Annotated in this window: 53 protein-coding genes and 2 riboswitches (2 of these 55 running past the window's edge); of the genes, 18 read left to right on the top strand and 35 right to left on the bottom strand. The window is 64.2% G+C overall.

Annotation, left to right across the window (positions count from 1 at the left end):
- The 8 genes from AB5I84_RS05125 to AB5I84_RS05090 all read left to right on the top strand — a co-directional run.
- On the top strand, positions 1 to 455 hold the 3' end of the coding sequence (locus AB5I84_RS05125; protein WP_369454782.1) for a hybrid sensor histidine kinase/response regulator family protein. 2305 nt of this gene lie to the left of the window's left edge; 455 of the gene's 2760 nt are visible here — the last part of the coding sequence; its start codon lies beyond the left edge, outside the window; the stop codon is at positions 453 to 455.
- 76 nt (positions 456 to 531) lie between these two features.
- A complete protein-coding gene (gene metG, locus AB5I84_RS05120) occupies positions 532 to 2574 on the top strand; it encodes a methionine--tRNA ligase (protein ID WP_369454781.1) in 2043 nt (680 codons plus the stop codon).
- Positions 2574 to 3626, top strand: a complete 1053-nt coding sequence (locus AB5I84_RS05115) for a patatin-like phospholipase family protein (RefSeq protein WP_369454780.1) — start codon at positions 2574 to 2576, stop codon at positions 3624 to 3626. Before metG ends, AB5I84_RS05115 begins: the two co-directional genes overlap by 1 nt.
- Before the next feature lie 134 nt (positions 3627 to 3760).
- Positions 3761 to 4318, top strand: coding sequence for an alkyl hydroperoxide reductase subunit C (gene ahpC / locus AB5I84_RS05110; RefSeq protein ID WP_439650206.1), 558 nt, complete (start codon positions 3761 to 3763; stop codon positions 4316 to 4318).
- A 97-nt stretch (positions 4319 to 4415) separates the two neighbouring features.
- Complete coding sequence (gene ahpF / locus AB5I84_RS05105; RefSeq protein ID WP_369454778.1) at positions 4416 to 5978, top strand: alkyl hydroperoxide reductase subunit F; 1563 nt, start codon at positions 4416 to 4418, stop codon at positions 5976 to 5978.
- 121 nt (positions 5979 to 6099) lie between these two features.
- A riboswitch (glycine riboswitch) is annotated at positions 6100 to 6186 on the top strand.
- Position 6187: 1 nt separating this feature from the next.
- Positions 6188 to 6291, top strand: a riboswitch (glycine riboswitch).
- A gap of 24 nt (positions 6292 to 6315) precedes the next feature.
- Positions 6316 to 6936: a trimeric intracellular cation channel family protein gene (locus AB5I84_RS05100; protein WP_369454777.1), complete on the top strand. Its 621-nt coding sequence runs from the start codon at positions 6316 to 6318 to the stop codon at positions 6934 to 6936.
- 93 nt (positions 6937 to 7029) lie between these two features.
- Complete coding sequence (locus AB5I84_RS05095) at positions 7030 to 8607, top strand: ATP-binding cassette domain-containing protein (protein WP_369454776.1); 1578 nt, start codon at positions 7030 to 7032, stop codon at positions 8605 to 8607.
- The gene (locus AB5I84_RS05090; RefSeq protein WP_369454775.1) at positions 8600 to 10147 is read left to right on the top strand and encodes an ATP-binding cassette domain-containing protein; all 1548 of its coding nucleotides are present in this window, start codon (positions 8600 to 8602) and stop codon (positions 10145 to 10147) included. The genes AB5I84_RS05095 and AB5I84_RS05090 overlap by 8 nt, the downstream gene beginning before the upstream one ends.
- A gap of 75 nt (positions 10148 to 10222) precedes the next feature.
- Here AB5I84_RS05090 and AB5I84_RS05085 read toward each other — a convergent pair whose 3' ends face one another.
- The 3 genes from AB5I84_RS05085 to sbcB form a co-directional block, all read right to left on the bottom strand.
- On the bottom strand, positions 10223 to 11026 hold the full coding sequence (locus AB5I84_RS05085) for a DUF1266 domain-containing protein (protein ID WP_369454774.1): 804 nt from the start codon (positions 11024 to 11026) through the stop codon (positions 10223 to 10225).
- Between the two features lie 148 nt (positions 11027 to 11174).
- On the bottom strand, positions 11175 to 11474 hold the full coding sequence (locus tag AB5I84_RS05080) for a hypothetical protein (RefSeq protein WP_369454773.1): 300 nt from the start codon (positions 11472 to 11474) through the stop codon (positions 11175 to 11177).
- A gap of 74 nt (positions 11475 to 11548) precedes the next feature.
- Complete coding sequence (gene sbcB, locus AB5I84_RS05075) at positions 11549 to 13021, bottom strand: exodeoxyribonuclease I (RefSeq protein ID WP_369454772.1); 1473 nt, start codon at positions 13019 to 13021, stop codon at positions 11549 to 11551.
- A 92-nt stretch (positions 13022 to 13113) separates the two neighbouring features.
- Here sbcB and AB5I84_RS05070 point away from each other — a divergent pair, with 92 nt between their 5' ends.
- The 3 genes from AB5I84_RS05070 to AB5I84_RS05060 all read left to right on the top strand — a co-directional run bounded on the left by AB5I84_RS05070 (position 13114) and on the right by AB5I84_RS05060 (position 15536).
- A complete protein-coding gene (locus AB5I84_RS05070; protein ID WP_369454771.1) occupies positions 13114 to 13428 on the top strand; it encodes a thioredoxin family protein in 315 nt (104 codons plus the stop codon).
- Positions 13429 to 13498: 70 nt separating this feature from the next.
- The gene (gene pyrC / locus AB5I84_RS05065; protein ID WP_369454770.1) at positions 13499 to 14539 is read left to right on the top strand and encodes a dihydroorotase; all 1041 of its coding nucleotides are present in this window, start codon (positions 13499 to 13501) and stop codon (positions 14537 to 14539) included.
- Positions 14540 to 14549: 10 nt separating this feature from the next.
- Entirely contained in the window at positions 14550 to 15536 is a 987-nt protein-coding gene (locus AB5I84_RS05060; protein WP_369454769.1) for an LLM class flavin-dependent oxidoreductase, read from the top strand.
- Between the two features lie 66 nt (positions 15537 to 15602).
- Here the strand turns inward: AB5I84_RS05060 and nhaD are convergent, their stop codons facing one another.
- From nhaD to AB5I84_RS05045, 3 genes are all read right to left on the bottom strand, one after another.
- Complete coding sequence (nhaD, locus tag AB5I84_RS05055; RefSeq protein WP_439650188.1) at positions 15603 to 17051, bottom strand: sodium:proton antiporter NhaD; 1449 nt, start codon at positions 17049 to 17051, stop codon at positions 15603 to 15605.
- Positions 17052 to 17228: 177 nt separating this feature from the next.
- Positions 17229 to 18098 carry a DMT family transporter gene (locus AB5I84_RS05050; protein WP_369454768.1) on the bottom strand — a complete coding sequence of 290 codons (870 nt, stop codon included), beginning with the start codon at positions 18096 to 18098 and terminating at the stop codon, positions 17229 to 17231.
- 149 nt (positions 18099 to 18247) lie between these two features.
- A complete protein-coding gene (locus AB5I84_RS05045; RefSeq protein WP_369454767.1) occupies positions 18248 to 19735 on the bottom strand; it encodes an amidase in 1488 nt (495 codons plus the stop codon).
- 442 nt (positions 19736 to 20177) lie between these two features.
- Between AB5I84_RS05045 and AB5I84_RS05040 the strand changes: the two genes are divergently transcribed.
- Entirely contained in the window at positions 20178 to 20618 is a 441-nt protein-coding gene (locus AB5I84_RS05040) for a hypothetical protein (RefSeq protein WP_369454766.1), read from the top strand.
- A gap of 569 nt (positions 20619 to 21187) precedes the next feature.
- A complete protein-coding gene (locus AB5I84_RS05035) occupies positions 21188 to 21844 on the top strand; it encodes a glycine zipper 2TM domain-containing protein (RefSeq protein WP_369454765.1) in 657 nt (218 codons plus the stop codon).
- Positions 21845 to 21930: 86 nt separating this feature from the next.
- Here AB5I84_RS05035 and AB5I84_RS05030 read toward each other — a convergent pair whose 3' ends face one another.
- Positions 21931 to 22779 (bottom strand): HAD family hydrolase, encoded by an 849-nt coding sequence (locus tag AB5I84_RS05030; RefSeq protein ID WP_369454764.1) that lies wholly within the window; start codon positions 22777 to 22779, stop codon positions 21931 to 21933.
- 132 nt (positions 22780 to 22911) lie between these two features.
- Between AB5I84_RS05030 and nth the strand changes: the two genes are divergently transcribed.
- Positions 22912 to 23553: an endonuclease III gene (gene nth / locus AB5I84_RS05025; protein ID WP_369454763.1), complete on the top strand. Its 642-nt coding sequence runs from the start codon at positions 22912 to 22914 to the stop codon at positions 23551 to 23553.
- Between the two features lie 276 nt (positions 23554 to 23829).
- Positions 23830 to 24480: a BUD32 family EKC/KEOPS complex subunit gene (locus AB5I84_RS05020; protein WP_369454762.1), complete on the top strand. Its 651-nt coding sequence runs from the start codon at positions 23830 to 23832 to the stop codon at positions 24478 to 24480.
- 66 nt (positions 24481 to 24546) lie between these two features.
- Here the strand turns inward: AB5I84_RS05020 and AB5I84_RS05015 are convergent, their stop codons facing one another.
- The 5 genes from AB5I84_RS05015 to AB5I84_RS04995 all read right to left on the bottom strand — a co-directional run bounded on the left by AB5I84_RS05015 (position 24547) and on the right by AB5I84_RS04995 (position 28730).
- Complete coding sequence (locus tag AB5I84_RS05015; protein ID WP_369454761.1) at positions 24547 to 25596, bottom strand: succinylglutamate desuccinylase/aspartoacylase family protein; 1050 nt, start codon at positions 25594 to 25596, stop codon at positions 24547 to 24549.
- Positions 25593 to 26501, bottom strand: coding sequence for a 30S ribosomal protein S6--L-glutamate ligase (gene rimK / locus AB5I84_RS05010; protein ID WP_369454760.1), 909 nt, complete (start codon positions 26499 to 26501; stop codon positions 25593 to 25595). The genes AB5I84_RS05015 and rimK overlap by 4 nt, the downstream gene beginning before the upstream one ends.
- A 6-nt stretch (positions 26502 to 26507) precedes the next feature.
- A complete protein-coding gene (locus AB5I84_RS05005; RefSeq protein ID WP_369454759.1) occupies positions 26508 to 26948 on the bottom strand; it encodes an ATP-dependent zinc protease family protein in 441 nt (146 codons plus the stop codon).
- Positions 26945 to 27331 carry a lactoylglutathione lyase gene (gloA, locus tag AB5I84_RS05000; protein ID WP_369454758.1) on the bottom strand — a complete coding sequence of 129 codons (387 nt, stop codon included), beginning with the start codon at positions 27329 to 27331 and terminating at the stop codon, positions 26945 to 26947. Before gloA ends, AB5I84_RS05005 begins: the two co-directional genes overlap by 4 nt.
- A gap of 178 nt (positions 27332 to 27509) precedes the next feature.
- Entirely contained in the window at positions 27510 to 28730 is a 1221-nt protein-coding gene (locus AB5I84_RS04995; RefSeq protein WP_369454757.1) for an argininosuccinate synthase, read from the bottom strand.
- 142 nt (positions 28731 to 28872) lie between these two features.
- Here AB5I84_RS04995 and rnt point away from each other — a divergent pair, with 142 nt between their 5' ends.
- Positions 28873 to 29541: a ribonuclease T gene (gene rnt, locus AB5I84_RS04990; protein WP_369454756.1), complete on the top strand. Its 669-nt coding sequence runs from the start codon at positions 28873 to 28875 to the stop codon at positions 29539 to 29541.
- Between the two features lie 16 nt (positions 29542 to 29557).
- Here the strand turns inward: rnt and AB5I84_RS04985 are convergent, their stop codons facing one another.
- Positions 29558 to 30445 carry a cation diffusion facilitator family transporter gene (locus tag AB5I84_RS04985; RefSeq protein ID WP_369454755.1) on the bottom strand — a complete coding sequence of 296 codons (888 nt, stop codon included), beginning with the start codon at positions 30443 to 30445 and terminating at the stop codon, positions 29558 to 29560.
- A 201-nt stretch (positions 30446 to 30646) separates the two neighbouring features.
- Between AB5I84_RS04985 and AB5I84_RS04980 the strand changes: the two genes are divergently transcribed.
- Both AB5I84_RS04980 and AB5I84_RS04975 read left to right on the top strand, forming a co-directional pair.
- Complete coding sequence (locus tag AB5I84_RS04980; RefSeq protein ID WP_369454754.1) at positions 30647 to 31324, top strand: thioredoxin domain-containing protein; 678 nt, start codon at positions 30647 to 30649, stop codon at positions 31322 to 31324.
- Between the two features lie 19 nt (positions 31325 to 31343).
- Positions 31344 to 32195, top strand: a complete 852-nt coding sequence (locus AB5I84_RS04975) for an alpha/beta hydrolase family protein (RefSeq protein WP_369454753.1) — start codon at positions 31344 to 31346, stop codon at positions 32193 to 32195.
- On the opposite strand, the gene AB5I84_RS04970 is transcribed toward AB5I84_RS04975, so the two are convergent.
- The 22 genes from AB5I84_RS04970 to ispC form a co-directional block, all read right to left on the bottom strand.
- Positions 32192 to 32980 (bottom strand): peptidoglycan DD-metalloendopeptidase family protein, encoded by a 789-nt coding sequence (locus tag AB5I84_RS04970; protein ID WP_369454752.1) that lies wholly within the window; start codon positions 32978 to 32980, stop codon positions 32192 to 32194. The two genes, AB5I84_RS04975 and AB5I84_RS04970, sit on opposite strands and share 4 nt — an antisense overlap.
- A gap of 2 nt (positions 32981 to 32982) precedes the next feature.
- On the bottom strand, positions 32983 to 33891 hold the full coding sequence (locus tag AB5I84_RS04965; protein ID WP_369454751.1) for a DUF368 domain-containing protein: 909 nt from the start codon (positions 33889 to 33891) through the stop codon (positions 32983 to 32985).
- The gene (locus tag AB5I84_RS04960; protein WP_369454750.1) at positions 33888 to 34526 is read right to left on the bottom strand and encodes a protein-L-isoaspartate(D-aspartate) O-methyltransferase; all 639 of its coding nucleotides are present in this window, start codon (positions 34524 to 34526) and stop codon (positions 33888 to 33890) included. The genes AB5I84_RS04965 and AB5I84_RS04960 overlap by 4 nt, the downstream gene beginning before the upstream one ends.
- A 32-nt stretch (positions 34527 to 34558) precedes the next feature.
- Positions 34559 to 35593, bottom strand: coding sequence for a tRNA pseudouridine(13) synthase TruD (gene truD, locus AB5I84_RS04955; protein ID WP_369454749.1), 1035 nt, complete (start codon positions 35591 to 35593; stop codon positions 34559 to 34561).
- On the bottom strand, positions 35590 to 36072 hold the full coding sequence (gene ispF / locus AB5I84_RS04950; protein WP_369454748.1) for a 2-C-methyl-D-erythritol 2,4-cyclodiphosphate synthase: 483 nt from the start codon (positions 36070 to 36072) through the stop codon (positions 35590 to 35592). The genes truD and ispF overlap by 4 nt, the downstream gene beginning before the upstream one ends.
- Positions 36069 to 36740 (bottom strand): 2-C-methyl-D-erythritol 4-phosphate cytidylyltransferase, encoded by a 672-nt coding sequence (ispD, locus tag AB5I84_RS04945; RefSeq protein WP_369456064.1) that lies wholly within the window; start codon positions 36738 to 36740, stop codon positions 36069 to 36071. Before ispD ends, ispF begins: the two co-directional genes overlap by 4 nt.
- Positions 36741 to 36759: 19 nt before the next feature.
- Entirely contained in the window at positions 36760 to 37062 is a 303-nt protein-coding gene (locus AB5I84_RS04940) for an FtsB family cell division protein (RefSeq protein ID WP_369454747.1), read from the bottom strand.
- Positions 37063 to 37148: 86 nt separating this feature from the next.
- Complete coding sequence (gene eno / locus AB5I84_RS04935; RefSeq protein ID WP_369454746.1) at positions 37149 to 38441, bottom strand: phosphopyruvate hydratase; 1293 nt, start codon at positions 38439 to 38441, stop codon at positions 37149 to 37151.
- A 15-nt stretch (positions 38442 to 38456) separates the two neighbouring features.
- Positions 38457 to 39305, bottom strand: coding sequence for a 3-deoxy-8-phosphooctulonate synthase (kdsA, locus tag AB5I84_RS04930; RefSeq protein WP_369454745.1), 849 nt, complete (start codon positions 39303 to 39305; stop codon positions 38457 to 38459).
- Between the two features lie 3 nt (positions 39306 to 39308).
- Positions 39309 to 40949: a CTP synthase gene (gene pyrG, locus AB5I84_RS04925; protein WP_369454744.1), complete on the bottom strand. Its 1641-nt coding sequence runs from the start codon at positions 40947 to 40949 to the stop codon at positions 39309 to 39311.
- Between the two features lie 185 nt (positions 40950 to 41134).
- Positions 41135 to 42514 (bottom strand): tRNA lysidine(34) synthetase TilS, encoded by a 1380-nt coding sequence (gene tilS, locus AB5I84_RS04920; protein ID WP_369454743.1) that lies wholly within the window; start codon positions 42512 to 42514, stop codon positions 41135 to 41137.
- A gap of 94 nt (positions 42515 to 42608) precedes the next feature.
- Positions 42609 to 43571, bottom strand: a complete 963-nt coding sequence (locus AB5I84_RS04915; protein ID WP_369454742.1) for an acetyl-CoA carboxylase carboxyltransferase subunit alpha — start codon at positions 43569 to 43571, stop codon at positions 42609 to 42611.
- A 113-nt stretch (positions 43572 to 43684) separates the two neighbouring features.
- Positions 43685 to 47194, bottom strand: coding sequence for a DNA polymerase III subunit alpha (gene dnaE / locus AB5I84_RS04910; protein WP_369454741.1), 3510 nt, complete (start codon positions 47192 to 47194; stop codon positions 43685 to 43687).
- A 46-nt stretch (positions 47195 to 47240) separates the two neighbouring features.
- Positions 47241 to 47885 (bottom strand): ribonuclease HII, encoded by a 645-nt coding sequence (rnhB, locus tag AB5I84_RS04905; RefSeq protein ID WP_439650187.1) that lies wholly within the window; start codon positions 47883 to 47885, stop codon positions 47241 to 47243.
- On the bottom strand, positions 47882 to 49042 hold the full coding sequence (gene lpxB / locus AB5I84_RS04900) for a lipid-A-disaccharide synthase (protein ID WP_369454740.1): 1161 nt from the start codon (positions 49040 to 49042) through the stop codon (positions 47882 to 47884). The genes rnhB and lpxB overlap by 4 nt, the downstream gene beginning before the upstream one ends.
- Positions 49043 to 49072: 30 nt before the next feature.
- The gene (gene lpxA, locus AB5I84_RS04895; protein WP_369454739.1) at positions 49073 to 49840 is read right to left on the bottom strand and encodes an acyl-ACP--UDP-N-acetylglucosamine O-acyltransferase; all 768 of its coding nucleotides are present in this window, start codon (positions 49838 to 49840) and stop codon (positions 49073 to 49075) included.
- 182 nt (positions 49841 to 50022) lie between these two features.
- Positions 50023 to 50457 (bottom strand): 3-hydroxyacyl-ACP dehydratase FabZ, encoded by a 435-nt coding sequence (fabZ, locus tag AB5I84_RS04890; protein ID WP_369456062.1) that lies wholly within the window; start codon positions 50455 to 50457, stop codon positions 50023 to 50025.
- An 88-nt stretch (positions 50458 to 50545) separates the two neighbouring features.
- Positions 50546 to 51571, bottom strand: a complete 1026-nt coding sequence (gene lpxD, locus AB5I84_RS04885) for a UDP-3-O-(3-hydroxymyristoyl)glucosamine N-acyltransferase (RefSeq protein ID WP_369454738.1) — start codon at positions 51569 to 51571, stop codon at positions 50546 to 50548.
- Positions 51572 to 51734: 163 nt separating this feature from the next.
- On the bottom strand, positions 51735 to 52238 hold the full coding sequence (locus AB5I84_RS04880) for an OmpH/Skp family outer membrane protein (RefSeq protein ID WP_369454737.1): 504 nt from the start codon (positions 52236 to 52238) through the stop codon (positions 51735 to 51737).
- 11 nt (positions 52239 to 52249) lie between these two features.
- A complete protein-coding gene (bamA, locus tag AB5I84_RS04875) occupies positions 52250 to 54625 on the bottom strand; it encodes an outer membrane protein assembly factor BamA (protein ID WP_369454736.1) in 2376 nt (791 codons plus the stop codon).
- Complete coding sequence (rseP, locus tag AB5I84_RS04870; protein WP_369454735.1) at positions 54622 to 55941, bottom strand: RIP metalloprotease RseP; 1320 nt, start codon at positions 55939 to 55941, stop codon at positions 54622 to 54624. The genes bamA and rseP overlap by 4 nt, the downstream gene beginning before the upstream one ends.
- A gap of 65 nt (positions 55942 to 56006) precedes the next feature.
- On the bottom strand, positions 56007 to 56768 hold the 3' portion of the coding sequence (gene ispC, locus AB5I84_RS04865; protein ID WP_369454734.1) for a 1-deoxy-D-xylulose-5-phosphate reductoisomerase. The gene runs 429 nt beyond the window's last position; only the last 762 of its 1191 coding nucleotides appear in the window; its start codon lies beyond the right edge, outside the window; the stop codon is at positions 56007 to 56009.

Below are 56768 nucleotides of genomic sequence, written 5' to 3'. Positions count from 1 at the left end.
TGCAGCACTTGCTGCACCGCAGCACCACCGAGTCGCCGGCCAGCGATGCGCCGCAACGCCGTGACAGCACCCGCCGGGTATTGGTGGTGGAACCGAACCCGGTCAACCAGCTGGTACTGGATGCGATCCTCAAGACCGCTGGTCTGCGCGCGACCTTGTGCGGCCAAGCAGACGACGCGGCGGCGCTGCTCAGCAGTGACCAAGCCGAATGGGATGTGGTGTTCCTCGACACCGACCATGCCGCCCTGCAGAACGGCCAACTGGCGCAGCTGCGACGTGAAGCAGAGCAGCAACACGGCCTGCCGCGCGCGTGGCTGGTGGCGCTGGGCACGCGCATTTCCTCTACCCATGTGCAGCGCGCCCGCGAAGTTGGCATGGACGACTATCTTGGCAAGCCGGTGTCCCACGACCAGGTGCTGGGCGCACTGCAACGCGCGGCATCCGCGGCGCGCTGACCGCCCGTGGCGTGAAAAAAACATGCCGGGTGCGTATCATGAGCGCCCCATCCACTGCTGTCGGAATATCCTCTTCATGGCTCAATCTCCCCGTACTTTGCTGGTCACCAGCGCCCTGCCCTACGCCAATGGTCCGATTCATCTCGGTCACATGTTGGAGCATATCCAGACGGATATTTGGGTGCGGTTCCAGAAGATGCGGGGCGAACACTGTCTGTACCTGTGCGCCGACGACGCCCATGGCGCCGCCATCATGCTCAAGGCAGAAGAACAGGGCATCACCCCGGAAGCGTTGATCACGGCAGTGAAGGCCGACCACGAGCGCGATTTCGCCGGGTTTTTGATCGAGTACGACAACTACTACAGCACCCACAGCGACGAGAACCGCGAGCTGTCGGAAACCGTGTTCACGCGCTTGGAGCAGGCCGGCTACATCCTGCAAAAAGAGATTTCCCAGCTCTACGATCCGGTCAAGGGCATGTTTCTGGCCGACCGGTTCGTGCGCGGCACCTGTCCCAAGTGTCAGGCGGAAAACCAAAACGGCGACAACTGTGAAGTGTGCGGCGCCACCTACCTGCCGTCAGAGCTGAAAGACCCCTACTCCACCGTCAGCGGCGCGGCGCCGGTGCAGAAGCAGAACACCCAGCTGTTCTTCGACCTGCCACGCTTTGAGCAACTGCTCAGCGATTGGCTGGCCAGCGGCGCGGTGCACGAGAGCGTGGCCAACAAGCTGCGCGAGTGGATCGATGCTGGGCTACAGCCGTGGGACATCAGCCGCGAAGCGCCCTACTTCGGCTTCCAGATCCCCGGCTGGCCAAACAAGTACTTCTATGTGTGGATGGATGCGCCGATCGGCTACATGGCCAGCTTCAAACACTACGCCGACCAGCACGGCCTCGACTTCGAACAGTTCTGGGCGGCTGGCAGCCAGGTGGAATTGCACCACTTCATCGGTAAGGACATCGTCAACTTCCACGGCCTGTTCTGGCCGGCGATGCTGCACGGTGCCGGCTTCCGCATGCCCACTCGCCTGCATGTGCACGGATTCGTCACCGTCAACGGTGCCAAAATGTCCAAGTCGCGCGGCACTTTCATCAAGGCCAGCACTTACCTGAACCACCTGGACCCGGAATACCTGCGCTACTACTTCGCAGCCAAACTCAGCAAGGGCGTGGAAGATTTCGATCTCAACCTTGATGACTTCGTCCAGCGCGTCAACGCAGATCTGGTCGGCAAGGTGGTCAACATTGCCAGCCGCACCGGCAACTTTGTGCATAAATTTGGTGGTCGCCTGACCGCCGACCTGCACCAACCAGAGTTGGTAGCAGAACTGCAAGCAGCGGCAGCCCGTATCGCTGACCACTACGAGCAAGGCGAATTCGGCAAGGCGATCCGCGACATCATGGCGCTGGCCGACAAGGCCAACCAGTACATCCAAGACCAGGCGCCCTGGTCACTGGCCAAGCAGGATGGCGCTGAACAGCAGGTGCTGGCGGTCTGCTCCACCGCGCTCAACCTGTTCCGCCTGCTGGCGCTGTACCTGAAGCCGGTGCTGCCGGCGCTGGCGCAGAAAGCCGAAGCCTTCCTCAATATCGCGCCGCTGACGTGGGCCGACGCCAACACCCTGCTCGGCGATCATGCCATTGAGCGCTTCAGCAACATGATGGCGCGCATCGACAGCAAGCAAATCGACGCGCTGCTGGCAGCCTCCCGCGAGGACGTCCCGGAGGCGGCCGCCGCCGCGGAGCAAGCGCCAAAGTCAGCACAGCCAGACACAGATGAGGCTGACCAACACATCAGCATCGACGACTTCCTCAAGGTGCAGCTGCGGGTGGCGCGCATCGTTAACGCCGAAGCGGTGGAAGGCGCCGACAAGCTGCTTCGACTGACGCTGGACGTGGGCGAGCCGCACACCCGCAACGTGTTCGCCGGCATCAAGGCCAAATACGCACCGGAAGACCTGGTCGGCCGGTTGACGGTGATGGTCGCCAACCTAGCGCCGCGCAAGATGAAATTCGGCCTGTCGGAAGGCATGGTGCTGGCCGCCGGCCCGGGCGGCAGCGACTTGTTCCTGCTCAGCCCCGATGACGGCGCCCAACCGGGCATGGAAGTGCGCTGATGGCCTCAGCACTGCGTGTCATTGCCGGAGCCAAGGCCCGCGCCCACATCGAGCAGAACGGCCTGCGCGCGGAAGACATCCGCGTCATGGTCGGTGCCAGCGGCGGTCCCAAGTGGCTGTCGATGGCGCGGCTCGACGAGTTCCTATTCGGCGAGTTCTTTGCCGACCGGCAAACACCGCTGCACCTGATCGGCAGCTCGGCTGGTGCCTGGCGCTTTAGCTGCTTTGCCCAGCGCGATCCGGCAGCGGCCTCGCGCCGATTTGCCGAGGGCTATCAGCACATCTGCTATGCGCCGGGCATGAGTTTTGACGACATCACCCGCCACACCCACGGCCTGTTGGATGTGGTGCTGCCGGATGCCGAGGCGGTGGCGGCGGTGATCAACAACCCGGTGATCAAGCTCAACTTGATCGCCTGCCGCGCCAAGGGCCTCAACGCCTCACTCAATCGCGCTGCGCAGATGGCCGGTCTACTCATGACCGCCACCGCCAACGCGGTCAGCCGCCGCAGTCTGGGAGCGTTCTACGAACGCACGTTGTTCGAAGCGCCTGGCGCCAGCGCCCCGTTCCGCCAGCTTCACGACCTGCCCACTCAGGTGGTGGCCTTGAACGAGGACAACCTGCGGCCAGCCGTGTTGGCGTCCGGCGCCATTCCGTTGGTGCTGGCCGGTATCGCTGATATTCCCGGCGCCACGCCGGGCTTGTACTACGACGGCGGCATCACCGATTACCACTTCGACATCCCGTTTTGCGATGACGGTCTGGTGCTCTATCCGCACTTCTACAGCCAAGTGGTGCCGGGCTGGTTCGACAAAAGCTTGCGCTGGCGCAAACCGAATCCGCGCCACTATGACAATGTGGTGATGCTGTGCCCGTCCGCGCAGTGGGTGGCCAGCCTGCCGCAAGGCCGTATTCCCGACCGGCGTGACTTCAGTCGCCTGTCGGACGCACAGCGTATTCGCGAATGGGGCGAGATCATGGCCCGTTCCGAGCAGCTGGTGGAAGATCTGCAGCGGTTGCTGGACGGCGATCTATCAGCACTGATTGCGTGAGGCTTTGACTTTCACGTTACTATAGAGAGAATCAATCACGTCGATACCGCTAATCCATTATAAGTATCGGCGGACCAGGGCTATTGTAGGTCCTGTCATCCGGACACATTCAGCGAAGGAGTTACGACATGTCTGTGATCAATACCGAAGTCAAACCGTTCAAAGCGTCTGCGTTCAAGGACGGCAAGTTCATCGACGTCAGCGACGCCGACATCAAAGGCCAGTGGTCTGTATTCTTCTTCTACCCGGCCGATTTCACCTTCGTCTGCCCGACCGAACTGGGCGACGTGGCTGACCACTACGAAGAATTCCAGAAGCTGGGCGTGGAAATCTACTCCGTCTCCACCGACACCCACTTCACCCACAAAGCGTGGCACGACGCCTCCGACACCATCGCCAAGATCAAGTACACCATGATCGGCGACCCGACCGGCCTCGTAACCCGTAACTTCGAAGTGATGCGCGAAGACCAGGGCCTGGCCAACCGCGGCACCTTCATCGTTGACCCGGACGGCATCATTCAAGCCGTTGAAATCACCGCTGAAGGCATCGGTCGCGACGCCTCCGACCTGCTGCGCAAAGTGAAAGCCGCCCAGTACGTCCGCAACCACCCGGGCGAAGTGTGCCCGGCCAAGTGGAAAGAAGGCGAAGCGACCCTGGCTCCGTCCCTGGACCTGGTCGGCAAGATCTAAGCTTCGTACTGCTGGGCAGTATGACGCCACTGCCCGGGCCCTACCCGGCCCGGGCATTTTTTTACCCGCACATCACTCTCACAAGGAGACTGCCAGCATGTTGGATGCCAACCTCAAAGCCCAAATGAATGCCTACATGGAACGCATTGATCAGCCGGTGGAGCTGGTGGCGTCCCTCGACGACGGCGCCAAATCCCAGGAACTGCTGGAGCTGTTGCGTGAAATTGAAGGCATGTCTGCCAAGATCAGCCTGCGCACCGACGGTGACGATGCCCGCGTGCCCTCGTTCTCGATCAACCGCCCCGATGGGTCTGTCAGCCTGCGTTTCGCCGGTATCCCCATGGGCCACGAATTCACGTCGCTGGTGCTGGCACTGCTGCAAGTCGGCGGCTACCCGCCCAAAGTCAGCGACGACACCATTGCGCAAATCAAAGCGCTGACTGGCGATTATCAGTTCGAAACTTACTTCTCGCTGTCCTGCCAGAACTGCCCTGACATCGTGCAGGCGCTGAACTTGATGGCGGTGCTCAACCCACGCGTCAAGCACGTCGCCATTGACGGCGCGCTGTTCCAAGACGAAGTGGAAGCACGCCAGGTGATGGCGGTGCCCAGCGTCTACCTGAACGGCGAACAGTTCCACCAGGGCCGCGCCTCGCTGGAAGAGTTCATCGCCAAGCTCGACACCGGCGCGGCCGCCCGCGATGCCGAAGCCATGAATGCCAAAGATGCGTTCGATGTACTGGTGGTGGGCGGTGGCCCGGCCGGTGCCGCAGCGGCGATCTACGCCGCCCGTAAAGGCATCCGCACCGGCGTCGCTGCCGAGCGCTTCGGTGGCCAGGTGCTGGACACCTTGGCGATCGAGAACTTCATCTCGGTGCCGGAAACCGAAGGCCCGAAACTGGCCACGGCGCTGGAACAGCACGTACGCGCTTACGACGTTGACATCATGAACGTGCAGCGCGCCACCAAGGTGATCCCGGCCGGTGCCGACGGTCTGCACCAGGTGCAGTTCGAGTCCGGCGCCACGCTGAAAACCAAAGCGCTGGTACTGGCCACCGGTGCCCGCTGGCGCGAAGTGAACGTGCCCGGCGAGCAGGAATACCGCGGCCGTGGCGTGGCCTACTGCCCGCACTGTGACGGCCCGTTGTTCAAGGGCAAAAAAGTGGCCGTGATCGGCGGCGGTAACTCCGGCATCGAAGCCGCCATCGACTTGGCGGGCATTGTCGAGCACGTCACTGTGCTGGAGTTCGACAAAGTGCTGCGTGCCGATGCGGTGCTGCAGAAGAAACTGGCCAGCTTGCCCAACGTCACCGTGCACACCAGTGCCCAGACCACCGAGATCACCGGTGATGGCCAGCGCGTCAACGGCTTGGTGTTCAAGGATCGCAACGACGACCGCGAGCACAAGGTCGAACTGGCCGGCGTGTTTGTGCAGATCGGCTTGGTGCCGAACACTGATTTCCTCAAGGACACGGTGGCCCTCAGCCGCCACGGGGAAATCGAGATCGACGCCCGTGGCCAGACGTCAGTACCCGGCATCTTCGCCGCCGGTGATGTCACCACCACGCCATACAAGCAGATCGTGATCGCCATGGGCGGCGGTGCCACCGCCGCACTGAGTGCCTTCGATCACCTGATCCGCTCGTCCGTCAGCGAGTAAGTCACGCCGCCGCGCCTACCCGGCGCCCGGCACCGGCGGCCGCAGTGATCCTGCGGTCGCCGCCTTTTTTCACAGCCCCCGCCGCCAGCCAGTTCCCAAGCACCAATTCCGCCGTATAATGCGCGCCGTTGCAGGAGAGAGAGGCCCGGTCCTCCGCCGAAGGCGCAACCTCCCATAAACGCTCAGGCTCCCGTACTGCAACCACACTATCGACGCCGACTGGAGAGCGGTGCCCGCCATGGCAGGGTACCCACCGAAGGGGCAAGCCGGTTTCCGGCATAAACTCTCAGGTACCAAGGACAGAGGGAGAGGCACAACACGACACAGAGGTGCTTGTGTGCTGACCTATATCTTTGTCATCGCCATCACGGCGGAAGCCATGTCCGGTGCGCTCGCCGCCGGACGCCGCAACATGGACCTGTTCGGGGTCGCCCTAATCGCCTTTCTCACCGCCCTTGGCGGCGGCACCGTGCGCGATGTGCTGCTCGGCAACTACCCGGTGACCTGGACTCAACACCCGCTCTACATCTACCTGACCATCGGCGCCGGCATGTTCACCATGCTGATCGCGCGCTTCATGCACCGCCTCAAGCAGATTTTCCTGCTGGTGGATGCCATGGGGCTGGTGGCGTTCACCATCATCGGTTGCGACGTAGCGCTGCGGCTCGACTACGCCACTCCGGTAGTGATCATGGCCGGCATCACCACCGGCATCTTCGGCGGCATCCTGCGCGACATCATGTGCAACCGCACCCCGCAGGTGCTACGCCATGAGCTGTACGCCAGCGTGTCGCTGCTGGTGGCGCTGCTGTATTTGGGCCTGCGCGCACTGGAGGTGAATGAAAACCTGAACCTACTGGTGTCGTTCATGTTTGGCCTCGGCATGCGCCTGGCGGCGATCCGCTATCAGTGGTCGCTGCCGGTGTTCGCCTACGACAACGACCAATGGGAAGACTGACCCAGCCCGGTTGCCAATCACAGTTGAGAATCATTACTATCTAAACCTTGCGTCACGCGGCTGCGCCCACGGCCGCCCACACAAGGTGTTCCAATGGCCCTCGCGTCTGCCTTCCCGCCGCTACTCCCCGCCCTGCGCCCTGCCCTGCCCGCACTGACCGCCGCCGCGTTAGGCGCGGCAGCGGCTGGCCTGCTGCAATTGGCCGCGCTCTGGCAACTCACTCAATTGATCGGCCACGGCCAGCGCAGCGCGCTACTGTGGGCGGTGGCGCTGTGGGTGGCCAGCGCCGCTCTCGGCGCGGCCGCCAGCTGGCTGGCCCACGCCGCCGAAGCCCGCTGCGGTCAGCGCCTGCGCCAACTGCTGGCTGCCCACCTGCTGCGGCTGCCGGCACGCACGCTGGCTAACCTGGACAGCAAACGTCTGCGCCAAGCGGTAGCTGAAGATGTGCAAGCGCTGCACCACCTGCTCGCCCACCTGCCAGCGGAGTTCGCCACCCTGCTGGTGGTCCCACTGGCCTCGGTAGTGTTGCTGGTTGCCAGCGCCGGGCCCTGGGCCTTACTGGCGCTGCTGCCGGGGGTAGCGGCAGCCTATTGCTACCTCGTGTCGATCCCGCGTCTGAGCGCCCAAGCCGGTGCCATGCAGAGCGATGTGCTCGGTGACGTGATCAACGCCGCCGACGATTACGCCCGCGGCATCCACGTACAGCGACTCTACGGCGGCGAAGCCGGCGCCGCGGCGCGCTTCGAGAACGCCACCCGTGCATTTGCCGAGGGCATGGAGACCCGAGTGCGCCGGGTAGCCACTGCCGCCGCCCTTGCCACCGCATTGATGCAAGCGGCCGCCACCTTCGCCATCGTCTACCTGATCGGTCACCAATGGCCGCCGGCGACACTGGCGGCGGCGCTGCTATTCAGTTTGGCGTTGGTGACGCCGGCGCTGCGGCTCGGGCACGGCCTCGATTACCTGCACGCTGGCCGCGCCGCCGCCGCGCGCCTGGCGGAATTGCTGCGTGAACCAGCGCTGCCTGAAGGTCAGCACAACAGCGATCTTGGTGCGGCGGTTACGCTGCACGCCGACGGTTTTAGAGCTGGACAACCGCTGTCACTAACCGCGCGGCCTGGCACTCTGACCGCCATCACCGGCCCCAGCGGCGGCGGCAAATCCACGCTGCTGCGCGCTCTGGCCGGGCAGGATCTATTGCCTTCGGGACACGCCCACGCCAACGGCGTGGCGCTGACTGAACTCAGTGCCGAGGCTCGCGCGGCGCTGCTGCATCTGATGCCGCAAGGGCCACAAGTAATCAGCCGCAGTGTGCGCGACAACCTACTGCTGGCGGTTACCCACGCCGATGACGCCACCTTGCAGTGGGCGCTGTCCGAGGCCGGTCTGGAAGTCGCGCTGGACGCCGACGCCAGTCAACTGTCCGGTGGCGAGCAACAGCGGGTGGCGCTGGCGCGGGTGTTCCTCAGCCCGGCCCCAGTGCTGCTGCTAGACGAACCTACCAGCGCCCTCGATGACGACACCGCGCGGCAGATCTTCCGCCGTCTGCAAGGACACGCCCGTGACCAGCATCGCACGCTGGTGGTGGTCACCCATGACGCCGCCCTGGCGGCGCAAGCCGACACCAGGGTGGCGCTACCCAGCCCGAACCAAGGAGATTCCTATGCATGATGCAGATCGCGCCCGGCGTCGTTTGCTGGCCAGCGTGCTCGGCTGGGTGGCCGTAGCGCTACTGGAAGCGGGTGTCTACACACTGCTGGCGTGGAGCCTGCTGCACCACGCCGGGCCGCTGCCAGTGATTGTGCTAGCGCTGCTGGCGCTGGCAGTAACGGTGCTGGTCACCCGTGGCGGTTTCATCACCGCCGCGCGGCTGGCCGGCGATTTCTACCAAGCCCTGCTCGGCACGCTCGGCCGCGCCCGGCTCGGCTGGTTCAGTGCTGACAACCGCCAGCTACTGACCGATGTGGCCGGCCGTGGCGTGCCAACGCTGATGAGCATTCCCGCCCACCACTTGCAACCGCTGGTGCTGGCGCCGCTGGTGCCGCTGCTGCTGTGTGCGGGCATCGCTCTGGTAGTGAGCCCGGCGGCGGCGCTGTGCACGCTGCTACTCTGGCTCGTGGCACTGGCCGCGCAACTGCTCGGCCAATGGTGGCTGCGGCGCGCCGACAGCGCGCGCGATGCCGCCGCCCAGCACAGCCATCGCGCTACTCAGGAGCTGGTCGACCATCTAACCCTGCTGCGCAGCAGTGCCGGCCCGGCACGCACGCTGTCGCGGCTGGATCACAGCTGGAGCGCGCAACAGACGGCGCTGGACCGCACCAACCTGGCGGCCGCACCCGCCACGCTGATCGCCACGCTCGCCAGCGTGTTGCCGCTGGCCGGGGTGTTGCTGTGGCAAACGGCACAGGGCCCCACGCCGGCGCCGGTGCTGCTGGCCCTGATCGTGCTGGTGGGCCGCGCCTGTGCACCGCTGGCGGATCTGGCCCTGACCGCGCTCAGTCTCAACGATGTGCGTGATGCGTGGCGCCGTTACCACCAAGTATTGGCGGCACCGGCGCTGCCGGACAGCGGCGCCAGGGTTGCGGTGCCCGCCGACGCCACCCTAACACTGGAACAGGTGCAGGCGCGCAGCGGTTGGACGCCGCTATCAGCCACGCTAACACCGGGCGCACGGATGGTGATCCGCGGCCCCAGCGGCGGCGGCAAGAGCACGCTGCTTGGTTTGATGATGCGCTTTGACGATCCGGCCCACGGCCAGGTCACGCTGGGCGGCGTACCGCTACCGCAGCTGCCATTCACCCAGCTGGCGGAATACATCAGCTATGTGCCGCAAGAGCCGGTGGTGTTCAGTGGTAGTTTGGCCGACAACATCACCCTCGGCGCGCCAGCAGACCTAGCGTCAGTACGCGCCAGCGCCGAGGCCGCCGCGCTGGGCCCCCTGCTGGCACGCAGCCCCGCGGGGCTGGACCAGGCGGTGAGCCACCACGGCAGTGCGCTGTCCGGCGGCGAGCGCCAGCGGCTGGCGTTGGCGCGGGCGTTGTTTAAGCCGGCACCGATCCTGATTCTCGATGAAGCCACCTCGGCGCTGGACCCGGACACCGAAGCGCAGGTGGCGGCGGCCGTCATCGCCAGTGGCCGCACGCTGGTGGTGGTCACCCACCGCGACCCGGCGATCTGGCAGCCGACCCAAGTGCTCGAGATCCAGCGCTGAAGCGCCGCTGACGGAAATAAAAAAGGCGCCCCCTCGGAGCGCCTTTTTTGTGTGCAGACAGTCACCGTCAAACGGTCACAGCGGGTGCTTCAACCAGGCACTGTCGGCATCGGTCCAGCTGGCCTTGGTAATGGTAGCCAACCCGTCGAACGCCATGTCGTCGATGCTCCAGAACGCGCGGCCAAGCATGTAGCTCTGGCCGTAGGCTTTCCAGTCTGGGAAATGCTCACCGAGCTGAGCGCGCGCTTGGCGTACCACTTGCCACGCTTGGTTGGCATCCAAGTAGCCGACCAGCAGCGCCGCGCGAGCAATGTAGACCACCCGACCCAAGTCCCAGGCCAAGGTGCCGCGCTCGAGGATGCCAGGCAGCTCGTCTTCTTGGTACAGCTCGTATTCGTTGAGTTTGGCCAACAGCTGCGGGATCTCCGCCAGCATGCCTTGTGCCGGGCCCATCAGTTCCTGCGGCAGGTGCTCGGCCAGCACCGCCACGCGCTCGGCCGGCTCCACTTTCAGGTACACCTCCAGCACCAAATCTTCCAGTGCCCGGCGGCCCCCTTCGCGGAAGCGCTCGATGGCAGACAACGCGCTGTCGCGGTCAACCACATCCCAGTTATTGGCCAAGCGTTTGACCTGCTCCGCCACATCACTGCTGCCGCCGCCGGTTTCCAGGCTGTTGGCAAAGAACATGTTCTGCTCGCAGATCACCTGCCCCAACGCCACCGCCTGGGCATCGTCCCGAGACAGCGGCGCTGCCTGCGGATTCTGCTCGTAATTCGGTCGCCGGATCACACGAATCAGCGTCCGTACCGGTCCCCACACCTTGTACACCGCTGCCCCACCCACCGCGAGCAACACCAACACCAGGATCAAATTGTCCATTCGGACCGTCTCCGCAACCACCGTCGCCCTGTGCTCCCTGCACCCACGCGGTGTACTCACGACGAAGACTTTCCTGCCCCCGTACACAAAGCGGGGCAGCATAGCGGCGAGATCACAGCAAGAATGTGATGCGAGGCACAGTCTCGAATCAGGGGCAGCGCGCCGACAGCGGCACCAACCGGTGCGCCCATTCACGAGCAAAACTTTCGCTACAACGGTCACTGCCGGCGCTGGCCCAGGCCTGCTGCAAGGTGTGGTCCACATCCTGCGGTAAGCCCACCTGCTGCTGCACAATCTGCTGCCAATTGCCGACCGACTGGTAGAGCTTCTGCAACGTACCTTCCAACCGCTCCAGCAACCGGCGCTGCTTAGGACCGAGTTCATCGATCGCTTGCAGCACATAGCACTCCAGCAGGCGCTGCAGCGGCGAGTCTATTTTCTTGCCCATGGTGTCTCTCCACGGAGCCGGAGTGTCCGGCCCTCACCATAGGCTAGGCGGCGCTAATGACGGAAACGTGACCGTCACACCACCGGCGCATTGATGGCGGCATGTAGCGCCTGGCCGTACTCATCCAACTCGTCCAGTACCCAGTGGGCGCGGCCGTGCTGGTTGGGATCGCCAAGCTCGGCGCGCAGGGCACTGATGCGCTGATGGAATTCGGCCAACCCGCGTTCACCGTCAGCGGGATGAGTCAGCCGCCGGTGACACCATTGCTGCCAGCGCTGGCGTTCACGCGGCGCCAGCGTTTCCGGGAAATTGCGGGCGCGGTAACGCCACAGCATTTCGTCCAGTCGCTCATCCTGGAAGCGGCCGGCAAACTGCCCCAACTGATTGGGCGCAGCATGGCGCACCGCCTCCATGCGTGCCCGGTCGTCGTCCGAGAAGAAACCACCGCTGTAGAGCATCAGGTCCGGGTCATCACTACCCGGACGTTGCGCCGCCGGTGCGCCGTAGACTTGGTTCAGGGTCGCGGCCAGCGCCTCGCGCGCCTCCCGCAGTTGACGCCAATGCTGCCGGCAACCGGGCAAATCGATGCCGAGTCGGGCCGCCACGGTGTCATCAACCATTTTGGCCGGAACCATCATCGGCGCACGGTTGAGGTGAATCTCACGCAGCGCCAACCGTTCGACACCGTCCGGCAACTCCGCCTGGCTGACAAACAGCCGCGCGCGAATGCCGTCGGCGTCCAGACTCAGCAAGGCGCTCGGATCTTGGCGTAAATCCACCGCGATGATGCTATGGCGCCGAGTCGGGTGCGCCATCAGCGGCATCATGAAACCGGCGTGCTGCTGGGCACCGGGAATCTGCCCGCTGATGTAAAGCACCGGCGCCTGGGTCGCCAGGTTTAAGTGGCGCGCCGCTTCATGGCGGAAGCGCAGGCCCATGGCGTAATCGACCATACGCGGCTGCAACGCACGAATGCGCTGCGCTAGCGCCAGCGTCGCCCACACATCACTCATGGCGTCGTGGGCGGATTCGTGGGCCAAGTCGTTGGCAGCGGTCAGTTCCTCTAGCCGGAAGCTGGTGCGGCCGTCGTCTCGCTGCGGCCAGTGCATGCCGTCCGGGCGCAGCGCGTGACAGAGGCGCACCAGATCGATCAGGTCCCAGCGGCTGTTGCCGTGCTGCCATTCGCGGGCGTAGGGGTCGTAGAAATTGCGGTAGAGGGTATTACGGGTCACTTCATCGTCAAACCGCAGGCTGTTGTAGCCAACGCCGCAGGTACCCGGTGCCGCCAACTCGGCGTGCACCCGGCGGATGAACTCAGCCTCCGGCATGCCTTCGTCCAGCGCCTGCTGCGGCGTCAGGCCAGTGACCAGACAGGCCTCCGGCGCCGGCAGGTAGTCCGGCGTCGGCCGGCACAGCAGGTTGATCGGTTCGTCGATCACGTTGAACTCGGCATCGGTGCGCACGCCGGCACATTGCACCGGGCGGTCGCGGGCAGTGTCGATGCCCCAGGTTTCGTAGTCATGCCAGAAGAAAGTCGGTGCAGTCACAACGCCGGGTCCCTTTGCCATTGTCGGAGTGGGCCGGCAAGGATAGCCTTCACTGTCGCCCCTGAACACCAAACCACCGTGGGAGAGCCGCCATGCCGATGCCCGATTACCAGCCGGAAACCCTCACCCGCGCCGACACCGACGCGCTGAAGGGCCGGGTGCTGCTGGAGTTCGGCGCCAACTGGTGCGGCCACTGCATCGCGGCCCAGGCGGCGATCCACGAGGCGCTGCAACAGCACCCCGCGCTGCACCATGTGGCGGTGGAAGACGGCAAGGGCCGGCCGCTCGGCCGCAGCTACCAGGTCAAGCTGTGGCCGACGCTGATCCTGCTGCAGGACGGCGTCGAGCTGGGCCGTACGGTGCGGCCATTGGCCGCACACCAGGTGCTGGCGCTGCTGGCGCTCTGATTTTCAGTTCTCGCCGGTGTATCCTTTGGCGCCGTTTGCCCGGCCCCACCTGACCCGCTGCGAGGATTCCATGGCTGTCGACTCCCTCACCCTCACCCGCCCCGACGATTGGCACCTGCACTTCCGTGACGACGTGATGCTGGCCGGCACTGTGCCCGCCACCGCCGCCGTGTTCGGTCGCGCCATCGTGATGCCGAACCTAACACCGCCGGTGATCGACGCTGCCAGTGCCGCCGCTTACCGCGCGCGCATCCTCGACGCCGTGCCCGCCGGGCGCGCCTTTGAACCGCTGATGGTGCTCTACCTCACCGAAGCCACCACCGCGGCGCAACTGCGCGAGGCGGCCGCCACCGATTTCGTCAAAGCAGTGAAGCTGTACCCGGCTGGAGCCACCACCAACTCCAGCAGCGGCGTGCGCGACCCGGCCGCCATCTACCCGCTCTACGAAGCGCTGCAGGAGTTGGACCTGCCGCTGCTGCTGCACGCGGAAGTCACCGACAGCGATGTGGACGTGTTCGACCGCGAAAAGGTGTTCATCGACCGTTACCTGGCCGCCATCCGCAAGGACTTCCCGGCGCTGCGCATCGTGCTGGAGCACGTCACCACCGGTGACGGCGTCGACTTCGTGCGCAGCTGCGCGACCCACACCGCCGCCACTGTCACGCCACAGCACCTGATGATGAACCGCAACGATCTGCTGGTGGGCGGCGTGCACACCCACAACTACTGCCTGCCGATCCTCAAGCGCCGCGACCACCAACTGCGCATCCAGCGCGCGGTGCTGGACGGCGACTCGCGTTTCTTCCTCGGCACCGATTCGGCCCCCCATGCGCGCAATCGCAAGGAAGCCGCCTGCGGCTGCGCGGGCTGCTACTCAGCGCCGGCGGCGCTGCCGTTCTATGCTGGCTTCTTCGAGCAGCACGGCGCGCTCGATAAGCTGGAGGGTTTTGCCAGCCACTACGGTGCCGACTTCTACCGCCTGCCACGCAACACCGATACGGTGACGTTGGTGCGCCGCCCGTGGACGCTGCCGGAGCTGGTCGATGTCGGCGGTACCCCGGTGGTACCGTGGCAGGCCGGCACTACGCTGGATTGGCAATTGGCTGACTGAGGAGCATCCGATGGCGCGCTATTCCTTCCTGGATCTGGTCCCAGTGCGGCAGGACGGCAGCGTTGCCGAGGCGCTGACCCATTCACTGGAGCTGGCTCGCCACGCGGAGCAATTAGGTTTCACCCGTTACTGGCTGGCCGAGCACCACAACATGGACGGCATCGCGTCGTCGGCCACCGCAGTGCTGATCGGTCACATCGCCGGCGGCACCTCGCGCATCCGCGTCGGCTCCGGCGGCATCATGTTGCCCAATCATGTGCCGCTGGTGGTGGCGGAACAGTTTGGCACCCTCGCCACGCTGTACCCAGACCGTATCGACCTCGGCCTGGGACGGGCACCGGGCACCGATCGCGCCACCCTGCGCGCGCTGCGCCGCAGTGTGCAGGAGCGGGAAAGCGACTTCCCCGAGCAGGTGGCAGAGTTGATGGCCTATCTCGGCCCGGATGATGGGCAGCTGCGGGTGCGCGCGGTACCCGGCACCGATACGCGGGTGCCGGTGTGGCTACTCGGCTCCAGCCTGTTCAGCGCACGCTTGGCGGCGCAACGAGGGCTGCCCTACGCGTTCGCCTCCCATTTCGCCCCGGCCATGTTGCATCAAGCGTTGGCGCTCTACCGCGCGGAATTTGTGCCGTCGGCACAGCTGGCAGCACCACAGGTGATTATCGGCGCGCCGCTATTGCTGGCCGACAGCGACCCGCACGCCGAATATCTCGCCACCTCCGCCTACCAGCGCGCGCTGGCACTGCTGCGTGGTGAGAGCTTGCGCATTGCGCCGCCGGTGGAGCGCATGGCCGGGCTTTGGAGTCCAGCCGAGCAACATGCCATCGGCAACATGTACGCCACCGCATTGGTGGGCGGCCCGCAGCGGGTGAAACAGCGCCTCGATCAGTTGCTGGAGGTGACCCAGGCCGACGAGATCATTTTCACCTGCGACTTCTACCACCAGCACGACCGTCACCGTGCCTGCGAGCTGGTGGCCGAATTGCTGGCCGACTGAACCCGCTGCGGCCTCATGCAATAAGGCGCCCTAGGGCGCCTTATTGCTGTCTGTCATCCATTGCTGTCAGAACAGGTGGGCGTTGATCCACAGGTGCACCAGCACGCTGGCGATATAACCCAGCAACAGCACCGGCATCCAACGCAAGTGCCCCATGAAGGTGTAGTGGCCACGCGCGGCGCCCATCAGCGCCACCCCGGCGGCGCTGCCGATCGACAGCAAGCTGCCGCCGACGCCAGCGGTCAAGGTGATCAGCAGCCATTGGCCATGGGACATCTCTGGCGACATGGTCAGCACCGCAAACATAATCGGAATGTTGTCCACCACTGCCGACATCAGCCCCAACACCACGTTGGCCATGGTGGCATTGCCGCCGTCGTAGAGCGCGCTCGAGAGCAGCGACAGGTAGCCCATGAAACCCAGCCCGCCGACGCACAACACCACGCCGTAGAAGAACAGCAAGGTGTCCCACTCGGCACGCGCAATGGGATCGAACACGTTGAACGGCACCACACCACCGAGCCGCTTGAGCGTTTCCGCATCGCCGTTGTGCTCCGCGCGGGCGCGTTTGCGCGCCAGCGAGGACGGCAGCGTCTTGCGCAGGAAATAACCGAAAAATTGCAGCAACCCAAGCCCGGTGATCATGCCCAGCACCGGCGGCAGTCCCAGCAGGCTGTGGCCAATGATCGCCAGTGCAATGGTGACCAAGAACAGCAGCGCAATGCGAAACGCGCCCCGCTTCAGCTCCACCTCCTCGTTCATCGCCGACGGCGTGCCCCGCTCAACGAACAACGACATCACCAGCGCCGGCACCAGGAAATTCACCAACGACGGCAGGAACAGCACGAAGAATTCGTTGAACTGAATTTTTTGTGCTTGCCACACCATCAGCGTGGTGATGTCGCCAAACGGACTGAAAGCACCGCCAGCGTTGGCCGCCACCACGATGTTGACGCAACAGAGATTGATGAAGCTGCGATGGCCGTCCGCCACCTTTACGACCACCGCGCACATCAGCAGCGCCGTGGTCATGTTGTCGGCAATCGGTGAAATGCAGAACGCCAGCGCGCCGGTGAGCCAGAACAGGGTGCGGTAGTTGAAACCTTTGCGCACCATCCAAGCGCGTAGGCCATCGAACAAACGCCGCTCTTCCATGGCGTTGATATAGGTCATCGCCACCAGCAGGAACAGCATCAATTCGGCAAATTCCAACAGGGTTTCGCGGAACGCTGCTTCGGAAATTTCCGCCATGCCGGCCTGGGTGTAATAACCGCCGATCATGAACCAGATGATGCCGGCCGCCACCAGCACCGGTTTCGATTTTCGCAGCTGCAGCTTTTCTTCCAGCATCACCAACAGGTAGGCCAGCGTGAACACCACTAGCGTCACATAGCCAATCGAGGATCGGGTGAGATCGAGCGCAGCGTCCTGCGCGTGGGCGGGCATGGCGCCCAGGGACAATACGGCAATCAGGCACAGCAGGCTGCGTTGCAGCCAGGGTGAGCGGTGGTCCATAGCAGCGTCTCGCACGGGTCTTTGAAGGCGGCGACCGGCCGCCGGACACAGTGCTCCGGCGACCGCAGCTGTGATCGCCGCAGTACGCTGACGCAGCGTAGCACGCGTCCCGCAGCGTCAACAGACGACTGCGGCCAAGGTATAAGCTATGACAACAGCGCAACCAACGCGGGGGTTTCAGCGCTTAATAATGCCCGCCGCCAGCACTGCGCCGAGGCAGGCCAGCACCATCGCCAGCGCTTCGCCCCAATGCAGCGCTTCACCCAGCAGCGGCACCGCCGCTACGCCGGACAACACCGGCACCAGCGCCATCAACGCACCCATGCCGCTGGCACCCAGTCCCATCACACCGCGCAGGTAGCACAGCATCGCGACCACGGTGGCAATGACGCCCTGGTAGAACCCTTGCAGCAGGAGATCCGGCCATGGCGCGGCCGCCAGTTGCTGCGGCAACCACAACAGGTACACCGGCAAAAACATTAACGCGGTCAGGTAAGCGGTGGTGATGGCACCCGTCCAAGGCGGCACCTGCCAGCGCCGCACTAGCACCGTGTACAGCGACCAGCACACCACCGCCACCAGCAGCCAGGCGTCGCCGAGCCAATGGCCGTCGCCGTCTTGGTTGCTCAGCATCAATGCGCCTGCTGCGGCGATCAGCAGCAGGCCGATACTGCGCACCCGCGACAGCCGCTCACCCAGCAGCAGGAAACAAAACAGCGCCGCACCGAATGGAATCAGGCCAGGCAGCATCACGCCGGCATGAATCGCGGAGGTGTATTTGAACCCGAGGTAGACGGTGACGCTGTAGCCGATACCGCCAGTGAGTGCCAACGCCAGTCCGCGCCAGTTAAGCCACAGCCGATCACGGCGCAGGAACGGCAACAGCACCAGCGCCCCGACGCCGTAGCGCAGCGCGATGGTGTCGTAGGGGGTCAGCACACTGATACCGCCGAGGCGCGATACCAGTACGAAGCCGGACCAACAGCAAACGGCCAGCAACGCGGCCACCAGGCCTTGGCGGGGAGTAACGGAGGGCAAGGCAGCCATGGCAGGCTCCGGACAGCGGCAAAGACGGCAGCTTAGCAAAGCCGCGCCGCACTGCCCGCAACAGACTGGTGATGGCGGGTATTCGTGTGGTCAATGAGGTGGCCGGAGCGGCTGCTCCCGGCACCGGGCCGGGAGCATAAACCGCTGACTCAGGCTGGCGGCATGCGGTGCTGCCACGGCTGCGCTTGTTCCAGCTGCGCGGCCAGTTGCAGCAGCAGTCCTTCGTCGCCGTGTTGGCCGGCAAACTGCACCCCGAGCGGCACGCCGTCGGTGCCGGTATGCAGCGGCACCGACATCGCCGGCACCCCGGTCAGGTTCATCAGTTGAGTGAACGGCGTGAAGCTGAGGTTCTCACGCGCCATGGTGTCGAGCACCCCGGAGCGCAGCACCGCCCGCGATGCCCCGACCTTGATCATGGTACGCGATGCCAGCTGCTGCCACGCCGGCGTCGCCAGCTCGCCAATGCGCGCCGCGGGATGCGCCACGGTGGGCGTCAGCCACAGATCAAAACGCTGCAGGAATTCGGCATAGCGCAGTTGGTATTGTTGGCGCCGGAACTCGCCTTCCACCAATTCGTTGGCGCGCAGGCTGCGGCCAAAGGCAGCCATCACCAAGGTGTCCGGCTCGAAGCCGCTGTCCTTACAGCCGGTGCCGGCGCGCACTTGGTCAACGGTGGCCGCGCATTGGGCGAACCACAGTTGCAGCCAATCGCCCATCATCTGCATGCCGTCGATATCCGGTTCCGCCGGCACCACCTCATGCCCCAGCCCTTGCAGGATCGATACGGTATTTTCCACCGCCGCCACCGCATCTGCGTGCACCGGGGTATCGAGCGGCGAGCGCAGGCTGAAAGCAATGCGCAACTTGCCTGGTGAGCGCTGCAGCTGCGCCAGGTAAGAGTGCTCCGGCGCCGCCAGCCGCACCCCGGCCCCCGGTTCCCAGCCATGACTGGCATCCAGCACGGCGGCGCTATCACGCACCGAGCGGGTGAGCACGTGGTTCACCGCTAAGGCGCCGATATTGCCCTTGAAATACGGCCCCCACGGGGTGCGCCCGAAACCGGGTTTAAGTCCGAACAGACCGGTGTAGGCCGCTGGAATGCGGATCGAGCCACCGCCATCATTGGCCCCGGCAATCGGCACCACGCCCGCGGCCACCATCGCTGCTGAACCCCCGGACGAGCCGCCCGGTGTACGGGTGCGGTTCCAGGGGTTGCGGGTGGCGCCCCACGCCACGGGCTCGGTGACGCCCTTGGCGCCGAACTCCGGCGAGTTGGTGCGCCCGAACGGCACCAGCCCGGCGGCTTCCCAGCGCTGCACGATGGTGGCGTCTTGGGTTTCCACATGGCCGCTGTTTTTCAGCGCGGCGTTGCCGCTGGTGTGGGCGACGCCGGCCATTTCCTGGGACAAGTCTTTGACCAGCATCGGCACCCCACCCAACACGCCACCGGGGGTGACCCTGCGAGCACGTTCGCGCGCCCGCTCGTAAGCCGGAATCACCAGCGCATTGAGCTCCGGGTTCACCGCCTCCGCCCGCTCGATGGCAAGCTCCAGCAGTTCACTGGCGGTCACGTCACCGCGGGCGACCAACTCGGCCAACCCGACGCCGTCAAATCCACGGTATTCATCAAAACGCATGGCATCATCCCTTTGTCATTTTCTGGATTGCGCGCGGCAGCGGCCCTTGAGGGCCCCGCCGCTTGCTCATACTAGGCGGCCCGGTACGTCCGTTCATGCCAATATCCCTGCACGCACGTCCAGCCGCTTGCTGCTTATGACCGGCCTCGCGCTGATTCTGCTTAGCCGCGTACTGACGGACAGCCGCCCTCAACATCGCTGCACGCGAAACCAAGCCGGCCATGCTGGTCAGCGTGGCGCAACGCCGCCAGAATGCGGTCAACTTGCCCAGACGTCCGGCAACGAGGATACCGGCGCCGCACCGGATGCCACCGCGACCGCCACCGACGCGGCGCGGCGCGCTATTACGACCAGCCACACTCTGGTCCGCTCGCGCCACACGGTGGGCGGCACGAGCGGCCGCAAGCAGCACGGCTCCTCCTCCGTTACCCAGGTACCGCCCATGGATTTGCCTGCCACGCCACTTTCGCAACAGCTGGCTGCCCTGCCGCTGGCCGAGCTCAAGCAGCTGTTTCACCACGCCCAACAGCAGTGCCGCGTCCTGCGCCAAAACCGGCCGCGCACCACCGAGGCGCAGCCAGCGTGGCTGGCCGAACTGGAGCACTGGCAGCGACTGCGCCGGCTCTACCAGGACGCCATCCAGCAACGCATGGAGGCCGCCAAGGCCGCGCTGGAAACAGCCGAAGGCGCCAGTCTGGCCGAACTCAAACGCGCCGCTGCCGACGTCGCCCTGGCACTGGCGCATCACCGCCGCGCTAAGGTCACCGACGCCACCTTGGATGCCAACGGCGGCATCGAAGCGCAACTGGAGCAGGATTTGAGGGCGGCCAGCCAACGTATCGGCCACGCCCTCACCCGCCATGGCCTGAGAGACACCGACTGATACTCCACCACGCCCTCGTTTCGGCACCCCAAAAACCAGTGTGCTGAATCACCAGGGCCTGCTCGCTGGGGGTCCGCCACGCTGATAATGCGAGTCGGTTGCTGCCAGTGCCATGGACATTGGTTGGGAAGTCTTGCAGTCGCCACAGCGGCGGCGGACCGCTGGCGCTACTGGGTGACGGCAACGCCGCGCTCATCGGTGTCCCACCTGCGCGGGCACCACCGCTACTCACACCGCTATGGCGGCGGGTCAGCGGCGCTGAGTTGGCCATTCTGGCGGTAAACAATGCTGCGGCGACGTCCGCTAGAACCGCTTCAGCCGCCGTCTGGGCACGGCGAGGCATGTCACTCCTACGGCCGCCACACAGCGGCTACGTGCGCCGTTGAAGACCGCGTGAACGGCGGCACAAACAGCGACACCCACCTCCGCCTGCAACACCCCACGGCACGACCGGCACACACCAGCAGTGTGACCAACTGGGCAATTTGGCCGCGCTGCACCGTTGTTCCCTATTTATTGCACGCTTGGTTGCGGCAATGGGCGCTCGAGCTTCCACAGGAGACGCACTGATGCACGCTTCCCGTTTCGTTACCTCCGCGTTATTGGTCGCGATGGCCGGCGCCGGTGGCTGGGCGTTGGCCCACTGGTCTGCTGCCATCCAACCCCCACCGCTCTCCGCCGTCTCCGCGCCGGCGGAGAGCGCCACCGATACCCCGGCGGCTACCATCGCCCACGCACCAGCGCCGTCGGCGCCAGCTATCGCCGCCCGCCCCTCGACTCCGGCCATATCGTCTCCCAGCGCGCCAGCACTACCGCGCTATGCCACCGTCACCCGCGTGACCCCGGTGGAGCGCAGTGAATGGGTACCAGAACAAGTATGTGAATGGGTGGCGCCCGCGCCCCGCGACCCGAACCGCATTACCGGCAGCGTGCTGGGGGCGGCAGTGGGCGGCGTGGTCGGCCATCAGTTCGGCGGCGGCCGGGGTAAGGATGTGGCCACCGTGGCCGGGGCGATCGCCGGGGGTATGGCCGGCCGCGCGCTGCAACAGCAACGCCAAGCGAACCAAAGCGCGGTGCAGCAATGTCACACTACCCAGCGCGAGCAGAAAGTGGTGGACCACTACCTGGTGCAGTGGGAGTGGGCCGGCCGCCGTGGCAGCTTAACCATGGATCGCGATCCCGGCGCCCAACTGCCGGTACGTCATGGCAAGGTGGTGGCCGGCTAAGCGAGTTGCCCAGTAATGCAGACGGCCGCATCACTGCGGCCGTGTTGTGTAAAGTGGCTGTGGTAGCGGAGGAGGCACGCCGCCGGTCAGCGCGGCTGCTGTGCGCGCGACACTCTCAAGCCCTGGGCCAGCACCTGCCGCACCAGCGCCTGCAGCGCCGCCAACGACGCCACCACCGCTTTGGGTTGATGCGGATGGCGCATGGAGCCGGGGAAAATGGTGTCGAGCCAGCGCTGGTCCCACCCGGCACCGTTATAGAACACCGGCGTCACCCCGGCTTCACTGGCGGCGACCACGTCGGTGGTGCTGTCACCCAGATACCAACAGCCTTCCAGTTCCAGCAGGCTGTCACCGTCGCCGAGATTCACCAGCGCCTGCAGCAACATGTCGGGCGCTGGCTTGCGGCGCCAACCGTCGTCTCCGCACACCAACGTATCGAACAACGGCCACCAGCGGCCACCTTCGAGGCCGTCCAACTCGGCTTCCAAAAAGGCGCGGCGGCGGTTGCTGATGAGCCCCAGTTTCAACCCCAGCGCGCGCAACGCACTGAGCTGCTCGTAAGCATCTGCCTCCATCGGCTCCACCGATTCCAGGTGCGTCTGGTAAGCACTGTCAAACGCGGCGTGGGCGCGCGACTTGGCGTCCTCGTCACTGCCGAACAGCACTTCGAAAATATCGGTACGGGAAATCTTGCGGTCGTCACGGATGCGCGGGTGCAGCTTGCGATGCTGACGCACCCAAGCCACCAGCCGGGCGTCCTCGCTGCTGCGCGACTGCTCCGGCGGCACCAGGTGATCAAGCAGGCCCAGCGCCTCCAGCTGCGGCAGCACTTCATCCAGTGCGTGGTACATGGCCGCGCGGGTGTTGACCAACGTGCCGTGCCAGTCCAGCAGCAGCACGCGGGGGGACTCCTGGGGCAATTGCAGGATGCTCATGGGGCGCTCCAGAACAACGTGAAGGTGATGCCGGTTCGACCGGCCAGCGCGGCAAAAGTGCGGTCGCTACTGCTATACTCCCGCGCCCCCCATTGCACCGCTGCGGCGGGCGTCAGTACAGGCAGGCAGGTCATGAATCGGGCGAAACGCACAGAAATCTTCCAGCGGTTGCGGGCTGAGAACCCCCACCCTACCACCGAGCTGGAATACAGCACCCCGTTCGAGCTGTTGATCGCCGTGATCCTGTCTGCCCAAGCCACCGACGTCGGTGTCAACAAGGCCACCGCCAAACTCTATCCGGTGGCCAATACGCCGCAGGCTATTTACGACCTCGGCGTCGAGGGGTTGAAGCAGTACATCAAAACCATCGGCCTGTTCAATTCCAAGGCCGAAAACGTGATCAAGACCTGCCGCATGCTGATCGACCTGCACGATGGCGAAGTGCCGCGCGAGCGCGCGGCGCTGGAAGCGCTGCCCGGCGTCGGCCGCAAAACCGCCAACGTGGTACTCAACACTGCGTTTGGCGAACCCACCATCGCAGTGGATACCCACATCTTCCGGGTCTCCAACCGCACGCGTCTGGCGCCGGGCAAAAACGTCAACGAAGTGGAGCAGCGTCTGCTGCGGGTGATCCCGGAAGAATTCCTCAAGGACGCCCATCACTGGCTGATTCTGCACGGCCGCTACACCTGCATGGCGCGCAAGCCGCGCTGCGGCAGCTGCCTGATCGAAGACCTGTGCGAACTGCCGCTGAGCCAGCGCCCGGACTACTGATCAATCAAGATATTTTCATAATGTGAAAAAATGTTGACGCCGATAAATCAGCGTCCACACCGCTCACGCTGCCAAATCTGAACGGAACGGCCGTCATAGAGCGCCTAATCCGAGCATTTGGCGCAAAAAACGATCAAAAATCGGACTTTTGTTTCATTACGGTGTCTTTTAACAAATTTTTTACATCTATTTGCTCTTCACACTACCTTCACATCTTTGAATTGTGTTCAAAAGCGCTACCATGGCCCTCCTGTGATATTCCCCGAGGAGCCCAAGGTGAGGTCTCGATCGTTTTCCCACTCGCAACTGCTCGCACTGATGGACGCTTCGGACGTGATCGAAGCGGACGGCAGTGGGCTGAAAGTCGGGGCGCTGCCCAACGGCGACTTCCTCAAGGTGTTCCGCCGCAAGAAATGGCTCAGCCGAGACATGTTCACGCTGCCGGCGGTGCGCTTTGCACGCCACTGTGAACTACTCCACGAGCGCGGCATCCCTGCCCCGCGCATCCGCGACACCCTTGTGCTCAATGACAGCAACCAGATGTCTGCGGTGACTTATCGCCCGGTAGCTGGCCGCACCCTGCGTCAGGCCTTGGCCGCTGGCGATGTCAGCGAACGGCGCATGGCCGAGCTGGGCCAGTTCATCGCCCGCCTGCACGATGAGGGGCTCTACTTCCGCTCCATCCACCCCGGCAACATCATTCTGTGCGACAGCGGCATCGGCCTGATCGACGTGCTCGACATGCGCGTACGCGGCTGGCCGCTCACTCGAGGTGAACGCCAGCGCAACTGGCGGCATTTCTTCCGTACCCGTGAAGACCACCCACACCTGGACAACGGTCTGTTGGCGGCACTGATGGCCGGTTACAACCACCGCAACGAATTGCCAGTGACCGATTTTGATTGGGAGCAAGGCGTGCGCCTGTAATCCGCCCGCCTCCGGTTGCGCCCACCAAAAAGCCCGGCATTTGCCGGGCTTTTTGGTGTCTGGCGATCAGGCCAGGATCGGTGCTTCGTCCTCCGCCACCGGCGGCTCACTTTCGATGCTCTGCGAGAACGCTTCCACCTGCGCGGCCACATCCTTCACTTCATCAAAACGCGCCACATGGAACAGTGCATCGCCTTCGTTAACCAGCGGCAGGTTGTTGCGGCCAATGAGGATGCCGGAGTACGGCGCGATCACGTCACGTTCGTCGGTGCCAAACGGGCTGCTGATGCGACCTAGCAACTGCCCCGGCCGCACCCGCGCCCCGAGCGCCACCAGCGGCCGGAACACGCCGTCGTCCTCGGCCCGCACCCAGCTAGAACTGTTAGCCACCGCCGGCTGCACCATAGGTTCCGGCTGCCGGCGCCGGGTGAGCATGCCGAGATCACGCATCACCGCCACCACGCCACGCACGCCAACGCGGATCGAGGTTTCGTCGAACCGCAGCGCCTCGCCGGCCTCATAGGTGATCACCGGGATATTCTGCGCCTCGGCCACTTCTCGCAGTGTGCCCTCGCGCAGCACTGAGTTGATCACGACCGGCACGCCAAAGGCGCGCGCCATGGCGGCGGTGTCCGGGCTGTCCAGATTGGCGCGGATCTGCGGCAAGTTCGAGCGGTGGATGGCGCCGGTGTGCAAGTCGATGGCATGGGTGGCGCGGTCGAGGATGCGCGACTTCAGCAGGTGCGCCATGCGCGCGCCGAGGCTGCCGGTTTCAGAGCCGGGGAAGCAGCGGTTGAGATCGCGCCGGTCCGGCAGATAACGGGACTTGTGGATGAAGCCAAACACGTTCACCACCGGCACCGCCACCAACGTACCGTGCATACGTTTAAGTCCGCCGAGCGTCAGCAGCCGGCGAATCACTTCGACGCCATTGAGTTCGTCGCCATGGATGGCGGCACACACCAGCAATACCGGGCCTGGCCGGCGGCCATGGACAATGTGTACCGGGATGCTCAGTGCGGTGCGGGTGTACAGATGGGCCGCAGGCATTTCTACCACCGCCCGCTGCCCCGGGCGCACGCTCACCCCTTCGAATTCAAATGGCGCCAGACTCATCCCTTGGTTCCCTTGGTGGCAGTACGGTTCGGCCGCGCCTCGCGCTCGAGGAAGCGGATGATCAACGCTGCCACGTCCTTGCCGGTGGCCGCTTCAATGCCTTGCAACCCCGGTGAGGAGTTCACCTCCATCACCAGCGGCCCATGATTGGAGCGCAAAATGTCCACGCCCGCCACATTCAAACCCATGATTCGCGCCGCGCGCACGGCGGTGGCGCGTTCTTCCGGGGTGATGCGGATCAGTGACGCGGTGCCCCCCCGGTGCAGGTTGGAACGGAACTCCCCGTCCTTGGCCTGGCGTTTCATCGCCGCCACCACCTTGCCATCCACTACGAAACAGCGAATGTCGGCGCCGCCGGCTTCCTTGATGTATTCCTGCACCATGATGTTGGCGGACATGCCCATGAAGGCTTCGATCACCGACTCCGCCGCCTGGCGGGTTTCCGCCAGCACCACGCCGATGCCCTGGGTGCCTTCCAGCAGTTTGATCACCAACGGCGCGCCGCCAACCATGTTGATCAGATCGGGGATGTCATCCGGGGCGTTGGCAAAGCCGGTCACCGGCAGGCCCACGCCTTTGCGCGCCATCAATTGCAACGAGCGCAATTTGTCGCGCGAACGGGTGATCGCCACTGATTCGTTAACCGGGAACACACCCATCATTTCAAACTGGCGCAGCACCGCGCAGCCGTAGAACGTAATCGAGGCGCCGATGCGTGGGATCACCGCATCAAAGCCTTCCAGCTTCTTACCGCGGTAATGGATCTCCGGATTGTGAGCCACCATGCTCATATAGCAGCGCAGGGTGTCGATGACATGCATCTCATGGCCCATGGCTTCGCCGGCTTCGACCAGACGACGGGTGGAATACAGCCGCGGGTTACGCGACAGAATGGCAATTTTCATGACTGCTCACTTTGGCTCCCGACGGGAACCCAACAGAAAAGAAGCCGACGGATCGACCACGATGTGTGCCATCGCAGTGCGTCCTAGCAGCATGCGAAAGCGCATGCTGTCACGGTCGGTAAGCGTGATTTCGATCGGCCAGCACTGATCGCCGAGCTGTACCGGGGTGCGGATCACCCAGCGCAATTCACGGTGGCCGCCGGAGTCGGTGACGGTGCGTTGATCCACCACCGCCGCCTCGCAGGTGACCTCTCGCTCAGTGTCCTGCTGGCAGGGGTGAATGCGAAAACGCACCCAAGGCTGGCCGTCCCGCTCGAACGGCAGCACTTCAAATGCGTGCAGCGCAGAAGTCCGAGCGCCGGTATCCACCTTCACTTTGATGCGGTCGATACCCAGCTCCGGCAGCGCCACCCATTCGCGCCAGCCCACCGTCAACGGCCCGCTCATGGCTGCGCCTGCAGCACTTCGATGCGGTAGCCGTCCGGGTCTTCAATGAACGCCAGCACCCGGCCACCGTGGCGCATCGGCCCCGGCTCGCGCACTACCTTGGCGCCCAGCGCGCGCATGCGTTCGCAGTCGGCCACCACATCATCCACCTCGATGGCAATGTGGCCGTAGCCGTCGCCCAAGTCGTAGCGATCGGTATCCCAGTTCCAGGTCAGTTCCAGCACCGCGCCCTCCGACTCTGGCTGGTAGCCGAGAAACGCTAAGCTGTAACGCCCGCCTTCACTGTCACGGGTACGCAGCAGCGTCATGCCCAGCACCTCGGTATAAAAACGGATGGAACGCTCCAGGTTGCCGACACGCAACATGGTATGCAGCAGTCGCATGGCGATGCTCCCTCATCAACAGGACCCACAACACCACACCTGCGCAGTATGCCGCGCAGGCATGACAAAAAAATTCAGGCAATCGAATTTTGCAATCCGCCGGGCGGCGGTACGGCCGGAGGGAATCCGGCCGCAGGAACCCCGTCGCCAGACACGGCGACAGGGTTCACAGGCGGGATCAGCTCAGCTTGCGACCGGCGCGCGCAGCAATGCGCAGACGCAGAGCGTTGAGCTTGATAAAGCCGGCAGCGTCTTTCTGATCGTAAGCACCAGCGTCGTCATCGAAGGTCGCGATGCTGGCGTCGAACAGGCTGTCGTCGGAACGACGGCCGACGACGATCACGTTGCCTTTGTAGAGCTTCACGCGCACGTCGCCGTTGACCGGCTCTTGGGTGGCGTCGATCAGCTTCTGCAGCGCCAGACGCTCCGGCGACCACCAGTAACCGTTGTAGACCAGTTCGGCGTACTTCGGCATCAGGCTGTCTTTCAGGTGCGCGGACTCGCGGTCCAGCGTCAGCGATTCGATGGCGCGGTGGGCGCGCAGCATGATGGTGCCGCCTGGGGTTTCGTAGCAGCCGCGGGACTTCATGCCAACGTAGCGGTTCTCGACGATATCGAGACGGCCAACGCCGTGCTTGCCACCGATGCGATTCAGTTCTTCCAGCACCGTGGCCGGGCTCATGGCTTCACCGTTGATGGCAACGATGTCGCCCTGAGCGTAGGTCAGGGTGATGTACTCGGCTTCGTTCGGGGCCGCTTCCGGGCTCACCGACCAACGCCACATTTCTTCTTCCGCTTCCGCCCACGGATCTTCCAGGATGCCGCCCTCGTAGGAGATGTGCAGCAGGTTAGCGTCCATGGAGTACGGCGATTTAGTACCGGCTTTCTTGAAATCCACCGGGATGTCGTGCTCTGCGGCGTAGGCCATCAGGCTTTCGCGGCTGTTCAGATCCCATTCGCGCCACGGCGCGATCACTTGCACGCCCGGCTTCAGCGCATAAGCGCCCAGCTCGAAACGCACTTGGTCGTTGCCTTTGCCGGTAGCGCCGTGGGAAATGGCATCAGCACCGGTTTCGTTGGCGATCTCGATCAGGCGCTTGGCGATCAGCGGCCGCGCGATGGAGGTCCCCAGCAGGTACTCGCCCTCGTAGATGGCGTTGGCGCGGAACATCGGATACACGAAGTCGCGCACGAACTCTTCGCGCAGGTCCTCGATGTAGATTTCCTTGATGCCCATGGCCTCGGCCTTGGCACGGGCCGGCTCTACTTCTTCACCCTGGCCGATGTCGGCGGTGAAGGTGACCACTTCGCAGTTGTAGGTTTGCTGCAGCCACTTGGCGATGACCGAGGTATCGAGGCCACCGGAGTAGGCCAGCACTACCTTCTTGATGTCCGACATGAAAACTCCGCGATGTACTGAAGGTGGGGACAATTGACGGCGCATAGTGTACTCACTCTGCGGCGGCGGCGGTACCAACCGCGCCCTGACAATCGGCACTGGATTCCGGTAGCATGGCGGCCCCCTGTGTGTGGATATCCCCATGGCCGACCAACGCTCGACCCTAGCAACCCGTTTCCGCGGCTTTCTGCCGGTAGTGGTGGATGTGGAGACCGGCGGCTTCGACGCCCACCGGGATGCGCTGCTGGAAGTGGCCGCGGTGCTACTCGACATGGACCACGACGGTCAACTGCGGCCGGTGGAGCGTGTGCACTACCACGTGGACCCGTTCGAAGGCGCCAACATCGACCAAGCGGCGCTGGATTTCACCGGCATTGATCCGTGGAACCCGCTGCGCGGCGCGGTGGCAGAAGAAGTCGCCCTGCGCGGCGTGTTCGAGGCGGTGCGCAAGGCACTGAAGAACACCCATTGCACGCGGGCGGTGCTGGTCGGTCATAACGCGTTTTTCGATCAGGGCTTCCTGAAAGCGGCGGTGGTGCGCACTGACATCAAGCGCGACCCATTCCACCCGTTCTCCTGCTTCGATACCGCCACCCTGTCCGGGTTGGTGTTCGGCCATACCGTGCTGGCCAAGGCCTGCGAGCTGGCCGGCATCCCGTTCAGCCAGAGCCAAGCCCACTCGGCGCTGTACGACGCCACCCGCACCGCAGAATTGTTCTGCACCATCGTCAACCGCTATCGCGGTTTGGGCGGCTGGCCACCGCCGGACAATCTGGCGCCGACGCTGGCGCGCAAGAGCATCGACTTCTGACCGGCGCGGCGCCCACTCAAGGCGCCGCGGTCACCGGATCTCCATGAATCAACACCTCGGCACCGGGGAACGCAGCGCGCACCCGATCACCGGCGGCGCGGATGTAGTCATGGGCCTGCTCGAACGACAACTGCCGGTCCAGCTCCACGTGGGCTTGGACAAAGTAAACCCGGCCCGACTGGCGGGTACGCAGGTCATGCAGTCCTAGCACGCCCTCGCTCTCGCGCAGCAAAGCCTCAATGCGTTGCCGAATGTCTGACGGCAACTCGCGGTCCAATAACAACTGCACCGCGTCATAGCCGAGCTTGAGCGCCGAAAGAAAGATCATCACTGCGATCACCAGTGCCACGCCGGCGTCGAACCAGACCCATCCGGCCCCCGCGACAAGGATGGCGACGATGATTGCCACGTTGGTGGCCAAGTCCGACAAATAGTGCAGTGAATCGCCGGCCACCGCCGTGGAACCGGTGCGCTTGACCACATAACGCTGGAAACTCACCAGCGCCACCGTCAGCACGATCGACAGCACCATCACCGCCACCGCCCAACCGGTGGCCTCCGGCGGCGACGGCGCACGCAACCGCTGCAGGCCCTCGGTAAACAGGAACACGGCGGAGGCGCCGATGAACAACGCCTGCGCCAAGCCTGCCAACGCTTCGGCGCTGCCGTGACCGAAGCGGTGTTCGTCATCCGGAGGCACCAGCGAATAGCGCACTGCCAGCAGCGTCATCAGCGACGCCACGCCATCCATCACTGAATCCACCAGCGACGCCAGCAGCGACACCGAGCCGCTCCACTGCCACACCACCGCTTTGGCCAGGATCAACGTCAACGCCACCAAGCTGGATGCGGTGGTGGCCGCGCGCATCAAACGCGCCCCCTGCTCCGGGGAAATAGTCTGCATCTACCCTCCTGCCCTACATCGGTTACAACCGGCGCCCATTGTTGCCCAGCACCGTCGTTACTGACAGCCGCAAGAAGTAAACAAATGGGCCGATGGCAATGACAACGCTGATCGCAATATTGATGCGTCTAGGTCGCAGGAAATTGCAGCGCAGCGCGCACTGAGCGAAGATCACGCCTGCCTCTTTTCTAGGACTCGACCATGACCGCTTCCTTCCGTGTATTGCTGTGCGCCCTGTTGGCGCTGACGCTGGCCGCCTGTGGCGAAACCAAAGCCCCTGCCGATACCGCCGCCGCGCCCTACCCTGAGGTCAAGCAGCCACGCGATCCGGAGCTGGCTGACGGGAAGGTGCTGGTGGAGCAATTCCTGTGGCTGCGCTGCGTGCACTGCTGGCACGCTGAAGAACTGGTCAATGACTGGGCCCGCGACGGCTTCGCCGACAACGTAGTGTTCCGCCGTGTGCCGGTGGTGTGGAGCCCGGCCCACGCCGAGGACGCCCGCTACATCGCGCTGGCCAACCTGCTGCTCGACAACCGCACCCTAGACTTGGCCGGCTACGGCAAGTTGCTCGAACAACTGTTCGAGATCACCTTCGTGAAGCAGCAGCCGCTGAATGAACAGACCGCCTACGAGGTGTTCCGCGCCGCGGGCCTGTACGACGACGATCCGGCGCTGTTTGTCGGCGAGTTGTCCTCGATGCTGGTGATTAGCCGCGTGGCCGAAGCCGAACACCTGACCCATCAATACGGCATTAACAGCGTGCCCAACTTCGTCACTGACGGCCGCTACTTGATCAACTTCAACGCATTGGCGGAGGGCGCGGCACCGTCGGCGTTGCTGGAGCTGATCAACGGCTACGCCGCGGCGCCGCAGCGCTAAGCTGTCCATGGAGACCACCATGCCCACCGCAGAACGCACCTGGGTCACCGACGACGGCTACCCGTTGGTGACCCAGCACTACCTGCCACCTAACGCCCAGCCATGGGGCGCGCTGGCGGTGGGCGGGGCGCTCGGGGTGCCAACCCGCCTCTACCGGCATCTGGCCGAGTACTTGGCGCAGGCTGGGCTGCTGGTGGTGACGTTCCATTATCGCGGCACCGAAAGCGACACTGCCGCTCGCGAGCGCATCCGCATGGCCGACTGGGGCCGGCGCGACATCGACGCGGTACTGCGCCATCTGCGCAACGAGAACCCGGCACTGCCACAGTTCTATCTTGGCCACAGTATCGGTGGGCAGTTGCTGGGATTGGCGCCGGCGGCGGCGGCCCTACGCGCCACCGTGATGGTGGGCGCCTCGTTCCCGAACTGGCGGTTCTGGCCGCTGCCGACGCGAGTGCAAATGGCGGCGCTGTTCAATGCCGTGCTGCCAGCGGCCGCGCGCTTGCCCAGCTTCCCCGGCGCGCGCTTGGGACTGGGTCCAGCACCCTTGCCGGGCCGAGCGATTCAAGATTGGTGCCGCTGGTGCACCAGCGACGGCTACCTGCTCAATCCGCGTTTCGAACTGCATGCAGAGCAGCGCTATGCGGCGCTCGACTGGCCGCTGATCAGCTATCACTTCAGTGATGACAAACTGGTGCCGATGCCGGCATTGGAAGCGCTTTACCGGGCCTATGCCGGTGCAGCCTTGCACCGCCGCCACCTCACTCCCACCCACGGCAGTATTGGCCACATGGGCTTCTTCCACCCCACGCAGGGGGCGGAATACTGGCCGGGTCTGGTCAAGGATTTGCGCCGCTGGGCGCAGGATTAACGGCGCGGCAACACCGTCAGCGGATCAATCGGTTTGCCGTCGCGGCGCACTTCAAATAACAGCTGGGTGCGGAAGGTACCACTGGAACCCATGGTCGCCACCTGCTGCCCCGATTGAATGCTGTCCCCTTCTTTCACCAACACATCATCGGTGTGGGCGTAAGCCGACAGCCAACGGGCGTTGTGCTTGATGATCAGCAGGTTGCCATAACCGGTGAGCGCATTGCCGCGGTACACCACCACGCCGGCGGCGGCCGCGCGCACCGGCTCGCCTTCACGGCCGGCCAGCGTGATGCCCTTGGGGCCAGCCCGCTGCGCTGAAAATCCTGACAGCACTTGGCCAGGCACCGGCCAACGCCATGCCACATCGGCGACTTGGCTGGGACTCGGTGCCGGCCGGGGTGCTGGCGCCGGTGTTGGCGCTGGAGCTGGAGCGGGCGTGGGTGTTGAGCGAGGGGCTGGCGTCGGAGCCGGCGTCGGGCGCGGTGTTGGGGCCGGGCGGGCGCCCGGCACACTGCGATCGAGATGGATGCGTTGACCAGGATGGATGGTGTAGGGCGCGGCAATGCCGTTGGCGGCCGCCAGTTCGCGATAATCCCAGCCGTAACGCCAAGCAATCGAGAACAGCGTATCGCCCTTCTTCACCGTATGGTTGCCGCGCGTGACTTGCGGCGGCTTTGGTCCGCGCGGCCCGCCCACCTGGTATTCCACCACCGGGGCGGCCCCGGTGGCACAACCGGAAAATAGCAGGGTGACGCATAACAGGCCGGCGCAGACGCCTCTCAAAGTCAGCTCCTTGCGGACCCGTCGCCACGCACACCGGCAAAGCGGTTCAGCAGCAATACCGCCGCCACGCCAACCGCCGCCGCCAGCAGCGCCAGCGGCCACTGGGCTGACAGCCCCGTCAGCGCGCTGTATTGGGCCGGCAACACGTACACCACATTGGCACCCTGCGGCACCTGCCACGGCCACAACACCACCAAGGTGCCGCCCATGAAGCCCACCAGCAGGCACATGATTGAGTCATGCCAACGCGCCAGCAACCAGCGCAACAGGTGCACGAAACTCAGCAGCCCAGTGGCGCAGCCGGCGGCGAAGCAAAAGATGATCCACAGGTTGAAATCCTTTACCGCCGCCAGCACCGGTGCGTACATGCCGAGAATCACCAGAATGAAACTGCCGGAAATGCCCGGCAAGATCATGGCGCAGATCGCCATCGCGCCGGACAGGAAATAGATCCACGGAGTGGGTTCAATGCCGGACACGCGCGGCAGCGAAATCACCCCAAAACCCACCAGCACACCGGCCACGAACAGCAGCCAGTTGCGCATCCGATCCCAAGGAATCGGCCGCAACAACACAAAAATGCTGGCGACGATCAAACCGAGGAAAAACGACCACAGCGGCACCGGGTGCGCGACGATCAGGTGGCTGACCAACTGCGCCAGCAGCACGATCGCCGACAGGATGCCAGCCAGCAGCGACACCAAAAAACCGAGATTACCGGCGCGCCAGGCGGCTGCGAAGCCTTGCTCGCGCCACACCCGCAGCAACGCCGGCGACAGCCCGCTGAGGGTGCGGATCAGTTCTTCATAAACGCCTACCACCAGCGCAATGGTGCCGCCAGACACGCCGGGCACCACATCGGCGGCGCCCATGGCCATGCCGCGCAAATACACACCGAGCCATCGGCTCATCGCAATACTCCACGTTGAAACGGAACGAAGCGCACCGGGTCCAGCCGCTGCACCTGGAATTCATCGCCGCAGCGATCCACTACCGTCAGCCATTGCGCGGCGCCGTCTCCCACCGGCATTACCAGCCGGCCGCCGTCGGCCAATTGCGCCAGCAGGTCATCGGGAATATCAGCACGTGCGCACGCCGCCAGAATGCCGTCGAAAGGCGCCGCATCCGGCCAGCCGAGGCCGCCGTCGGCGTGACGCAGTTGGACCCGTGGCAACAGACCAAGTTCAGACAGCCGCCGCCGCGCCAGTTCCTGCAACGGGCGAATGCGCTCCACCGACCAGATCTGCCGCGCCACACCGGCCAGCACCGCGGTCTGGTAACCGCTGCCGGTGCCCACTTCCAGCACCCGCTCCGGCAGCGCCCGCGCCACCAGCAACTCCGTCATGCGCGCCACCACCCACGGCTGGGAAATGGTCTGGCCATGGCCGATCGGCAGCGCGGTGTCGTCATAGGCTTGGTGCGCCAAGGCCTCGTCGATGAACAGATGACGCGGGGTGGTACGGATGATTTCCAGCACCCGCTCGTCTGCCACGCCCTGCTCCCGCAGACGGCCGATCAGCCGCTCGCGGGTCCGAGCGGAAGTCATGCCGATACCTGCGCGATTCACATCCGTCACCGCTATTCCCCGTGGTTGTCCATCTGCCGCAACGCCACCAATTCCGCCAGCACGGTGGTAGCAAAGGCGCCGGCAGGCAAGCTCATCTGCACCCGCAACACCTGGTCGGCTTCCCAGTCCACCTGTAGGTCGGCCACCGGCAGCCGGGTGGCACGCCGAGCGGCACTCACTTGATGGCTGGCCAAGGCCGCAATCACCGCACTGCTGGGCGCCAGCACCGACGCTTCCAGCGCGGCACAAAGGCCGGATGATGACATGCCGCCGTCACCGGGCAAAGGCGCGGTGGGATGCACCTCGCCGGCAGCTACCCGGGCTGCCACCTGCGGATCGTCATCGCCCTGGAACAGCGCACTGCGACCATCGAGCTGAAGGATGTCGCCGGGCAACCAGCGCTGCCAATTATCCTGCCGCACCCGCTCCGCCAACACTTGGTTGAACAGGTCGGAGCGCACCGCCGACAACCACAAGCTGCGCAGCGCCTGCTTGCGTGGCGCCTCGCCCTCGCCCAGCAGCCAGGCGGTGGCACGCTCGGCATTATCACCGTAGCGGCCAAACCGCTGGACGCCAAAATAGTTGGGCACCCCCTGGGCACGAATCAGTGCGGCGCGCTCGGCCACTGCCGCGACGTCGCCGTCAGCCTGGCGCAGACGCAGATCAAAACGGTTGGCGCGGTGGGTGCCGCGGTTGAGCTTGCGCCGGTGGCGCGCCGCCGACACCAGCGTCACACCATCGGGCAACGCGGACAGGTCCGGGTCCTCGCGCCCCGGCAAATGCAGGCTGAACCATTGGGTGGTGACCGCTTGGCGGTCTTTGAGGCCGCTGTAACCCACCGCTCGCAGCGGCAACTTGGCCATGCGCGCCAGCGCCAGCGCCAGATCGGTGGTATTCCAATTGACCTTGCAAAGCTGCAGCCACAGGTGCTCGCCCTCACCATCGGGGGCAAACCCCATCTGCTCATCGACAATGAAATCGTCTGGCCGACTGCGCAGTACCCCGCTGGCCGGCACGGCGCCATGGGCGCCCGGTGTCGGCGTCATGAACGCTGCACCAGCACCACGGCGTGCACCGCAATGCCTTCTTGGCGACCCAGCGCACCGAGCTTCTCAGCGGTAGAGGCTTTCACCGACACCGCTCCCACATCACAGCCAAGGATCTCGGCCAAACGCGCGCGCATGGCCGGCACATGGGGCGCCAGTTTTGGGCGCTCGGCGATCACCGTCAGGTCGAGATTGCCGAGCTGCCAGCCGGCTTGCTGCACATGACGGTAAACCTCGGCCAGCAACACGGCAGAATCGGCCCCTTTCCACGTCGGATCGGTGTCCGGGAAAAAGTGGCCGATGTCACCCAGCGCCAACGCACCGAGCAGCGCATCGGACACCGCGTGCAACACCACGTCACCGTCGGAGTGCGCGCGCAAGCCACGGCTATGATCGATGCGGACGCCGGCCAACATCACATGGTCGCCGTCCTCAAAAGCGTGGACATCGAACCCCTGGCCGATACGGATGGCTGTCATGCGTGCTCCTGTTGTTGCTGGGCAAGGAAGAACCGCGCCAGCGGCAAGTCCGCCGGCCAGGTGATCTTGATATTGTCGGCGGCGCCGGCCACCAATCGCGGCTGCCAACCTGCGCGTTCCATGGCAGAGGCCTCGTCGGTGATCTCGGCACCGGCTTGCAGTGCGGTTTGCAGCGCAGCGCGCAGTGCACCCACCGGGAACAATTGCGGCGTCAACGCGCGCCACACCGTGCTGCGGTCCAGGGTCGCAAGAATGCGGCTGCCGTCGCTTTGCTTGAGGGTATCGGCCACCGGCGCGGCGAGGATGGCGCCGTCGCTGCCGCACTCCTCGATCAAGCGCCGAATGTCCGCCGCGCGCACGCAAGGGCGCGCCATGTCGTGCACCAGCACCCAATCGTGGTCGCCGGCACCGGGCAGCGCCGCCAAGCCGTTGAGCACTGATTCGGCCCGAGTTGGGCCACCGAACGCGGTTACCACACCGGCACGAGACGCCACTGGCAACTGCGGCCACAGCGGATCGTCGGCGGCCACCACCACCACCAATGCCTGCAACGGCACACTATCGAGCAGCCGCGCCACGCTGTGCTCCGCCACCGTGCGCTGATCCAGTTTGAGGTATTGCTTGGGCAGGTCTGCGGCCATGCGACTGCCATGGCCAGCAGCGGGCATCAGACCGAAAAGACGGGCATCACTGGGCAACATCGCGATCGAGCACCAAGTAGAAGGTCTCGCCATCGCGGATCAGGCCCAAATCACGCCGGGCGATTTCTTCCACGGTGTCGAGGCCCTGTTTGAGATCGGCCACATCAGCGGCCATAAGGCGGTTGCGGTCGCGCAGGCGCTCGGTCTCCTGCTCCAGCTCCGCCACGTTCTGTTGCAGCGCCAAACCATGGCGCAGGCTGCCTTCGCCGAACCACAGCCGCAACTGTAAGGCCAGCAAGGTGACCAGCAGCAGTGCCAGCAGCAGCCGCGGTCCGGTCACCCGGTTCATGCGCGGTGGCGCCCGTGCCGGGCGCCTCCGATCAGTGCAGACGCATCCATACGACCCACTCCTGCGCCATCGCCGGCGCGCTGCTGTCAGCCGAGGAACTTGAACTCTTTGCGGCCGTGGTAAGCGGCGCGGCCGAGTTCTTCTTCGATGCGGATCAGGCGGTTGTACTTGGCCACCCGGTCAGAACGGCACAGGGAACCCGTTTTGATCTGGCCCGCCGCTGTCGCCACCGCCAGATCGGCAATGGTGGTGTCGGCGGTTTCGCCGCTGCGGTGGGAAATCACCGCGGTGTAACCGGCGTCCTTGGCCATTTTGATAGCGGCCAGGGTTTCGGTCAGCGAGCCGATCTGGTTGAACTTGATCAGGATCGAGTTGGCGATCTGCTCATCAATGCCGCGCTGCAGGATCTTGGTGTTAGTCACGAACAAGTCGTCACCCACCAGCTGCACCTTGTCCGCCAGGCGGTCGCTCATCACTTTCCAACCGTGCCAGTCTGCTTCGTGCTGACCGTCTTCGATGGAGATGATCGGGTAGCGGTCGCACAGCTGCGCCAGGTAGTCGACGAACTCTTCGGAACTGAGGCTGCGGCCTTCACCGGCCAGCACGTACTTGCCGTCGCGGTAGAATTCGCTGGCAGCGCAGTCCAACGCCAGAGTGATGTCGGTGCCGAGGCCGTAGCCGGTCAGACCGATCGCTTCGACGATGGCTTCCAGCGCCGCTTCGTTGGACGGCAGATCCGGTGCGAAACCACCCTCGTCGCCCACCGCGGTGTTCAGGCCGCGCTTCTTCAGCACGCTTTTGAGCGCGTGGAACACTTCCGCACCACAGCGCACCGCTTCCGCGATGGACGTCACACCCACCGGCTGGATCATGAATTCTTGGATATCGACGTTGTTATCAGCGTGTTCGCCACCGTTGATGATGTTCATCATCGGCACCGGCAGGCTGAACGCCACGTCGTCCGGGTAGAGGCCGTTGATGTATTCGTACAGCGGCTTTTTCTGTACCGCCGCTGCGGCTTTGGCCGCCGCCAGCGACACCGCCAGAATGGCGTTGGCACCCAGGCGCTCTTTGTTCTCGGTACCGTCCAGATCGATCATGGCGGTATCCAGCGCGACCTGCTCGGTCACGTCACGGCCGAGCAGCAGTTCGCGGATTTCGGAGTTCACGTTGCCAACGGCAGTGAGCACCCCTTTGCCCAAGTAACGGCTGTTATCGCCGTCACGCAGTTCCAGCGCTTCACGGGAACCGGTGGACGCGCCGCTGGGGGCACATGCCGAACCCACGGCTCCGGACTCCAGCACCACATCAGCTTCGATGGTCGGGTTGCCGCGGGAATCCAGAATTTCGCGGGCTTTGATGTCAACGATCCTTGGCATGAAGGTCTCCGAGGCTTAGCGATTGTCAAACGAAGGAAAGGATTTCACCAACGCGTCCAGCGCCTGCATCTGGGCCAGGAACGGCTCCAGACGGTCGAGGCGCAGGGCACAAGGGCCGTCGCATTTGGCTTGGTCGGGGTCTGGGTGGGCTTCCAAGAACAGCCCGGCCAGACCTTGCGACATGCCCGCCCGCGCCAATTCTGCCACCTGCTGGCGACGACCGCCGGCGGAGTCAGAACGGCCGCCGGGCATTTGCAGGGCGTGGGTCACGTCGAAGAACACCGGGTAGCCAAACTGCTTCATCAGGCCGAAGCCGAGCATGTCCACCACCAGGTTGTTGTAACCGAAACTGCTGCCGCGTTCGCACAGAATCAGCTCGCTGTTTCCGGCTTCTTCGCACTTGTGCAGGATGTGGCCCATTTCACGGGGCGCCAAGAACTGCGGCTTTTTGATGTTTATCACCCGCCCGGTGCGTGCCATGGCCACCACGAGGTCGGTTTGCCGAGCAAGAAACGCCGGCAACTGCAGGATATCAATCACTTCTGCCGCCGGTGCGGCCTGCCACGGCTCATGCACGTCGGTGAGCAGCGGACAGCCGAAGGTGGCTTTGACCTCTTCGAAAATCTTCAGCCCTTCGTCCAGCCCCGGTCCCCGGTAGGAGTTGAGCGAGGAACGGTTGGCTTTATCGAACGACGCCTTGAATACCCACGGAATGCCGAGTTTGCTGGTGACTTCGGCGTACTGCTCAGCGACTTGCATCGCCATGTCGCGGGACTCAAGGACGTTCATGCCGCCGAACAGTACGAACGGCAGGTCGTTGCCGATTTTCAGGCCGCCGACCTCAATGATTTTCTGCGTGGTCATGGATCACTTGCCTCCGCCGTGGGCTTCGCGGTGCGCTTGCGCCGCCGCCACATAACTGCTGAACAGCCCGTGGCCATCACGGGGCGTGGAGGTGAACTCCGGGTGGAACTGGCACGCCACAAACCACGGGTGATCCGGGATTTCCACCACTTCCACCAGCTCGCCATCCAGCGAGCGGCCCACTATGCGCAGGCCCGCGGCTTGCAACTGATCGAGGTAGTGGTTGTTCACTTCGTAGCGATGGCGGTGGCGCTCGCGCACCCGTTCGCTGCCATAGGCGGCGGCGGTGCGGGAGTCTGCTTCCAGCACGCATTCCTGGGCGCCGAGACGCATGGTGCCGCCGAGGTCGGAGTCCGCATCACGCTGCTCGGTGCTGCCGTCTTCGGTATGCCACTCAGTGATCAGGCCCACCACCGGATGCGGGCTGGCCGGATTGATTTCGGTGGAATTGGCGCCGTCGAGGCCGACCACATTGCGCGCATATTCCACCACCGCCAGCTGCATGCCAAGGCAGATGCCAAGGTAGGGAATGTTGTGCTCGCGGGCAAAGCGGATGGCGGCAATCTTGCCTTCGGTACCACGATCGCCAAAGCCACCGGGCACCAAAATGCCGTCCAGGTATTTGAGCTTGTCGGTACCCAGCCGCTCCATGTCTTCCGCGTCGAAGTACTTGATGTTGACGCGGCAGTTGCGGGTGATGCCGGCGTGCATCAACGCTTCGTTGAGCGACTTGTAGGCATCCGGCAGTTCCACGTATTTGCCGACCATGCCGATGGTGACTTCGTGCTCTGGATTGAGGTGCACATCCACTACCCGGTCCCACTCGTCGAGTTTGGGTTCCGGATAGCTGAGGCCGAATTTCTCCAGCACGATGCTGTCCATGCCCTGCTCGTGCAGCACCCGCGGCACCTGGTAAATGGTGCGGCTGTCGGGGCAGGAAATCACCGCACGCGCTTCCACGTTGGTGAACAGCGCAATTTTCTCGCGCTCACCGGTGGGGATGGTGCGGTCGGAGCGGCACACCAGAATGTCCGGCTGCAGGCCGATGGAGCGCAGTTCTTTCACCGAGTGCTGGGTAGGCTTGGTCTTGATTTCGCCGGCGGACGGGATGTACGGCACCAACGTCAGGTGCACCAGCAGCGATTTGCTGGAGCCGAGCTCCACGCGCATTTGGCGCACTGCTTCCAGGAACGGCAGCGATTCGATGTCGCCGGCGGTGCCGCCGATTTCGACAATCGCCACATCGGCCTGGCCGGCGCCTTGGCGCACCATCGCCTTGATCTGGTCAGTGATGTGCGGAATCACCTGCACGGTGGCACCGAGGTACTCACCACGGCGCTCCTTGTCGAGCACGCTCTGGTAGATGCGGCCGGTGGTGAAGCTGTTGGCACGGGTCAAGCGGGTGCGAATGAAGCGCTCGTAGTGACCGAGGTCGAGGTCGGTTTCGGCGCCGTCCTCGGTGACGAACACTTCACCGTGCTGGAACGGACTCATGGTGCCGGGATCCACGTTGATGTAGGGATCCATCTTCAGCATGGTCACGTTCAGACCGCGGGCTTCGAGCAGGGAGGCCAGGGAAGCAGAAGTAATGCCCTTGCCCAGTGACGACACTACGCCGCCTGTGACAAATATGAATCGCGTCATGCGCTCACCGCAGCTGGCCCATTGCCGCTGCGGCACACCATCCATCAGGACCGGGGTGCGGCGGGCGCAAGGCTGAAAAAGGAAAAAGCGGCGCCCTGGGAAACGTAGAACTTCGCTGTGGAAAGCGGACGTTTTCCGAAGAGTGCGCTGCTACTAGGACGGGAGGAAATGCTAACAGAATGGCCTCAGGCCCACAATGCGCCCGCAGGCCGCGACGCCGGGTGGCACGGCGGCGCTGGAGTCACCCGCAACCAGCGCTCAGCGTCGGCGCGCGCCGCCCAGGCGGCATCCGAGACACCCAGGCCAGCCACGGCCCACGGCATGCCATCACGCCACAGCACAGGCAGTCGCTGACGTTGCCAAGGCGGCACGCCCGCCGCCCGCCATTGTTCGCGCACCTCCCGCTGGCGTCCATGCTGGCGCCAGTGCAGGCCGGCTACCGCCGGGCCCAGCTGCCAATCGCCGCCGGCTGGCAACGGCCAGTCGCGCTCATCCTGCACATCGTCGCCACTCACCCACTGCAACTGCACCGCGCCGCAGCAGGCATCGGCGCTCGGTAACGGCTGTGCTGAAAGCGGTTGCTGCTCTAGCTCTGCCAACAAGTACAGTCCGTGCCGGTGACGCCGGAATACCACCGCGCCCACTGGTACCTGCGGCTGGCGGTCGGCCTCGGCGGTGAGCAGTTCGCTGCGCACCCGTTCCAGCACTTTCAGTGGCGGTGCCCGCAGCCGTTCACGGCGCAGCCAGCCGTGCAAAAGGTTGCGCTGGCGGGCTGGCGACAGTTGCGCCAATTGCGCCAGACACAAGCTACCATCCGCCCGTGCTAACGCCGCTAGGTCCTCGGCGGCGCGCTGATCGAGCAGCTCTAAGCTGTCCTGCTGCAACGTCGCGGCCCGCGCCAAGGTGGCGGCGGTGCCGGCAAAGCGTTGTTCCAACTGCGGCAGAATGCGGTTGCGCAGAAAGTTGCGGTCCATGTCGTCGGCAGCGTTGGTGGGATCGTCCACCCACTGCAACTGCCAGCGCGCCGCCAACAGCTCCAACTGCTGGCGTCGATAGCCCAGCAGCGGCCGGTGCAGCCAGCGCCCAGCGCGAGCACTGACTGGCGCCATGGCCGCCAACCCGGCACTGCCACTGCCGCGCAGCAATCGCAGCAACACTGTTTCAGCCTGATCGTCCAGATGATGAGCCAACAACACGGCGCCGCCGGCTGGGGCCTCGGCTAACAGCGCTTGGTGGCGGGCGCGACGCGCCTGCTCTTCCACACTGCCGCCCACCGCCACCTGCACCCGACACAGGGTACAGGCCAGTCCCCAGGCCGCTGCCTGCTGCTGTACGTGCTGCGGCCAAGGCTCGGCCGCGGCCTGCAAGCCGTGGGCGACGTGCACCACTTTCAAACGCGGGCCGAGTCCAGCGCGCACCAGCGCCGCCAGCAACACGGTGGAATCCAGCCCACCACTGACCGCCACCACCAACGGCGCTGGCAGCGCCTGCAACGGCGCCGCCAAGGCCGCCAGCCAAGCGGCTTCCTGTTCAGGACGGTGGGGAAAAGGAGCGCTGCTGTGCATCGGCTTCCTAGCGGTCAGTCAGACAATAAAAAGCCGCCGCGGCCGGGAGGCGGGCTCCGGGCGCTGCGGCGGCTGCAATAACGACAACTGGCGATCAGGCGCCGTGGGTCACGTTGCCGTAGGACATCAGCCGCGCATAGCGGCGGTCCACCAGTTCGGTGGTATCCAGATCATCCAGTCGCGCCAAGGCCTTGATCAGACTCTTGCGCAAGCGCTGAGCCGCCAGATCGTGGTCGCGATGGGCGCCACCAAGCGGCTCTTCGATCACTTCGTCGACAATGCCCTGCTCGTGCAGTCGGCCGGCGGTCAGCCCCATCGCTTCAGCGGCTTCCGGCGCCTTGTCGGCGCTGCGCCACAGAATCGAAGCACAGCCTTCCGGGGAAATGGCCGCATAGGTGGAATACTGCATCATCTGCAAGTGATCGCAGACACCGATCGCCAGCGCCCCGCCGGAGCCGCCTTCACCGATCACGGTGGCAATCATCGGCACTTTCAGCGCCGAGGCCACCAGCAGGTTGCGGGCAATCGCCTCGCTTTGGCCGCGCTCTTCAGCGTCGATGCCGGGGTAAGCACCGGGGGTGTCGACGAAGGTCAGGATCGGCAGCTTGAAGCGCTCCGCCATTTCCATCAGTCGCAATGCTTTGCGGTAGCCTTCCGGTTTCGGCATGCCGAAGTTACGACGCACCTTTTCTTTCACCGCGCGGCCTTTCTGGTGGCCGATCACCATCACCGCACGGCCTTCCAGCCGTGCCAGACCACCGACAATGGCGGCGTCGTCAGCGAAGGTGCGGTCACCATGCAGCTCATCGAACTGGTCGAAGATGCGGCTGATGTAATCGAGCGTGTACGGACGCTGCGGATGGCGGGACAACTGGGAGATCTGCCAGGAAGAGAGATTTTTGAAAATGCTCTCGGTCAGCGCGATGCTCTTTTCCTGGAGCTTCGCGATCTCTTCGGAGATGTTCACCTCCGGCGCATTGCCCACCAGTCGCAGGTCCTCGATCTTGGCTTCCAAATCAGCGATGGGCTGTTCGAATTCGAGGAAATTCGGGTTCATTCCTGGACCTCTGATGAGTGAATGGGGGCCAGTTTAGCGGCAAAGCAGCCGAAACGTCGATCTAGGCCGCCCCCGGCCTGGTTTCAACTTGTTACGCCCCGCTGACAGCCCGGTCAGTACTCGATCGCCACCGACTTGTCACCGAAGCGGTTGCGCAGCTCTTCCACCAGCGCCTGCTCCGGGCGCACCCGCCACGGGTCACCGAGCACCATCGACACCCGCCCATCGCTGTGGGTCAGCTTGAGCATCACCGGGCAGCCGTGTTCGCTCCGGTAGGGTTCCAGCACCCGTTGCAGCAACGCTGGTAACGACGCACTGACCGGCGTCGCCAATGCCAACCGCCGCGCGTACTGGGCGCGGGCTTCGGCAATATTAAAGATTTCGTCGGCCATGATGCCGAAACCGCCGGTGTATTCGTCATTGCGCACCGCACCGCGGATCACCAGCAGCACATCCTTTTCGATGCGCTCAGCAAACTGCGCGAACACCCGGCCGAACACCGACACTTCCACCCGGCCGGTTTTGTCGTCCAAGGTCAGGAACGCCATACGCTCGCCGCTACGCTTGCTGCGGGTGATACGCAGCGCCACCACCAGTCCGGCCACAGTGGCCACTTCGCCCTTGCCGGTGGGAGTAAGGGAATTGAGCCGAGCCGAGACAAAGCGGTTTACCTCGCGCTCGAACTGATCAATAGGGTGGCCGGTGAGGAACAGGCCGAGCGTGTCACGCTCGCCATTGAGGCGTTCGTCATCACTCCAGGGGCGGCCGATCTTCCACTCCACCGCCGGCGCTTCAGCGGTGCCGCCCCCGCCGCCGCCAAACAGGTCGTCCATACCGGCGGCTTCGTTGCGGGCGTCCTGCTCCGCCGCTTGCATCGCATCAGACAGGCTCGCCATCAGCGTGGCGCGGTCACTGAACTCGCGCTGAGGGCCCATGGTATCGAGCGCCCCAGCGCGGATCAGCGCTTCCATGGAGCGCTTGTTCATGCGCTTCAAGTCCACCCGGCGGCAGAAGTCGAACAGGTCTTCGAACACCATGCCGGCAGCGCGCGCCTGCACGATGGCATCGATTGGCCCTTCGCCGAGGCCCTTGATGGCACCAAGGCCGTAAACGATGTCGCCGTCGTCGTTGACGGTGAAGCGGTAGCCACAGCTGTTCACATCCGGCGGCAGCACTTTGAGCCCCATCGAGTGGCACTCATCGATGAAGGTCACCACCTTGTCGGTGTGCTGCATATCCGCCGAGATCACCGCTGCCATAAATTCGGCCGGGTAATGCACTTTCAGCCAAGCGGTCTGGTAGGCCACCAGCGCGTAGGCAGCGGAGTGGGATTTGTTGAAGCCGTATCCGGCGAATTTCTCCACCAAGTCGAAAATGCGGATCGCCAGCTCGCCGTCAACGCCCTTGTCACGCGCGCCACTTTCGAAGATTTCGCGCTGCTCGGCCATCTCCTCCGGCTTTTTCTTGCCCATCGCCCGGCGCAGCATGTCCGCGCCGCCGAGGGTGTAGCCGGCCAGCACCTGGGCAATCTGCATCACCTGTTCCTGATACAGGATCACGCCGTAGGTGGGCTTGAGGATCGGCTCCAGCCATTGGTGCTGGTATTGCGGGTCGGGATAGGCCAGCGGTTCACGGCCGTGTTTGCGGTTGATGAAGTTATCGACCATGCCCGATTCCAGCGGGCCCGGCCGGTACAGCGCCACCAACGCAATGATGTCCTCGAACACGTCCGGCCGGAGCTTTTTAATCAGCTCTTTCATGCCCTGCGATTCAAGCTGGAACACGGCGGTGGTTTCACCGCGCTTAAGCAGCTCAAAACTAGGCGCGTCGTCGAGCGGGATTTCGGAGATATCCAGCGGCGCTTCGCCGCTGCGGGCGCGGCGCTGGTTGGCGGCGCGCACCGCCCAGTCAATGATGGTCAGCGTCTTCAGGCCGAGGAAGTCGAACTTCACCAACCCCGCCGATTCAACGTCGTCCTTGTCGAACTGGGTGACCAGGTTGTCGCCGTCTTCATCGCAATGCAGCGGCGCGAAATCCGTCAATCGACCGGGGGCGATCACCACCCCACCGGCGTGCTTACCAACGTTACGGGTCAAGCCTTCCAGCTGCAGCGCCATGTCCCAGATTTCGTTGGCGGCTTCACTGTCGGAGTGTTCATCGCTGTTGAGAAATTCGCGCAGCGGCTCTTCTTGCTCCAGCGCTTTTTCCAGCGTCATGCCCGGCGTCGGCGGGATCATCTTCGACAGCCGGTCGGCCAAGCCGTAGGGCTTGCCCTGCACCCGCGCCACGTCACGCACCACCGCCTTGGCGGCCATGGTGCCGAAAGTAATGATCTGCCCCACCGCTTCGCGGCCGTATTTATCGGCCACATAGCTGATGACCCGGTCGCGCTTATCCATGCAGAAATCGACGTCGAAGTCGGGCATAGAAATCCGTTCCGGGTTCAAGAAGCGTTCGAACAGCAGGTCGTACTGGATCGGGTCGAGATCAGTGATCTCCAGCGCATAGGCCACCAGCGAGCCGGCACCGGAACCCCGCCCCGGCCCCACCGGCACATCGTTTTCCTTCGCCCAGCGAATGAAGTCCGACACGATCAGGAAGTAGCCGGGAAAGCCCATGTCGTTAATGGTCTTCAGCTCGAACTGCAGGCGCTCGTCATAGGGACGGCGACGCTCGGCGTAGTCCGGCGCAGCGGCATCGAGGATGCTTTCCAACCGCAGGTTAAGCCCGCGGCGAGATTCTTCCTCGATGAATTGTTCGATGGTGAAGCCCGGCGGAATCGGGAAGTCCGGAAGAAAGCTTTTGCCCAGCCGTAGGTCGACGTTGCAGCGCTTGGCGATCTGCACCGAGTTGGCCAGCGCCTCCGGCAGGTCGGCAAACAGCGCGACCATTTCCGCTTCGCTTTTCAGATATTGCTGTTCGCTGTATTTACGCGGTCGGCGGCTGTCGTCGATGGTGGCGCCGTCGTGGATACAGACCCGCGCCTCGTGGGCGTCGAAGTCGTCCTCCACCAGGAAACGCACATCGTTGGTGGCCACCACCGGCAGTTGCAGGGCGTCGGCCAGTGCCACGGTGGCGTGCAGGCAGTCTTCGTCACCGGCACGTTCGGTGCGCTGCACTTCCAAATAGAAACGGTCACCGAACCACTGGCGAAATTCCGTCGCCACCGCCGCTGCTTCGTCGCGCTTGTCGGCCAGCAGCAGACGACCGATTTCACCGTGCCGCGCCGCCGACAACAGGATCAACCCGTCGTTAAGCTCCTGCAGCCACTCGCGCTTGACCACCGAACGGCCGCGCAGCTGGTTGTGCTGCCAAGCGCGAGAAATCAGCAGCGTCAGATTCTGGTAGCCCACCGCATTCTGCACCAGCGCGCAGATGCGCAGCGGCTCTTCAAACAGGCTGCTTTCCAGCCACAGGTCAGCACCGGCGATCGGCTTGATGCCGGCGCCCTGAGCAGCGCTGTAGAACTTGATCAAGGCAAACAGGTTGGAGTCGTCGGTGACACCCACCGCCGGCATGCCTTGAGCCACGCACTGCTTCACCAACCCTTTAACGCGCACCAGACCATCCACCAACGAGTAGTCGGTGTGCACACGCAAATGGACAAAAGCAGGATCGGTCACCGGTTCACCTCAAGGATCAATGCGGGGCGGAGAGACAGCGTGGACGTCAGCCGACGTCACGCAAGGCAGCGCGGGCCACCGGGCCAAACGATTGCCGGTGCAGACCGGGCAAGGCGCCGTGGCGGTCCAATGCTGCCAGATGTTCAGCAGTCGGGTAACCCTTGTGCTGTGCGAAACCATATTCGGGATAGTGCTGGTGCAGCGCGGCCATCTCCGCGTCGCGGGCGACCTTGGCCAATACCGACGCGGCACTGATGGCGGGGATCAGGCCATCGCCCTTCACCACCGCTTCCGCTGGCACGCCGAACTCTGGACTGCGGTTGCCGTCCACCAGCACCGCCTGCGGGCGCTGTGGCAGATTCTGTACCGCGCGTTGCATCGCCAGCATGGTGGCTTGGTAAATATTGAGCTGATCGATTTCAGCCGGTTCCGCGCGGCCGTAGGCGAAGGCCAGCGCACGTTCCTGAATCAACGGCACCAGCGCCAGCCGGCGCCGTTCGGTGAGCCGTTTGCTGTCTGCCAGCCCGTCAATCGGGCGCGCCGGATCAAGGATCACCGCCGCTGTCACCACAGCACCAATCAAGGGACCACGGCCCACTTCATCCACGCCCGCCAGCAGCATGCCCGGCTGCCAGTGGAAACGGCTCGGCAGCCACGGCGGCGCCAACGGATACTCGGAAAACGGGGTCACCCACGCGGCTCCGCTGCCAACACTGAGACCACGGCGTCAGCGGCGGTGGCACTGGCGTCGCGGCGCAGGCGCTGGTGGACCGCATCGAAGGCATCAGTCAGTGCCGCCACACGATCAGGGTTGTCCAGCCATTCCAACACCGCCTTGGCGGCGGCTTCCGGGGTCAGCTGGTCTTGGATCAACTCCGGAATCAGCGGCTGCTCGGTAAGCAGGTTGGGCAGGCCGACGTGATCGATTTTCACTAGTCGGCGCGCAATGCGATACGTCAGCGCACCGAGGCGGTAACCGATCACCATCGGCTTTTTCAGCAGCAGTCCTTCCAAGGTGGCGGTGCCGGAGGCCATTAACACCACATCGGCGGCGGCCATCACGGTGCGGCCCTTGCCGGCCACACACTGCACCCCTTCCATGCGCTGACGCGTCAGTTCAGCCAGGATTTCCTGCTCCCGTTCCGGGGTGGCGGCGGGAATCACGATCTGCAGCCCGGGCCGGCGGGCCCGCACCTGGCGCGCAGCGGCGAGGAAATCAGGCAGCAGCTGCCGCACTTCGCCGCTGCGGCTACCAGGCAGCACCGCGAGCACCGGACGCGAGGAATCCAGTCCCAATTCGGCGCGAGCTTCGGCGGTAGGCGGCTGCATGGGGATGGTGTCAGCCAGCGGGTGGCCAACGAAGGTGACCGGCACCTGATGCTGCTGGTAGAACGCCGCTTCGAACGGCAGCAGCGTCAGCATATGGTCCACGTCACGGCGGATGCCCTGGATGCGGCCTTGCCGCCAGGCCCACACCGACGGGCTGACATAATGCACCGTGCGCAACCCACGCCGATGCAGGCGCCGCGCCAGTGACAAAGTGAAGTCGGGGGAATCGATGCCGATATAAAGCCGGGCACCTTCGGCCACAAACCACTGCTCCAGCTGGCGCCGCAGGCGGAACAGCTCCGGCAGCCGCGGCACCACTTCGGTCAGCCCCATCACCGACAGACGTTCCATCGGGCACAGGGTTTCGGCACCCTCGGCCAACATCTGCGGGCCGGCGATGCCAATGAAGCGAGCGTCGGGGTAGTGCTGCCGCAAGGCGCGGATCAGCCCGGCGCCTAGGGTGTCGCCGGACAGCTCGCCGACGACGATGGCAAAAACCGGTGCGGGGCACGCCGGCATCGCGTTCTCCTTGGCAGCGAGACTCGGCGCTCAGCGGGTGATGCCGCGCTCCGAGGCCCGCAGTGAATCAACGAACAGAGCCAGCTCCAGGCTCTGTGGCAATTGGTCCAGCTCCGCGAGTGCCTGCTCCAACGTCAGCCCCTGCCGGTACACCAGCTTGTAGGCACGCCGCAGCAAAGCGATCAGGTCAGCACTCCAGCCGCGACGGCGCATGCCTTCGAAGTTCATGCTGCGGGCGGCGGCGGGGTTACCCCCCACCATGACATAGGCCGGGACGTCCTTGAGCACCAGCGAGCAGCCGGCAGTCATGGCGTAGGAGCCGATGCGGCAGAACTGGTGCACCCCGGTCATACCGCCAAGGATCACGCCGTCACCGATGTGCACATGGCCGGCAATGCCGGTGGTGTTGGCAAAAATATTGTGGCTGCCAATCATGCAGTCGTGTGCCACGTGGACACCCGCCATCAGCAGATTGTCATCACCGATACGGGTCAAGCCCTGATCCTGCACGGTGCCGCGGTGAATCGAGACATGCTCACGGATGACGTTGTGATTGCCGATTTCCAGCCGGGTCGGTTCGCCACGGTATTTCTTGTCCTGGCAGTCTTCGCCGACCGAGGCAAATTGGAAAATCCGGTTGTGTTCACCGATTACGGTGGGCCCTTTGATCACCACATGGGGACCAATCACGGTGCCGGCGCCGATGCGTACCCCAGGACCAATAATGGAATAGGGCCCGACCTGGACATCACTGGCCAGCTCCGCACCGGTGTCGATGATCGCGGTAGGATGAATCATTCAGTTTGTTATCCGGGGTTCTGGTCTGGGCCAGCACCGACTCCCACGGCACTGACCTGAGCTTGCGCCACGGTGCGTCCTGCACTGGCGCACGTCTGCCCGCAATGCGCGGGCAGACGTGGACAGGGAGTATAAGGCAGATCAGTGCAGTTTGCGCACCCCTTGGTGCACCGGCAGGCGGGTCAGACGCGCTGTTCGGCAACCATGGTCTCGGCGCTGGCAACCAGCTGGCCGTCGACGCGGGCTTCGCAGGCAAACTTGAGGATGTGGCGGCGGACGGCAATCAGGCTAGCGGTCATCACCAGCTGGTCGCCTGGCACTACCGGGCGCTTGAAACGCGCCTTGTCGGTGCCGCACAGCAGGTAGTTGAAACCATCCGCCGGGCGCTTGTTCTCGGTGACGAAACCGAGGATACCGGCAGCCTGGGTCATGGCTTCGATAATCAGCACGCCGGGCATCACCGGCTCCTGCGGGAAGTGGCCGTTGAAGAACGGCTCATTGACGGTGACGTTCTTGATCGCCACCACTTTCTCGCCCGGTACCAGTTCGATGATGCGGTCCACCAGCAGGAACGGATAGCGTTGCGGCAGGTATTCCTTGATTTCGTTGATGTTCATCATAGCCCTTGTCTCACTCCCGCACGGCGGGCGCGAAACCTGTCTCCGTCACAAAAAAGGAAAACAAAAAAAGCGCGGTCCGGAATCTTTAATCGCCGTCGCGGCGGCCTTTTTCCAGTGTCCGCACCCGCCGGTACAGTTCGTCGAGATGACGAAAACGCGCGGCATTGCGTTGCCAGCGATCTTGACGATCCGCCGGCAGTGCCGACCCGTAAACGCCCCGCTCGGTCAAAGAACGGGACACCAAGGTCATGCCCAGCACGGTGACACCATCGGCAATGTCCAGATGCCCCGCCACGCCCACAGCGCCGCCAAGCAAACAATGGCGGCCGATGCGTGTACTGCCGGAGACCCCGACCTTGCCAGCCATGGCGGTGTGGTCACCCACCACCACGTTGTGTCCAAGATGGACCTGGTCGTCGAGGATGACACCGTCGCCGATCAGGGTGTCGTCGATGGCGCCACGGTCGATGGTGACATTGGCACCGATCTCAACCCCAGCACCGATGCTGACCCCGCCCACCTGGGCCACTTTGTGCCATTGGCCGGCGCTGAATGCGAAACCGAAGCCATCGGCACCGACTACTGAACCGGCGTGTATGATAGTGCCCGGCCCAATTTTGACGCCATGGTAAATTGTAACATTCGGCCAGAGGCGCACGCCCTCTGCGAGGCTGCTGCCGGCGCCGATAAAGCAGCCCGGCATGATCACCACGTCAGCCCCAATGGTGACGCCATCCTCAATCACCGCATTGGCACCGATGGACGCACTCGGGTGCACCTGCGCCAGCTCCGACACCACTGCCCGCGGATGAATACCGGCGGCGGGCCGCGGCGCGCGATCGAACCAATGGCTGGCGCGGGCGAAGGCTTGGTAGGGATCGTCCACCACCAACACCGCGCCCGGTGCATGCTCGGCATCGGCGGCGGTGCACAGCACCGCGCCGGCAGTGGTTTCGGCCAGTTGGCTGCGGTAGCGCGGATTGGCAAGGAAGGCTAACTGCTCGCCGGTGGCGGCTTTCAGCGTTCCCAGGCCAGTGATCACCGTGTCACCCGGGCCGCGCAGGGTGGCCCCCAGCGCCTCGGCCAACGCGGCCAGCGTCAGTGTTTGCATGGATGTCTTCCCCTGCACGGAAGGGTCTCAGCCGCCCCCGTGGATGCCTAATTCTATCCGGCACCGGCCTGCCGCCAGTGCACGACGGGCGACAGTATAAAGACTGTGTCACCAAAACGACACGGGGCCGCCGCAGCGACCCCGTGTCAGTGTGCCAGCCGGTTCAGCGGCGGCTGTTCAGGCGACGCACCACATCGGCGGTGATATCCACCGACTCGCTGTTGAAGATCATCGCTTGGGCATTGATGATCATGTCCAAACCACGTTCCTTGGCCACTTCTTCCACCGCTTTATCAAAGCGCGGTCCCATGGCTTCCATCAGTTCTTTGCGGTCGTTGTCGTAGCGGCGCTGCAGTGAGTTGCGCAGCGACTGGATTTCGTAACCCTTGGCTTCGATCTGCTCTTCCAGCTGCGAACGCTGCTGGTTTTGCATGGTGACGCCATCGCGCTGCAGACGGGTGCCCATTTCGGTGTACTCGCGCTCAAGCCGCTTGAGTTTCTCGGTGTCCTGCTCCAACGCGCGCTGCAGCGTGTTGTTGCGGGTCTTCACTTCCTCAGCGCTGCTGATCGCCACCGCCGGGTCGATCACGCCAATCTTCACATCAGCTGCGGCCAGCATCGGCACCATCAGTACCGCCACCATCGCCATACGCTTGAAAATCGTCATTGCCTTGCTCCTTAAAACACTTGACCCAAGGAGAACTGGAACACTTCGGTGTCGTCCCCGGACTTCTTGTTCAGCGGTCGTGCGAGGTTGAAGCTGAGGGGGCCAATGGCCGTCAGCCAGGTCAGCCCAATGCCCGCGCTATAGCGGAATTCATCGGGGTCGAAATCGTAACGGAGGTTCTCAACCCGTGTCTCGAACACCTGCCCACCGTCGACGAAGAAGAAGGTGCGCACATTGCGGCTGTCGGCGGCGAACGGGGTCGGGAAAATCAGCTCAAGACTGGCTTCCACCAGGAAGTTGCCCCCCATCGGTTCCGGCCGCGGGTCCGGACGGCAGTTGGGGCTGTTCGGGTTCTGCTGACAGATGATGGCGTAAGACAACGCTCCGGAACGCGCACCCAGGCTGCGTGAGCGGTAACCGCGCACCGAGCCGATGCCGCCGGAATAGTAGTTCTCGAAGAACGGCAGTGCGCCGTAATCGCCGTAGCCGTCGCCGTAGCCCACATCACCGCGCGCGCGCAGGGTCCAGCGCCGCGAGATCGGGAAGAACTTCTGCCCTTCCCAGTTGAGCTTGTAGAAGGTGTAGTCGGAACCCGGCACCGCCACATCCAGACCCACCGACTGCGACCAACCACGATCCGGCAGCATGCCGCGGTTCAGCGTGCTAGTGCTGAACGACGCATTGGCACGGTACAGGTTGAACTGGTCACCCTGCGCTTTCAGGAAGCGGTAGATGTCCTCGGCCACGTAGTCGCCCACGGTCAGCTTGATGTTGTCGTAGCCGACGCCAAAGTTCAGGCGCGAGTATTCCGAGGTCGGGTAGCCGTAGTTCACTGAACCGCCGTAACGATCCGCCGCATAGGACGCCACCCGCGCCTTGCTGAAGTCGATCTTGGAGTAGTACAGATTGAAGCCGCGGCTCACCCCATCCAAGGTGTAGTACGGATTGAAGTGGGAGAAGCTGTAGCTGTCGCGGATCTCACTGCGGCTGAGCGCGAACGACACCCGGTTACCGCTGCCCATGAAGTTGTTCTGGCTGACGCTGGCGCCAAAGATGAAACCAGACGCCTCGGAATAACCGACGTTGGCGCCGATCGAGCCAGACGGCTGCTCTTCCACTTTGTAATTCACGTCCACAGTGTCGTCAGCACCGACCACGCGCGGGGTATCGGCTTCGACGATGCTGAAGTAGCCGAGTCGTTCCAGACGCTCGCGGGACAGATCAATCAACGCCGTATTCGCCGGCGCCCCCTCAAACTGGCGCAGCTCGCGGCGCATCACTTCGTCGTGGGTCTTAGCGTTGCCGGCGAAGTTTACTTGGCGCACATACACCTTGCGGCCGGGGTCGACGTAGAACGTGACGTCGACGGTGCGGTCGCCGTCGTGCACATCTGGGAAGTCGTTAACCTTAGCGAAGGTGTAGCCCTCGTTGCCGAGCCGGCGGCTGAGCAATTCGGCGGTCTGGGTCACCACCTGCTGGGAGAACACCTGTCCCGGCTGCACCACCAGCAGCGGCCGTAGATCGTCCTCATCCACCACCAATTCACCAGCCAACTTGACCTCGCCGACCTTGTAGCGCTCACCCTCGTCAATGTTGACGGTGATGTAGACGCTCTGACGGTCCGGCGTTACCGACACTTGGGTGGATTCCAGCGAGAAGTTAATGTAGCCGCGGTCCATGTAATAGGAACGCAACCGCTCCAAGTCACCGGACAGGCGCTCGCGGGAATAGCGGTGGCGGCTGCCGAACGGCCACCATCCACGCGGCTTCAACTCGAACGCCTTGCGCAGCTCATCGTCGCTGAACACCTGGTTGCCGACGATGTTGATGTCACGAATGCTGGCGGAGCTGCCTTCGTAGATTTTGATCTTCAGTGACACCCGGTTACGCGGCAGTGGCACCGCTTCGGTGGTCACCTGGGCATCGTAACGGCCCTGAGCGATATACTGACGCTGCAGCTCACCGGCGATGGTGGACAGCGTTGAACGCCGGTACACCTCACCTTCAGCGAGGCCGGCGTCCTTCAAACCTTTGCGCAGGTTATCTTCGGAAATCGACTTATTGCCGTTGATGTCGAGCTTGGCAATGGCCGGGCGTTCCGACACCACCACCACCAGCTGATCGCCATCGCGGCCGATCTGCACGTCCTCGAAATCACCGCCTTCAAACAGCCGGCGTACCGCTTCCGCCACATCGCGCTGGGATACCACATCACCGGAACGGATCGGCAGCGCGGCATAGACCCGCTCAACCGGCAACCGCTGCAGTCCTTCGACACGGATATCCGCCACGCGGAAATCACTTTGTGCGCTGGCCAGGGCCGCACCCAGCGACCACAGCAGCACCCATCCTTTCAGCCAGTTTTGCAAAACGCCCCCAACTGTCATGCGAATTGCCGCATCAGGTCGTTGAAAATTGCCACGCCCATGAGGCTCACCACCAGGATCAGCCCCACGCTTTGCGCCATCATCAGGAATCGCTCGGGCAGTGCCTTGCCGCGCATCATTTCCACCAGTCCGAACAAGATCCAACCTCCATCGAGCATCGGTACCGGCAGCAAATTGATGACGCCGAGACTGATGCTGAAGAACGCCAGGAAGGTCATGAACGTCACCACGCCGATGGCAGCGGTTTCGCCTGCTGCCTGGGCAATGGTGATCGGCCCTCCCAGGCTCTTCACCGAAATGTCGCCGGTCAGCATCTTCGCAATCGAGCCGACGATCATACTGATCTGTTGGCCAAGGCGCGACACAGCCGCGGGGATGGCTTCCAGAACCCCATATCGGATGTCACGAAGGCCGCCAAGTTCCACACCAGCGCGACCGATTTGCTGGCCGTCGGCACTGACCGTGGCCGGCACCAGCGTCAACGCCACCCGTTGATCACCGCGCTGGACCTCCAATTGCAGTGTCTGCCCGGCGGATTGCTGTACCTGCTCCACCCATTGGCGCCAGCCCGCCACCGGCGCCCCGTCCAGCGTCAGCAGCCGATCACCGGGGAGCAGCCCGGCCTGCTCTGCCGCACCGCCTTCGTGTACTTTGCCCACCACCGCAGCCAGCGGCGCCACGCTGAGACCCAGCGCCTCCAGCAACGGCTGCTCTGGATCACGGCTCCAGGCGGCCACCGGCAGCGCCAACTCCAACTGCTCCTGCTGGCCGCGCGCCACCGTGACCGGCACTGAACGGGTCTCGCCGACATAATGCAGCATGGCATTACCAAACTGGTCCCAGGAGCGGATCCGGCGGCCGTCTAAAGCGAGAATCTCATCACCGGGCTGCAGTCCAGCGTTGGCCGCGGCCGACTGCGCGGCAATCGGCCCCACCACCGGCGGCAAGCCAGTCTGACCCACCACCAACACCACCCAGTACAGCAATACCGCCAGCAGTAGGTTGGCAGCCGGACCGGCGGCGTACACCAACACCCGTTGCCAGGCCGGCTTGCCGGAGAATTCCTGCTGCTCTTCACCGGGCAGGATGTCGCAGTCGCGACGATCAAGCGGCTTCACATAGCCGCCGAGGGGAATGGCGCTGAGGACGAATTCGGTGCCGTTCTGAGCCCGCCAACGGGCCAGCCGCGGTCCGAAACCGATCGAGAAGGTGAGCACCCGCACACCGAACAAGCGCATGGTGAGATAGTGCCCGTACTCGTGGATGGCCACGATGATAAAGATGGTCAGTGCAAAGGCGAGCAGCGTAATCAGCATGCGGTTACCGTACTCCGGCCCCGGTCACGGGGGCCTGCAATCTGGGTCCGGCGTGACGCTCCGGTTCAGCCGAAGCGCTGTGCCATATAGTGCCGGGCCTGGGCGCGGGCCTGCTGGTCAATCGCCATCACGGCATCCAGGTCGCGGCAGGTTTGCGGCCCGAGCCGCTGCAATGTGTCGTCCACCACTTCAGCGATGGCAAGAAAACCAATCTGCCCGGCCAAAAACGCGGCCACGGCTTCTTCGTTGGCGGCATTGAGCACCGCGGTGGCGGCACCGCCCGCCTCCATCGCCTGACGCGCCAACGCCAGGCAGGGGAAGCGCGCCACATCCGGGGCTTCGAAGTGCAAACCCGCCAACTGCATGAAATCCAGTCGCTCGGCACCGGAATGGATGCGCTGCGGCCACGCCAGTGCGCACGCAATCGGGGTGCGCATATCCGGTGAGCCAAGCTGGGCCATCACCGAGCCGTCAATGTACTCGACCATGGAGTGCACCACACTCTGCGGGTGCACCAGCACGTCGATCTGGGCTGGCGCCACGTCGAACAGCCAACAGGCCTCAATCAGCTCCAGCCCCTTGTTCATCAGGGTGGCAGAGTCCACCGAAATCTTCGGGCCCATGCACCAGTTCGGGTGCTTCACTGCTTGCGCCGGCGTCACCGCGCGCAGCGCCTGCGCATCAAAAGTACGGAACGGGCCGCCGGAGGCGGTCAGCAGCAACCGTTTGACACCGCCCAGCCGCACTTCACTGCAGGAGTTGAGCGCCGGCAGACACTGGAAGATGGCGCTGTGCTCGGAGTCCACCGGCAGCAAGGTGGCGCCATG

The organism is Alcanivorax sp. REN37, from assembly GCF_041102775.1.
GTDB classification, from domain to species: Bacteria; Pseudomonadota; Gammaproteobacteria; order Pseudomonadales; family Alcanivoracaceae; genus Isoalcanivorax; species Isoalcanivorax beigongshangi.
The sequence above is the reverse complement of the archived record's forward strand: the minus strand, read 5'-3'. Positions and strand labels throughout refer to the sequence as shown.

Excerpts from the sequence above, each read along its gene's own strand:
- metG (WP_369454781.1), top strand. The coding sequence starts at position 532 with ATGGCTCAATCTCCCCGTACTTTGCTGGTCACCAGCGCCCTGCCCTAC.
- AB5I84_RS05115 (WP_369454780.1), top strand. The coding sequence starts at position 2,574 with ATGGCCTCAGCACTGCGTGTCATTGCCGGAGCCAAGGCCCGCGCCCAC.
- ahpF (WP_369454778.1), top strand. The coding sequence starts at position 4,416 with ATGTTGGATGCCAACCTCAAAGCCCAAATGAATGCCTACATGGAACGC.
- AB5I84_RS05095 (WP_369454776.1), top strand. The coding sequence starts at position 7,030 with ATGGCCCTCGCGTCTGCCTTCCCGCCGCTACTCCCCGCCCTGCGCCCT.
- AB5I84_RS05090 (WP_369454775.1), top strand. The coding sequence starts at position 8,600 with ATGCATGATGCAGATCGCGCCCGGCGTCGTTTGCTGGCCAGCGTGCTC.
- AB5I84_RS05085 (WP_369454774.1), bottom strand. The coding sequence starts at position 11,026 with ATGGACAATTTGATCCTGGTGTTGGTGTTGCTCGCGGTGGGTGGGGCA.
- AB5I84_RS05080 (WP_369454773.1), bottom strand. The coding sequence starts at position 11,474 with ATGGGCAAGAAAATAGACTCGCCGCTGCAGCGCCTGCTGGAGTGCTAT.
- AB5I84_RS05070 (WP_369454771.1), top strand. The coding sequence starts at position 13,114 with ATGCCGATGCCCGATTACCAGCCGGAAACCCTCACCCGCGCCGACACC.
- pyrC (WP_369454770.1), top strand. The coding sequence starts at position 13,499 with ATGGCTGTCGACTCCCTCACCCTCACCCGCCCCGACGATTGGCACCTG.
- AB5I84_RS05060 (WP_369454769.1), top strand. The coding sequence starts at position 14,550 with ATGGCGCGCTATTCCTTCCTGGATCTGGTCCCAGTGCGGCAGGACGGC.
- nhaD (WP_439650188.1), bottom strand. The coding sequence starts at position 17,051 with ATGGACCACCGCTCACCCTGGCTGCAACGCAGCCTGCTGTGCCTGATT.
- AB5I84_RS05050 (WP_369454768.1), bottom strand. The coding sequence starts at position 18,098 with ATGGCTGCCTTGCCCTCCGTTACTCCCCGCCAAGGCCTGGTGGCCGCG.
- AB5I84_RS05045 (WP_369454767.1), bottom strand. The coding sequence starts at position 19,735 with ATGCGTTTTGATGAATACCGTGGATTTGACGGCGTCGGGTTGGCCGAG.
- AB5I84_RS05040 (WP_369454766.1), top strand. The coding sequence starts at position 20,178 with ATGGATTTGCCTGCCACGCCACTTTCGCAACAGCTGGCTGCCCTGCCG.
- AB5I84_RS05035 (WP_369454765.1), top strand. The coding sequence starts at position 21,188 with ATGCACGCTTCCCGTTTCGTTACCTCCGCGTTATTGGTCGCGATGGCC.
- AB5I84_RS05030 (WP_369454764.1), bottom strand. The coding sequence starts at position 22,779 with ATGAGCATCCTGCAATTGCCCCAGGAGTCCCCCCGCGTGCTGCTGCTG.
- nth (WP_369454763.1), top strand. The coding sequence starts at position 22,912 with ATGAATCGGGCGAAACGCACAGAAATCTTCCAGCGGTTGCGGGCTGAG.
- AB5I84_RS05015 (WP_369454761.1), bottom strand. The coding sequence starts at position 25,596 with ATGAGTCTGGCGCCATTTGAATTCGAAGGGGTGAGCGTGCGCCCGGGG.
- rimK (WP_369454760.1), bottom strand. The coding sequence starts at position 26,501 with ATGAAAATTGCCATTCTGTCGCGTAACCCGCGGCTGTATTCCACCCGT.
- AB5I84_RS05005 (WP_369454759.1), bottom strand. The coding sequence starts at position 26,948 with ATGAGCGGGCCGTTGACGGTGGGCTGGCGCGAATGGGTGGCGCTGCCG.
- gloA (WP_369454758.1), bottom strand. The coding sequence starts at position 27,331 with ATGCGACTGCTGCATACCATGTTGCGTGTCGGCAACCTGGAGCGTTCC.
- AB5I84_RS04995 (WP_369454757.1), bottom strand. The coding sequence starts at position 28,730 with ATGTCGGACATCAAGAAGGTAGTGCTGGCCTACTCCGGTGGCCTCGAT.
- rnt (WP_369454756.1), top strand. The coding sequence starts at position 28,873 with ATGGCCGACCAACGCTCGACCCTAGCAACCCGTTTCCGCGGCTTTCTG.
- AB5I84_RS04985 (WP_369454755.1), bottom strand. The coding sequence starts at position 30,445 with ATGCAGACTATTTCCCCGGAGCAGGGGGCGCGTTTGATGCGCGCGGCC.
- AB5I84_RS04980 (WP_369454754.1), top strand. The coding sequence starts at position 30,647 with ATGACCGCTTCCTTCCGTGTATTGCTGTGCGCCCTGTTGGCGCTGACG.
- AB5I84_RS04975 (WP_369454753.1), top strand. The coding sequence starts at position 31,344 with ATGCCCACCGCAGAACGCACCTGGGTCACCGACGACGGCTACCCGTTG.
- AB5I84_RS04965 (WP_369454751.1), bottom strand. The coding sequence starts at position 33,891 with ATGAGCCGATGGCTCGGTGTGTATTTGCGCGGCATGGCCATGGGCGCC.
- AB5I84_RS04960 (WP_369454750.1), bottom strand. The coding sequence starts at position 34,526 with ATGACTTCCGCTCGGACCCGCGAGCGGCTGATCGGCCGTCTGCGGGAG.
- truD (WP_369454749.1), bottom strand. The coding sequence starts at position 35,593 with ATGACGCCGACACCGGGCGCCCATGGCGCCGTGCCGGCCAGCGGGGTA.
- ispF (WP_369454748.1), bottom strand. The coding sequence starts at position 36,072 with ATGACAGCCATCCGTATCGGCCAGGGGTTCGATGTCCACGCTTTTGAG.
- ispD (WP_369456064.1), bottom strand. The coding sequence starts at position 36,740 with ATGCCCGCTGCTGGCCATGGCAGTCGCATGGCCGCAGACCTGCCCAAG.
- AB5I84_RS04940 (WP_369454747.1), bottom strand. The coding sequence starts at position 37,062 with ATGAACCGGGTGACCGGACCGCGGCTGCTGCTGGCACTGCTGCTGGTC.
- eno (WP_369454746.1), bottom strand. The coding sequence starts at position 38,441 with ATGCCAAGGATCGTTGACATCAAAGCCCGCGAAATTCTGGATTCCCGC.
- kdsA (WP_369454745.1), bottom strand. The coding sequence starts at position 39,305 with ATGACCACGCAGAAAATCATTGAGGTCGGCGGCCTGAAAATCGGCAAC.
- pyrG (WP_369454744.1), bottom strand. The coding sequence starts at position 40,949 with ATGACGCGATTCATATTTGTCACAGGCGGCGTAGTGTCGTCACTGGGC.
- tilS (WP_369454743.1), bottom strand. The coding sequence starts at position 42,514 with ATGCACAGCAGCGCTCCTTTTCCCCACCGTCCTGAACAGGAAGCCGCT.
- AB5I84_RS04915 (WP_369454742.1), bottom strand. The coding sequence starts at position 43,571 with ATGAACCCGAATTTCCTCGAATTCGAACAGCCCATCGCTGATTTGGAA.
- lpxB (WP_369454740.1), bottom strand. The coding sequence starts at position 49,042 with ATGCCGGCGTGCCCCGCACCGGTTTTTGCCATCGTCGTCGGCGAGCTG.
- lpxA (WP_369454739.1), bottom strand. The coding sequence starts at position 49,840 with ATGATTCATCCTACCGCGATCATCGACACCGGTGCGGAGCTGGCCAGT.
- fabZ (WP_369456062.1), bottom strand. The coding sequence starts at position 50,457 with ATGAACATCAACGAAATCAAGGAATACCTGCCGCAACGCTATCCGTTC.
- lpxD (WP_369454738.1), bottom strand. The coding sequence starts at position 51,571 with ATGCAAACACTGACGCTGGCCGCGTTGGCCGAGGCGCTGGGGGCCACC.
- AB5I84_RS04880 (WP_369454737.1), bottom strand. The coding sequence starts at position 52,238 with ATGACGATTTTCAAGCGTATGGCGATGGTGGCGGTACTGATGGTGCCG.
- bamA (WP_369454736.1), bottom strand. The coding sequence starts at position 54,625 with ATGACAGTTGGGGGCGTTTTGCAAAACTGGCTGAAAGGATGGGTGCTG.
- rseP (WP_369454735.1), bottom strand. The coding sequence starts at position 55,941 with ATGCTGATTACGCTGCTCGCCTTTGCACTGACCATCTTTATCATCGTG.